Origin of the sequence: Halorhabdus sp. BNX81, assembly GCF_029229925.1 — an archaeon.
Classification (GTDB): domain Archaea; phylum Halobacteriota; class Halobacteria; order Halobacteriales; family Haloarculaceae; genus Halorhabdus.
Map to the genome: position 1 here is coordinate 57,672 of NZ_CP107254.1, position 57,316 is coordinate 114,987.

The 57,316-nt window shown below is 62.7% G+C and carries 52 protein-coding genes and 2 pseudogenes (2 of these 54 only partly in view); 24 read left to right on the forward strand and 30 right to left on the reverse strand.

Translation table 11 applies throughout. The features are described 5' to 3' along the window. From HBNXHr_RS00230 to HBNXHr_RS00240, 3 genes are all read right to left on the reverse strand, one after another. Nucleotides 1-131: the start of an FAD-binding protein gene (locus tag HBNXHr_RS00230; protein WP_275882695.1), read on the reverse strand. Its footprint begins 1,447 nt before the window's first position; the window shows 131 of its 1,578 coding nt (coding positions 1-131); it begins with the start codon at nt 129-131; its stop codon lies beyond the left edge, outside the window. A gap of 3 nt (nt 132-134) precedes the next feature. Next, a complete protein-coding gene (gene nadA, locus HBNXHr_RS00235; protein ID WP_275882696.1) occupies nt 135-1,253 on the reverse strand; it encodes a quinolinate synthase NadA in 1,119 nt (372 codons plus the stop codon). 155 nt (nt 1,254-1,408) lie between these two features. Further along, on the reverse strand, nt 1,409-2,542 hold the full coding sequence (locus HBNXHr_RS00240; RefSeq protein WP_275740967.1) for an inorganic phosphate transporter: 1,134 nt from the start codon (nt 2,540-2,542) through the stop codon (nt 1,409-1,411). Nucleotides 2,543-2,800: 258 nt separating this feature from the next. On the opposite strand from HBNXHr_RS00240, the gene HBNXHr_RS00245 reads away from it, so the two are divergent. Continuing rightward, the gene (locus HBNXHr_RS00245; protein ID WP_275882697.1) at nt 2,801-4,240 is read left to right on the forward strand and encodes an APC family permease; all 1,440 of its coding nucleotides are present in this window, start codon (nt 2,801-2,803) and stop codon (nt 4,238-4,240) included. A gap of 1 nt (nt 4,241) precedes the next feature. Then, a complete protein-coding gene (locus HBNXHr_RS00250) occupies nt 4,242-4,961 on the forward strand; it encodes a universal stress protein (protein ID WP_275882698.1) in 720 nt (239 codons plus the stop codon). A gap of 288 nt (nt 4,962-5,249) precedes the next feature. Here HBNXHr_RS00250 and HBNXHr_RS00255 read toward each other — a convergent pair whose 3' ends face one another. The 8 genes and pseudogenes from HBNXHr_RS00255 to HBNXHr_RS00290 all read right to left on the reverse strand — a co-directional run bounded on the left by HBNXHr_RS00255 (nt 5,250) and on the right by HBNXHr_RS00290 (nt 16,618). Beyond that, nucleotides 5,250-5,513, reverse strand: coding sequence for a hypothetical protein (locus HBNXHr_RS00255; protein WP_275882699.1), 264 nt, complete (start codon nt 5,511-5,513; stop codon nt 5,250-5,252). A gap of 648 nt (nt 5,514-6,161) precedes the next feature. Beyond that, nucleotides 6,162-6,866, reverse strand: a complete 705-nt coding sequence (locus HBNXHr_RS00260) for a TOPRIM nucleotidyl transferase/hydrolase domain-containing protein (RefSeq protein ID WP_345893715.1) — start codon at nt 6,864-6,866, stop codon at nt 6,162-6,164. A gap of 130 nt (nt 6,867-6,996) precedes the next feature. Further along, nucleotides 6,997-9,237: pseudogene (locus HBNXHr_RS00265) on the reverse strand (AAA family ATPase); the annotation flags it as partial. Nucleotides 9,238-9,644: 407 nt separating this feature from the next. After that, entirely contained in the window at nt 9,645-12,269 is a 2,625-nt protein-coding gene (locus tag HBNXHr_RS00270) for a PAS domain S-box protein (protein ID WP_275882702.1), read from the reverse strand. A 142-nt stretch (nt 12,270-12,411) separates the two neighbouring features. Next, the gene (locus HBNXHr_RS00275; RefSeq protein WP_275882703.1) at nt 12,412-13,563 is read right to left on the reverse strand and encodes a GAF domain-containing sensor histidine kinase; all 1,152 of its coding nucleotides are present in this window, start codon (nt 13,561-13,563) and stop codon (nt 12,412-12,414) included. A 95-nt stretch (nt 13,564-13,658) separates the two neighbouring features. Further along, nucleotides 13,659-15,086, reverse strand: a complete 1,428-nt coding sequence (locus HBNXHr_RS00280; protein ID WP_275882704.1) for a glycosyltransferase — start codon at nt 15,084-15,086, stop codon at nt 13,659-13,661. Nucleotide 15,087: 1 nt separating this feature from the next. Next, entirely contained in the window at nt 15,088-16,212 is a 1,125-nt protein-coding gene (locus HBNXHr_RS00285) for a HEAT repeat domain-containing protein (RefSeq protein WP_275882705.1), read from the reverse strand. Nucleotides 16,213-16,243: 31 nt separating this feature from the next. Beyond that, nucleotides 16,244-16,618, reverse strand: a complete 375-nt coding sequence (locus HBNXHr_RS00290; protein WP_275882706.1) for a response regulator transcription factor — start codon at nt 16,616-16,618, stop codon at nt 16,244-16,246. A 100-nt stretch (nt 16,619-16,718) separates the two neighbouring features. On the opposite strand from HBNXHr_RS00290, the gene HBNXHr_RS00295 reads away from it, so the two are divergent. The 3 genes from HBNXHr_RS00295 (at nt 16,719) to HBNXHr_RS00305 (ending at nt 23,755) form a co-directional block, all read left to right on the forward strand. Next, complete coding sequence (locus tag HBNXHr_RS00295) at nt 16,719-18,881, forward strand: hypothetical protein (RefSeq protein ID WP_275882707.1); 2,163 nt, start codon at nt 16,719-16,721, stop codon at nt 18,879-18,881. A 200-nt stretch (nt 18,882-19,081) separates the two neighbouring features. Then, a complete protein-coding gene (locus HBNXHr_RS00300) occupies nt 19,082-21,247 on the forward strand; it encodes a hypothetical protein (RefSeq protein ID WP_275882708.1) in 2,166 nt (721 codons plus the stop codon). A gap of 360 nt (nt 21,248-21,607) precedes the next feature. Then, nucleotides 21,608-23,755, forward strand: a complete 2,148-nt coding sequence (locus HBNXHr_RS00305; protein ID WP_275882709.1) for a hypothetical protein — start codon at nt 21,608-21,610, stop codon at nt 23,753-23,755. A 1-nt stretch (nt 23,756) separates the two neighbouring features. On the opposite strand, the gene HBNXHr_RS00310 is transcribed toward HBNXHr_RS00305, so the two are convergent. After that, complete coding sequence (locus HBNXHr_RS00310) at nt 23,757-24,383, reverse strand: class I SAM-dependent methyltransferase (RefSeq protein WP_275738424.1); 627 nt, start codon at nt 24,381-24,383, stop codon at nt 23,757-23,759. A 120-nt stretch (nt 24,384-24,503) separates the two neighbouring features. Beyond that, entirely contained in the window at nt 24,504-27,056 is a 2,553-nt protein-coding gene (locus HBNXHr_RS00315) for a glycoside hydrolase family 2 protein (RefSeq protein ID WP_275882710.1), read from the reverse strand. Nucleotides 27,057-27,194: 138 nt separating this feature from the next. Between HBNXHr_RS00315 and HBNXHr_RS00320 the strand changes: the two genes are divergently transcribed. Next, nucleotides 27,195-27,404 (forward strand): hypothetical protein, encoded by a 210-nt coding sequence (locus HBNXHr_RS00320; RefSeq protein ID WP_275882711.1) that lies wholly within the window; start codon nt 27,195-27,197, stop codon nt 27,402-27,404. Nucleotides 27,405-27,433: 29 nt separating this feature from the next. Here HBNXHr_RS00320 and HBNXHr_RS00325 read toward each other — a convergent pair whose 3' ends face one another. The 4 genes from HBNXHr_RS00325 to HBNXHr_RS00340 all read right to left on the reverse strand — a co-directional run bounded on the left by HBNXHr_RS00325 (nt 27,434) and on the right by HBNXHr_RS00340 (nt 31,468). After that, nucleotides 27,434-28,498, reverse strand: coding sequence for a hypothetical protein (locus tag HBNXHr_RS00325; RefSeq protein WP_275882712.1), 1,065 nt, complete (start codon nt 28,496-28,498; stop codon nt 27,434-27,436). A 96-nt stretch (nt 28,499-28,594) separates the two neighbouring features. Next, a complete protein-coding gene (locus HBNXHr_RS00330) occupies nt 28,595-29,875 on the reverse strand; it encodes a twin-arginine translocation signal domain-containing protein (protein ID WP_275882713.1) in 1,281 nt (426 codons plus the stop codon). Nucleotides 29,876-29,971: 96 nt separating this feature from the next. Beyond that, nucleotides 29,972-31,045 (reverse strand): hypothetical protein, encoded by a 1,074-nt coding sequence (locus tag HBNXHr_RS00335; protein ID WP_275882714.1) that lies wholly within the window; start codon nt 31,043-31,045, stop codon nt 29,972-29,974. 51 nt (nt 31,046-31,096) lie between these two features. Then, complete coding sequence (locus HBNXHr_RS00340) at nt 31,097-31,468, reverse strand: hypothetical protein (RefSeq protein ID WP_275882715.1); 372 nt, start codon at nt 31,466-31,468, stop codon at nt 31,097-31,099. Nucleotides 31,469-31,873: 405 nt separating this feature from the next. Between HBNXHr_RS00340 and HBNXHr_RS00345 the strand changes: the two genes are divergently transcribed. Continuing rightward, entirely contained in the window at nt 31,874-32,485 is a 612-nt protein-coding gene (locus HBNXHr_RS00345; protein WP_275738437.1) for a YigZ family protein, read from the forward strand. A gap of 161 nt (nt 32,486-32,646) precedes the next feature. Then, nucleotides 32,647-32,877: a hypothetical protein gene (locus HBNXHr_RS00350; RefSeq protein WP_275882716.1), complete on the forward strand. Its 231-nt coding sequence runs from the start codon at nt 32,647-32,649 to the stop codon at nt 32,875-32,877. Nucleotides 32,878-33,003: 126 nt separating this feature from the next. Here HBNXHr_RS00350 and HBNXHr_RS00355 read toward each other — a convergent pair whose 3' ends face one another. Continuing rightward, nucleotides 33,004-33,633 carry a PH domain-containing protein gene (locus HBNXHr_RS00355; RefSeq protein WP_275738441.1) on the reverse strand — a complete coding sequence of 210 codons (630 nt, stop codon included), beginning with the start codon at nt 33,631-33,633 and terminating at the stop codon, nt 33,004-33,006. Nucleotides 33,634-33,822: 189 nt separating this feature from the next. On the opposite strand from HBNXHr_RS00355, the gene HBNXHr_RS00360 reads away from it, so the two are divergent. The 4 genes from HBNXHr_RS00360 (at nt 33,823) to HBNXHr_RS00375 (ending at nt 36,107) form a co-directional block, all read left to right on the forward strand. After that, nucleotides 33,823-34,566, forward strand: a complete 744-nt coding sequence (locus tag HBNXHr_RS00360) for a zinc ribbon domain-containing protein (protein ID WP_275882717.1) — start codon at nt 33,823-33,825, stop codon at nt 34,564-34,566. A gap of 77 nt (nt 34,567-34,643) precedes the next feature. Further along, complete coding sequence (locus HBNXHr_RS00365; RefSeq protein WP_275883730.1) at nt 34,644-35,198, forward strand: YigZ family protein; 555 nt, start codon at nt 34,644-34,646, stop codon at nt 35,196-35,198. A gap of 103 nt (nt 35,199-35,301) precedes the next feature. Beyond that, nucleotides 35,302-35,655 carry a helix-turn-helix domain-containing protein gene (locus HBNXHr_RS00370; RefSeq protein WP_275738445.1) on the forward strand — a complete coding sequence of 118 codons (354 nt, stop codon included), beginning with the start codon at nt 35,302-35,304 and terminating at the stop codon, nt 35,653-35,655. Then, nucleotides 35,652-36,107: a PIN domain-containing protein gene (locus HBNXHr_RS00375; RefSeq protein WP_275738447.1), complete on the forward strand. Its 456-nt coding sequence runs from the start codon at nt 35,652-35,654 to the stop codon at nt 36,105-36,107. The genes HBNXHr_RS00370 and HBNXHr_RS00375 overlap by 4 nt, the downstream gene beginning before the upstream one ends. Nucleotides 36,108-36,235: 128 nt before the next feature. Here HBNXHr_RS00375 and upp read toward each other — a convergent pair whose 3' ends face one another. Continuing rightward, entirely contained in the window at nt 36,236-36,910 is a 675-nt protein-coding gene (gene upp, locus HBNXHr_RS00380) for a uracil phosphoribosyltransferase (protein ID WP_275738449.1), read from the reverse strand. Between the two features lie 175 nt (nt 36,911-37,085). Here upp and HBNXHr_RS00385 point away from each other — a divergent pair, with 175 nt between their 5' ends. Beyond that, the gene (locus tag HBNXHr_RS00385; RefSeq protein ID WP_275738451.1) at nt 37,086-37,775 is read left to right on the forward strand and encodes a DUF5828 family protein; all 690 of its coding nucleotides are present in this window, start codon (nt 37,086-37,088) and stop codon (nt 37,773-37,775) included. A gap of 78 nt (nt 37,776-37,853) precedes the next feature. Further along, nucleotides 37,854-39,038, forward strand: coding sequence for an inorganic phosphate transporter (locus tag HBNXHr_RS00390; protein ID WP_275882718.1), 1,185 nt, complete (start codon nt 37,854-37,856; stop codon nt 39,036-39,038). Nucleotides 39,039-39,058: 20 nt separating this feature from the next. Here the strand turns inward: HBNXHr_RS00390 and HBNXHr_RS00395 are convergent, their stop codons facing one another. Continuing rightward, a complete protein-coding gene (locus tag HBNXHr_RS00395) occupies nt 39,059-40,465 on the reverse strand; it encodes a hemolysin family protein (protein ID WP_275882719.1) in 1,407 nt (468 codons plus the stop codon). 183 nt (nt 40,466-40,648) lie between these two features. Here HBNXHr_RS00395 and HBNXHr_RS00400 point away from each other — a divergent pair, with 183 nt between their 5' ends. Next, nucleotides 40,649-41,245 (forward strand): L-threonylcarbamoyladenylate synthase, encoded by a 597-nt coding sequence (locus HBNXHr_RS00400; protein ID WP_275882720.1) that lies wholly within the window; start codon nt 40,649-40,651, stop codon nt 41,243-41,245. Nucleotides 41,246-41,261: 16 nt separating this feature from the next. On the opposite strand, the gene HBNXHr_RS00405 is transcribed toward HBNXHr_RS00400, so the two are convergent. The 5 genes from HBNXHr_RS00405 to HBNXHr_RS00425 all read right to left on the reverse strand — a co-directional run bounded on the left by HBNXHr_RS00405 (nt 41,262) and on the right by HBNXHr_RS00425 (nt 44,982). Further along, complete coding sequence (locus HBNXHr_RS00405; protein WP_275738459.1) at nt 41,262-41,912, reverse strand: hypothetical protein; 651 nt, start codon at nt 41,910-41,912, stop codon at nt 41,262-41,264. 54 nt (nt 41,913-41,966) lie between these two features. Continuing rightward, entirely contained in the window at nt 41,967-42,569 is a 603-nt protein-coding gene (locus tag HBNXHr_RS00410) for a hypothetical protein (protein ID WP_275882721.1), read from the reverse strand. A 74-nt stretch (nt 42,570-42,643) separates the two neighbouring features. Continuing rightward, nucleotides 42,644-43,483, reverse strand: coding sequence for a ribose-phosphate diphosphokinase (gene prs / locus HBNXHr_RS00415; protein ID WP_275882722.1), 840 nt, complete (start codon nt 43,481-43,483; stop codon nt 42,644-42,646). A 53-nt stretch (nt 43,484-43,536) separates the two neighbouring features. Further along, the gene (locus HBNXHr_RS00420; RefSeq protein ID WP_275882723.1) at nt 43,537-44,349 is read right to left on the reverse strand and encodes a hypothetical protein; all 813 of its coding nucleotides are present in this window, start codon (nt 44,347-44,349) and stop codon (nt 43,537-43,539) included. Between the two features lie 75 nt (nt 44,350-44,424). After that, a complete protein-coding gene (locus tag HBNXHr_RS00425) occupies nt 44,425-44,982 on the reverse strand; it encodes a pyruvate kinase alpha/beta domain-containing protein (RefSeq protein WP_275882724.1) in 558 nt (185 codons plus the stop codon). 745 nt (nt 44,983-45,727) lie between these two features. Between HBNXHr_RS00425 and HBNXHr_RS00430 the strand changes: the two genes are divergently transcribed. Further along, nucleotides 45,728-45,871: a rubrerythrin-like domain-containing protein gene (locus HBNXHr_RS00430; protein WP_275738469.1), complete on the forward strand. Its 144-nt coding sequence runs from the start codon at nt 45,728-45,730 to the stop codon at nt 45,869-45,871. A gap of 492 nt (nt 45,872-46,363) precedes the next feature. Then, nucleotides 46,364-47,032: a TrkA family potassium uptake protein gene (locus tag HBNXHr_RS00435; protein WP_275738471.1), complete on the forward strand. Its 669-nt coding sequence runs from the start codon at nt 46,364-46,366 to the stop codon at nt 47,030-47,032. Nucleotides 47,033-47,228: 196 nt separating this feature from the next. Here the strand turns inward: HBNXHr_RS00435 and lrp are convergent, their stop codons facing one another. After that, nucleotides 47,229-47,687 (reverse strand): HTH-type transcriptional regulator Lrp, encoded by a 459-nt coding sequence (gene lrp / locus HBNXHr_RS00440; RefSeq protein ID WP_275738473.1) that lies wholly within the window; start codon nt 47,685-47,687, stop codon nt 47,229-47,231. Between the two features lie 126 nt (nt 47,688-47,813). Here lrp and glnA point away from each other — a divergent pair, with 126 nt between their 5' ends. Then, on the forward strand, nt 47,814-49,184 hold the full coding sequence (glnA, locus tag HBNXHr_RS00445; RefSeq protein WP_275738475.1) for a type I glutamate--ammonia ligase: 1,371 nt from the start codon (nt 47,814-47,816) through the stop codon (nt 49,182-49,184). A gap of 22 nt (nt 49,185-49,206) precedes the next feature. Here glnA and HBNXHr_RS00450 read toward each other — a convergent pair whose 3' ends face one another. Both HBNXHr_RS00450 and HBNXHr_RS00455 read right to left on the reverse strand, forming a co-directional pair. Continuing rightward, complete coding sequence (locus tag HBNXHr_RS00450) at nt 49,207-50,055, reverse strand: phosphatase PAP2 family protein (protein WP_275882725.1); 849 nt, start codon at nt 50,053-50,055, stop codon at nt 49,207-49,209. 2 nt (nt 50,056-50,057) lie between these two features. After that, a complete protein-coding gene (locus tag HBNXHr_RS00455; RefSeq protein ID WP_275882726.1) occupies nt 50,058-51,395 on the reverse strand; it encodes a YhjD/YihY/BrkB family envelope integrity protein in 1,338 nt (445 codons plus the stop codon). Nucleotides 51,396-51,524: 129 nt separating this feature from the next. Here HBNXHr_RS00455 and HBNXHr_RS00460 point away from each other — a divergent pair, with 129 nt between their 5' ends. From HBNXHr_RS00460 to HBNXHr_RS00480, 5 genes and pseudogenes are all read left to right on the forward strand, one after another. Then, entirely contained in the window at nt 51,525-51,902 is a 378-nt protein-coding gene (locus tag HBNXHr_RS00460) for a hypothetical protein (RefSeq protein ID WP_275738481.1), read from the forward strand. Nucleotides 51,903-52,086: 184 nt separating this feature from the next. Next, nucleotides 52,087-52,512 (forward strand): hypothetical protein, encoded by a 426-nt coding sequence (locus HBNXHr_RS00465; RefSeq protein ID WP_275882727.1) that lies wholly within the window; start codon nt 52,087-52,089, stop codon nt 52,510-52,512. After that, entirely contained in the window at nt 52,505-53,974 is a 1,470-nt protein-coding gene (locus tag HBNXHr_RS00470) for a molybdopterin-dependent oxidoreductase (protein WP_275882728.1), read from the forward strand. The genes HBNXHr_RS00465 and HBNXHr_RS00470 overlap by 8 nt, the downstream gene beginning before the upstream one ends. Before the next feature lie 72 nt (nt 53,975-54,046). Beyond that, nucleotides 54,047-54,319, forward strand: a pseudogene (locus HBNXHr_RS00475) (winged helix-turn-helix domain-containing protein); the annotation flags it as partial. Between the two features lie 74 nt (nt 54,320-54,393). Continuing rightward, a complete protein-coding gene (locus HBNXHr_RS00480) occupies nt 54,394-54,693 on the forward strand; it encodes a hypothetical protein (RefSeq protein WP_275882729.1) in 300 nt (99 codons plus the stop codon). Nucleotides 54,694-54,738: 45 nt separating this feature from the next. Here the strand turns inward: HBNXHr_RS00480 and HBNXHr_RS00485 are convergent, their stop codons facing one another. Beyond that, nucleotides 54,739-55,863, reverse strand: a complete 1,125-nt coding sequence (locus HBNXHr_RS00485) for a tRNA (guanine(26)-N(2))-dimethyltransferase (RefSeq protein WP_275882730.1) — start codon at nt 55,861-55,863, stop codon at nt 54,739-54,741. A 371-nt stretch (nt 55,864-56,234) separates the two neighbouring features. Between HBNXHr_RS00485 and HBNXHr_RS00490 the strand changes: the two genes are divergently transcribed. After that, complete coding sequence (locus HBNXHr_RS00490) at nt 56,235-56,378, forward strand: hypothetical protein (RefSeq protein ID WP_275882731.1); 144 nt, start codon at nt 56,235-56,237, stop codon at nt 56,376-56,378. A gap of 191 nt (nt 56,379-56,569) precedes the next feature. Here the strand turns inward: HBNXHr_RS00490 and HBNXHr_RS00495 are convergent, their stop codons facing one another. After that, nucleotides 56,570-57,316: the 3' portion of a hypothetical protein gene (locus HBNXHr_RS00495; protein ID WP_275882732.1), read on the reverse strand. It continues 1,179 nt past the right edge of the window; the window shows 747 of its 1,926 coding nt (coding positions 1,180-1,926); the start codon falls outside the window, past its right edge; it ends in the stop codon at nt 56,570-56,572.

The following is a 57,316-nucleotide window of genomic DNA, read 5'->3' on the forward strand; positions in this document are numbered from 1 at the left end:
CTCGCGGTTTCACCGCTCGCCCGGTTCGAGCTCTCGCCTTGCTCGACCTCGCGGGCCGCGGCAAGTGCGGCCGCACAGCCGGCAATGCCGCCGCCGACGATCAGCACCTCGGTTGATTCTGCTTCAGTCATAGTTCAGAGTTCGAGCATGCGATCGAGCGCGGTTGCCGCGCGATCCGCCGTCGCCGGGTCGACGTTGATGACGTTCTGCTCGCGACCCTCGACGAGCTCTTCGAGCACCCACAGCAGGTAATTGGGATCGATCTGGCGCATCGCGTTGCAGTCCATACAGGCGTCGCCACACAACGGGACGACCTCGACATCGGGATGCCAGCGATCGAGGTGGTTGGCGAGGTGGATCTCGGTCCCGATTGCCCAGGTCTCGCCGGGATCCGCGTTCTCGACTGCTCGCGTGATGTCCGCCGTCGAGCCGACGCGATCGGCCGCCTCGACGACATCGCGGCGACACTCGGGGTGGACGATCACGTTCGCGTCTGGATAGTCCTCTCGAACCGCCTCGACGTGGTCGGCCCTGAACCGCTCGTGGACCTGGCAGTACCCTTCCCAGAGGATGACGTCGTTCGCCCGGATCGCCTCGGGCTCGGTGTCGTCGGCCCAGGGGTCCCAGACGAGCGTGTCGTCTTCGAGACCGAGGTCGTAGGCGGTGTTGGTTCCGAGGTGTTTGTCGGGCAGGAACAGCACCTTGTCACCGCGCTCGAAGGCCCACTCGAAGGCGTCGGCGGCGTTCGAGGAGGTACAGACCAGCCCGCCGTGTTCGGCACAGAAGGCTTTGAGGTCCGCATACGAGTTCATATAGCAGATCGGGATCACATCGTCGTCGGTCGCCGCCGTGAGCTTTGCCCACGCCGAATCGACCTGGAGCGCCTCCGCCATCCCGGCCATGGGACAGGACGCTTCCATACTCGGGAGGATGACCTGCTGGTCGTCGTCGGTGATGATATCGGCCGATTCGGCCATGAAGGTCACGCCGCCGAAGATGACGTACTCGGCGTCGGAGTTGGCGGCCTCCTTGCTTAGCTGGTAGGAGTCGCCGATGAAGTCGGCGTGTTCGACGATCTCCCGCCGCTGGTAGTTGTGGCCCAGAATGACGACGTCGTCGTCGAGTTCCTCGAGTGCCGTGTCGATCCGGCGCTCACGTTGATCGGCGTCGAGATCCCGGTAGGCCGGGGGCAACTGTGACAGATTGTCGTATTTGAACAGGCTGAGATCCGTGTCCAGATCAGCCGTTTGCATGTCGGGCACAGTGGGTCACCGTGTATTTCGTCCCTTCAGTACCGCATATTGAAAAACATTTGTATTCAAAAGTCGGATAGGATCGAGATATTATGCAGTAATTGCCGGAACAGGGACGAACGATGTATCGGACGGCCCGACGGGCTGTCGCTGGGTCACTCCATGCCAAGCGTTGTCGAGAACACCCAATAGAGGCCGTAGCCGACGCCGACCGAACTCGCGAGCGTGAGCAGCCAGAAGGTCACGGTGACGCCGATCTTCCGTCGGGAGACGCCCGCCGAGCCCGCAGCAAGCCCGCCGCCGATCACCCCGGAGATGACGATATTGTTGAACGAGATGGGGATACCGAGTGCGATCGCCACCTGGGCGATGATGAATCCAGGGACCAGAGCGGCGATCGACCGGCGCGCGCCGAGCTGAGCGTACTCTCTGGAGGTGGCCTGCAGGAGCCGCGGGGCACCCATCCACGCACCGGCCAGGATCCCGACCGCGCCGATTCCCAGCAGAACGAGCGTCGGCAGTTCAAGCCTGGTGACGAACAGCGTCTCCAGCGGACCGGTCGCGAGACCGACCTGGCTGCCGCCGGAGGAAAAGGCGACCACGCTACCGAGCGCCACGAGGAACGTGCGAATCCCTTGCTCGGCCGAGGCCTGTGTCCGCCGTCGGATCGCCAGGAACCCGAGCGCAGCCAAGGCAACGGTGACCGCCGCCCGGACCAGCGGGTCTGGCAAGCCGACGGTCGACGACGCAAACCCGGCCAGCGAGTTCTGGGCGGCCTCGCCCGGGATGATCCCCAACTCGATGTTCGCGATGATGCCGGAGACGACGGCCGCGAGCAGCGGGACACCGACCGTTTCGGGGATGTCGTCCCGCCGGAGGATCGTCGCGGTCCCGTAGGCGAGTCCACCTGAAACGGGGGGCACGAGTACCCAGAACAGCCCGAGTTGCTGGTACTTCGCGATGGCGGGGTCGCCACCTAGCGAGAGCCCCACGCCGACCATCGCCCCGGTGGTGGCGAAGGCAGCCGGGACTGGATATCCGGAGTAGACGCCGAAGGCCATGAACGCCGCCGCGGTGAGGAGCCCCGCCGTCGCCGCCAGCGGCGTGATCTGGGTGTTCAGGATGAGATCTCGGCCGACGGTCTCCGAGATCGAGCCGCCCTGTAAAAGTGCACCGAGGGCTGCGAGGATGCCGACCAGGAAGGCGGCCCGCATCGTCGAGATGGCACCGGCTCCGATGGCCGGCGCAAAGGGCGGCGAGTTCGAGTTGGCCCCCAGCGCCCAGGCCATCACGAGACAGGTTAGCGTCGCCAGGATCGCGAGCAGCCAGAACGTCACCGCCACGGATGGACCACCTCGCGCCCGGGACCTCCCGGTTCACATATTGTTTTCATGTTGACATCGGATATCGAAAGTTCGACACACGAACGGGTAAGCATTGTGCCGCCCACCGGGAACGGCCGGGCTATCAGTGACTCACTGTCCCTTTCACCGGACGGGCCACCCCCGTCCGGTACTGTTTTGACATATGTGGACGAATACCGTGACATGGACGACCGCGAGGTCGACGTCTCGACGGCCGGCGAGAACATCGAGGGCCAGCGGCCCGAACCCGAACCCGAGTCGGTCACCGACGAGACGACGACCCACGAAGAGGGTGTCGAACTCGAGCGGACGATCGGGCTGGTCGGCGGGCTGGCGATCGGTATCGGGACGATGATCGGCGCGGGGATCTTCGTCTTCCCCGGGCTCGCGGCGAAGGAGGCCGGTCCGGCAGCCGCACTCTCCTTTGGGATCGGCGGCGTCATCGCGTTGCTGGTCGCGTTGCCGGCCTCGGAACTCGCGACGGCGATGCCCCGCAGCGGCGGCGGCTACTACTTCATCTCCCGCTCGCTAGGCACGGCCGGCGGGGCGATCGTCGGGCTCGGCCTGTGGCTGGGGCTGGTCTTCGCCGCCGCGTTCTACCTCGTCGGCCTGGGGCACTACGTCGTCGCCGTCCTCGCGGAGGTCGGAATCGTCCTCTCGCTCGGGCCGGCCCCACCACACGTTGTGCTGGGGCTGCTCTTTGGGGCCGCCCTCACCGCCCTTAGCGTCGCCGGGACCGAACGGACGGCGGCCCTCCAGAACATCATCGTCGTCGTGTTGCTGGTCATTCTCACGGGCGTCCTTACCTACGGTGTCCTCGATGCGATGGGTATCTTCGGCCGCCAGTCCGTCCCTGACACGTTCTTCTCGAAGGGGTACTCCCCGGTACTCAGGACCGCTGCGCTGGTCTTTACGTCGTATCTCGGCTTCGCACAAGTGGCGACGGTCGCCGGTGAGATCAAGCGCCCGAGTCGAAACCTGCCCCTGGCGATGGTCGGCTCGGTGATCATTGTCACCGTCTTCTACGCCGTGACGATCTTCGTCGCGACGAGCACGTTCGGCGCGGATCGCCTCGGCACCTTCGGCGAGACGGCGATGGTCAACGTGGGGCGAGATCTGCTGGGACTGCCCGGCGCAGTGTTGATCCTCGTCGCCGGCCTGCTGGCGACCTTCTCCAGCGCCAACGCCTCGATCCTGAGTGCCTCGCGGTCCATCTACGCGCTGAGCCGCGACGCCTTGCTCCCGAAGAAGGCCAGCGAGATCAACCTCAAATACGGCACGCCACACGTCGCCCTGGCGATGGCCGGCGGCCCGATCCTGGTGCTCGTGGCGACCGACAGCGTCGAGATCCTGGCGGAGGTGGCGTCGTTTCTGCACCTGGTGATGTACGCGCTGATCTGCGTCGCGTTGCTCGTGTTACGGCGGCGCGATCCGGACTGGTACGACCCCGATTTCCGAATGCCAGGTTCGCCCGTGTTGCCGGCCATCGGTGCGGTCGCCAGCGTCGCGCTGATCGCGTTCATGAACGGCGCCTCGATCGGCATCGGCGTCGTGATCATGGTACTGTCCTACGGGTGGTACCGCTACTACGCCGACGACCTGGACCTCAAAGGTGACATCTGACATGACCCGACCATCAGTACTCGTCCCGATCCGCGTGCTCGAAGGTGAATCGCTCCCGGAGGGGGTGCCCGACCTCCTCTCGAACGCTCACGTCGTCCTGCTGGGGTATCACGTCATCCCCGGGCAGACGGCCCCCGGCCAGGCTCGCATGCAGTTCGAAGATCGCGCTCTGGACCGTCTCGAAGAGTTCGAGCAGGCACTGTCCGACGCTGGCGCAACCGTCGACCACCGACTGGTGTTTACCCACGACGCCCAGCAGACGATCGACCGCCAGATCGCCGAGAACGACTGTCTGGCCGCGCTCGTGCCCCGCGCCCTTGCGGACCTCGAAGACATCCTCGTGGCCGTCCGGGGCACCGTCGGCATCGACCGACTGGCTCAGGTAGTCGCCGGCCTCTTCGCCGACCGGGACATCGACGTCACGCTCTATCACGTGACGGGCGAGGACGAAACCGACGAAGACGTCGACGTCCTGCTCGACGGACTCACCGACCGCCTGGCCGACGAGGACGTCGATCCCGCCCGGATCAAGACGCGGGTCGACCGGGACGTGAAACCGGTCGATGCCATCGCCGAACTCGCCGAGGACTACGACTGCGTGATCATGGGCGAGTCCGACCCGACGCTGTCGACGTTCGTTTTCGGGATGCCCGCCGACCAGGTCGCCGATCGGTTCCTCGGCCCTGTCCTGGTCGTCCAGCGGGAATCGAGCGAGGCGTAATTGTCGCGCTCTCTTCGGTGTGACTGAATTCGATTCTTCATTTCCGCTGTTTCCAGAACGGGGACTGAAACTGCCTTCTCTTCGAGCTCGTCTTGGACGCCTCATCCGCGTTCGATATATCGATATGCAATTTATCCCGCTCGCCCGGACAGCGTGACCATCAGCGGCCCAACCAGCAGCGTCAGCGGGACGACCATCCCACCTGGCCGGCCAGAACGTTGTACTGGGCGATGGTTTCGCTCGGCGGCGTCCCTTCGAGGAACCCGACGAGAAACTCGAAGCCGACGGTCAGGACAGTCCAGCCCGTGCCGACGGCCAGCAACTCTGCTTGCGTATAGTCGGGGTGGTTCCGAAGTAGGCGGCCGCCACGACGATGATCGCGACCACCAGCATCGCGGTCAAAAGGACGTGGCCGGGGTACTCGCCGACCCGGTCGATGAGGGCCGTCTCGTGGAACACGCCGTTGGCGACGGCGACCGCTGCCATCACGACCCACAGGGCCAGCGGATAGACGAAGAACGAGGCCCGGATCGATTCAGTGCTCAGTGCCATGTCCGCTATTCGGCTGGCGAGACGATAGCCGTTCGCGCGCGACTCTGGAAGCCTTCACGTCTCGCGTATCGTGCTATCGAGGTGGATTCTCGGAGTGACACTGCCCGAGATGACACGCCCACCACACGCGATAAACCAAATAATGCTATACTGAAGTTGGTCCGTGTATTTGCGAATGCCGGGTATTTGCTGAATGGGATTCCACTTTCTGTGTGTCTCAGCTGCCTCACTCAACGATATCGTCGATCAAAATCATTGGAGAACTGCCTGACGCGAATTCAATGAGAAATACCGCAGAAACCAGCGGGCATCTCCACCTGCGTAGCTTGCTATCATGTGAGTCTATTAATCAGTGCATTCGGTGATAGTCCCCATCGGACGCGATCTTCTAGGATTGTAACTAGCTCTTCAGCGTCGTATCCACGGAAGTGGATATGGGCGGAATCTGTTAGCCGACCGTTCAAGCGGTTATCTACGCCTGCGAACCGAAAAATAAATATTAGCCGGGTAAGGATGATCCGTACGATAACAGTGGAACCCTAACTAGCAGACCTTCGGCATTTTCTTGTTGGCATTCTCTCGCCTAATCTACCTATCCACGAATAGATTTGCTGGAACGTGTAAATATCTGAAAGCTTGTTTCTGATTTTAGCTATCGAGATCCATTGCAGAGTCGAGATCAGCGAATACTCGGTTGAAGGACTGTAATTGATCTTCCTCCACGGCACTTCGATTCAGCCTTGAAGCGATTCGCTCTGCAATCTGTCGTTTACGAAGCTCAATCTCTCCACGTGAATTCTCCAAATCCTCGGAGAGGGCTGAACTCTCAAGGTACTCTACTAGAACTTTATCAAGCCGAGTACCGTCATATTCGATTCCACCGACCTCCCATCTGAGTCCGTCGATGCCTTTGACCTGAGCAGGTTCAAAATCGTTGTCAAGCTCGGATGTGAACTCTTTGTATTCAGCATTGAATTCGGAGACATACAGCTCAGGGTCGAACATGTCTTCAGTTACAACCTCTTCGCTATTCGAACTGTTTTGTAGCATAACAACCCGGTCTGAGTCAATATCCGGATTATGTTTCTCAATTCGTTCTAAGGTATCACGGCCCTCCTCATCACTATCCAACATTATCGCAAAATCGATTCCCTCGCTAGCAAGCCAGCTTGCTTGCCCAATGACATTGGGCGCTCCACGAACCGGCATAACGGACAGTTTCTTCCATCCAAACAAATCTCTGTCTAGCTCCTGGCTGAAATAATTGGCAACGGCTGCCACGATATAATACTCTGTAGGCCCCTCTACCAGTAATTGACGACGAGAGATGAACGGCGACGAACCGAGGTCCACCCAATGCGTTCCGCAGTGGTTCGAGTGTATGATTGTCGGACTGAAAGATATCTTCCCGTATTTTTGTACCTCCTCGTGGGGTGTCTTCTACTGCGCGGATGCGTGAAGGATACCGCTTGTCAATCAAGTAAGGTGAATGAGAGGAGAACACCACCTGTTCATCTTTCCCAATATCGTTGACTGATTCCAACCAGTCCCGTTTCCCTTCGGGATGCAGATAGACTGCCGGGTCATCTAAAAGCAGAACCTTGCTCTCAAGGCTCGAACTGTTTGATTCGGCAAGCAAGTTAATGTAGAAAGACAGAAACCATTGGAATCCTGCACTCCGTTGCGAGGGATAGGTTAAGGAGCGTTCATCAGTTGCAGAGTCTGGATTAAGTTGATCTTGAATTAGAAGGTTTATTTTCTCTTCAGAGGAGTCCCAATCTAGTTTAAAATTCAGGCTTTTCTGAGACCACGCTTCATTGATTTGGTCTTCAATTCTGTTTTCTGCCTGCTCGATCGCGTTGTACCGGGTCAAAGACGAATCTTCAAAAGTGTCTATAGAAATCCTACCAAGATCTAATAGGTTATTGAATGTAGGTCGTTCTCCATTTTCGAGTTGTTTGATTGTGGCACTATCGGAAATACGGCTATAACTATCGTAATAAAGTATGTTGGGCGTAGGTAATTCTACTTGGTTTACATTAATATCGGCGTCAATTTCTGCTTCGTAACTATTGTCATAATATTTAGTTCTTGTAATAGTCAGAGGCATTTCTGTGCTTTTTGCCTGGTCTGGATAAAATTCGTCCACTAGAGACTCTTCTAATTCAAAACGGAGAGAGATGATCGGCGTCTTCTCTTCAGTATCCGCTATCGTTACGGCTGTTGATAAATCTCGCTCTATATAGTCATATTCTGTCGAGAAGGAACGAATAGCTTCCAAAGTGGAGGTCTTCCCACTTTCGTTCTTCCCAATTAGAGTAGTAACATTTTCTAACTCAATATAGCCAGTATCCCGGATATTTCTGAAGTTCTGTATTCGGATCTCTGAAATACGAACCGCTGGTCCGCGACTTTTTGACTTCGTATTCTCGTCGTCTAACACTTGATTCTGTTCAGATTTTTTAGAATCTTCGTTTTCGAACGAGTTTGTGTCTGTATCTCCACCTTGTTCTGCGTCTGTATCTCCATTCTGTTGTGAATCAGATTGGCGATTTTCTTTGGATGGTTGGTCATTGGCAACTAGACTCCGAAGTGATTGGAGTTCCTTTGGTTCGGCCTCTATTCGGGTTGAATTACTCCCCCTCCCGATGATATATTCGCCATACCCTGCGGCCTCAACGGTTTTGAGTAGGGTGTTTATTGCCTGTCGAACAGTATCCTTCGCATTTCCAGTAAAGCCAAATGTTGTGCGTAATTCTTTTTCTATCTTTGGAGATTCGAGCGAATCTGAGCCATTCTCTAGATCTTTCAAAGATGCTTGCAGAAGATGTCTATAACTAGGATATTGATTAATAGCTTCCTGAAACCAGTCTTGTCTTTCTACATCGTCGGAACAAAATGATAGTTCATATCCCCTATCAGTCAGCTGGTATCCATCCTCCTCTTCAATAAACCCAAGAGCCACCCCGTACTGCGTTAGTCCCTGAACCTTCCGTTTAGAGAACTCACTTTCTTCAACTAACTCCTCGGTGGTATGGGTACCTCCTGTAGAAAGAATCTCCGCTATGTTGAGAAGATCTTCAGGTGAACCACGGGTTGGAGGGAAATCAATATCGGGCATATCTTCCGGAGAAGAATCGGCGGGTAAGGCTTGTTGAACAGATTCGGAATCATTAGACTCAACCCCTTCCTCCGCCTTTATAGCATCAGATTTTCTGGTATTGATCGAAGAGTCTCTAACTAAACCCTCATCAGAAATCTCTATGAACCCAAAGAATTTGAATATATCAATTGCTGTGCTAATACTCGAAATATTTTCTTTATCAATATCCAGCTGACCTGCAATTTTCTTCGAGAGCTCCTCTTTGGTGAACTCTCCCGACCTCACCAAGAACAATAATTCAGAAAATACGTCGTAGTCAGCCAAGGAGTTCTGTATCTCTTCCTGAGCAGCCGCCTTCGACTCTCCTATCTTCCTAAAAAAGTCAATTACATGGCTAGAGGGTACGTAGACTCCTGCTTTTTCAGCCTCGATTAGTCCAATGTCGCTAAAGAATTTTAAGCAGCTGGAAGTAGTTGCATCACTTTGATTGATTGCTGCTTTTTTATAATGAACGGGTTCTTCTTCCTTCGTATATCTCGTTGCCAAATCTTCTAGTGCAGTGAAATATGCCTCACCACTAAATCTATCCAGGGGTAGCGGGACTTCACTCATGGTACTCATTTGGTAACAACCGGGATACAAAAGTATTGTCAGGGGCCCCCAGGTAGTGTTCAGATAGGGATCTAACCAAAGTGAAACTGCCCTGAAAGCCCTCGCCAGTTTCGGTCCCGCGGCTCGCTGCGCGCTTCGAGCCTTTCAGGCTCTGTAGTGCTTGCTTCGTCGGGGTTCCCGAAACTGGCTTGCCCTTTCATTCCGCCAGGATCCGGCTGGAAAGCCAGCAGAAACAAACTCTTTGCTCAGTGCTTTTCTGAACACCGCTGGGGCCCCATGAGAAAGAACATCATTCATCGCTGGCAGCAGAATTGCACCCTTTGGTTCCTGTAAGTCCGGATTAAACTACAAATGACAATCCAGTTTAGCGATTTTGTCATTCGCAACTATACGGGTCCGGTGGCGGGTACTACACGTCACCGGGACGTATCGAAATCAAATCGTGCACCGCCATCGCTCGACTCACCGACGGAGACGGTCCAGCCGTGTGCCTTCGCGATGTCCTCGACGATCGAGAGGCCAAAGCCCGTTCCGCCCTCGTTGGTAGTCACGCCGTGGTCGAACACTGTCTCTCGATCCTCGGGCGGAATCCCTTCGCCATCGTCCGCGACGTAGAACCCACCGTCCGCTCGCTTGCCGACCGTGATCGTGACGTCCTTGCCGCCGTGTTCGACCGCATTTCGGAAGAGGTTCTCGAACAGTTGACTCAACCGCCCGGCGTCACCGGCGACGACTGGCACGCCCTCGGCGACCTCCATCGTCGCCTCGCTCGTGTCGACGTAGCCCCACGCTTCCCGTGCAACTGCGCCGAGGTCGATCTGTTCTCTGTCCTCGATCGTCGTCTCCCCACGGGCGAGCGTCAGGAGGTCTTCGATGAGACGTTCGATCCGGTCGTGAGCGGTTTCGACCTTCTCGAAGTGGTCCGGGTCGCCCGTCTCGGCAGCCACTTCGAGAAAGCCCATCGCGACGGTGAGCGGGTTCCGCAGGTCGTGGGCCACGACGCTCGCGAACTGATCGAGACGTTCGTTCTGTCGCTTTAGCTCAGCTTCCCGGCTGGCCCGTGCCAGCGCTGCCTCGACAGTCGCGCCGAGGATTCTGAACAGGTCGACGTCCGTCTCGGAGAACTCTCGGGTCGTTGGCGAGCCAGTCGAGATGAGGCCATAGTCGCCCAGCGGCACCTGGATCTCGCTTCTGATCCTCGTGTCCTCGTTATACCGCTCGTCAACCTCTCTGACGTCGTCGAACACCTGGAGTTCGCCGGTGTCGAAGGCCTTCCAGGCGAGACTGTTACCCGGATCGAATCGCGGTGACTCGCCGACGAGCTCGCGCGCCTCGGCTGTCTCAGTGATCGGGATGAGGGCGTGTTCCCGCTCGTCGTACTCCCAGATCCCGGTGATCTCGAACCCGAGGATTTCGACGGCAGCGTCGACGGCGATATTGGCGATCTCTTCGGTGGACTGTGCAGCGCTGAGTTGCTGTGCGGTTCGCTGTAGCGATCGAAGGCGGTTCTCCAGGTGTTTCTGTTCGGTTATGTCTTCGAGGACGGCGAGAATGCTGGTCACCTCGCCGTTCGAGTCCTCGATCGGGGCGACCGACAGCAGGAGATCTAGTCGTCGCCCGTCTTTGGTCTCTCGTTGAATCTCCTTGCCACGGATCGGTTTCCCGTTGAGTGCTGCCCGGCGATGGGCATCGAATTGTGTCTGCTGGTCCTCAGGGATTATCGGGTTAAATTCGCCCAGAACCTCCTCGCGCGACCATCCGAACATCTCCTCTGCACCCTCGTTCCAGCGGATGACCTCACCGTCAGCGTCGATTTCCATGATCGTCAGCGGCGTCGCCTCGATGAGTCCCTCCAGTCGCTGGTTCGCCTGTTCGAGTTTGCGCTCGCGCTGGACTTGTTCGGTGACGTTCCGTGCGATACCGACGATCCGGACGATCTCGTCGTCGACGATGACCGGTGCGAGCGATGTCTCCCAGAAGCGGGCGTCCGGGGCGACCGACAACTCCTCGCGATAGGAGATCGGCTCGCGCTGCTCGACGCACTCGGCGTAGTTCGCCGCAAGCTCTGCACCGCGTTCCTCGCCGAAGACGTCCCGCGGTGTCCTGTCCTTGACTTCGTCCGTCGAAAGCCCAGTCTGGGTCTCGTACCCAGGACTCAGCTGTGCAAACGTGAACTCCGGATCCTGTCCTGACATGTCGACGTCGAGGACGAAGATCGCGTCACCGGACGTATCCAGCAGCGCGTCGTACTCCTCGGCGAGTTCCTGATATTCGCGTTGCTGTTGCTTTCGGTCGGTGATCTCCTGGGAGAAGACGGTCAGGCCGTCCTCGTCCGGAAACACACGAACGTCGACCCAGTACTCGAAGGGCTCGCCGACGTATTGCTCGAAGGAGACCGACTCGCCGGTTTCCATCGCGGTCCGGTAGCGGTCTTCGAGTTCCGTGTCAACGACCGACGGGAACTCCTCCCAGAGCACGTTGCCGACGACCTCCTCCGGGTCCCGGTCGACTCGCTTGCCCATCTTCTCGTTCATGTATTCGATCCGCCAGTCGGTGTCGACGGCGTAGATCGCGTCGGTCGCCCGTTCGAGCGTCCGTCGGAACCGATCAGTCATTCGGTCGGCGGCGGCTCGCTTGCGCGCGGCGTCGACCAGCGTTTCGATCCGCCGGGCCAGCAGCTCGAAGCTCTCCTGGTTCGGTCGGATCGGAATGTAATCGGAGACGTCGGCCCGGGTTGCGCGACTCGCCACTTCTTCGCTCCCGCGACCGGTGAACAGGACGGTCGGGAGGTCGTCGTGTTCCGCCTGGATCTGTTCGAGGAGGTCGACCCCCGTTCCGTCGGGCAGCGCGTAGGAGGTCACCACGCAGTCGAATTCGGTCGTCGCAAGGTTCTCTATCGCCGTCTCCGCAGCAGTCGCCGTCTCTACATCGATCTCGCCACACCGTGACAGCTTCGTCCGGACCAGGTCCGCGAACGAACGGTCGTCGTTCACGTACAGGACCGTTATCGGTCCGGTCTTCCCGTCGTCAAAACGAGTCATCTTGTCTTGATTAGACTGTCTCGACATATGAACTGTCGGGAGCCGTTCTCGATTTTGAAAGATCGCGCCATCGACTCCTGGTGAGACGCCACAGCACAATCGCACTGTCACTCGACATCGGCCTTTCGACCGCCCACCACCGTCACCGAATCGAGACCGATGGTGGTTCGGTGACCATCCCAACGCCAGTGAATTCGAAGCGCGTTCCGCCTTCGCTCGTCTCGACTGTCCCGTCCCAGCCGTGACCGGAGACGACCCGCTCGACGATCAGCAGTCCCAGGCCATGGCGCTGGCTTCCGAAGGTCCCACCGAACAGCGAGTCGGCGATCGCCGGCGGGAGGCCGGGACCGTCGTCGCTGACGGCGAACCCCGTATCGGTCCCCTCGACGGTCACTCGGGTCCCTGGCGGGCAGTGTTCCATCACGTTCCGAAAGAGGTTCTCGAACAACTGCTGGAGTCTGGAGGCGTCGGCACGGATCGTTCGATCGCTCTCGACGGCGAGCACTGCGGTGTCCGGTTGTACGGTGTTCCAGGCCCGCTCAGCGACCGCGGCCAGCGAAACCGGTTCGCGCTCGCCGACATCGGCCCCCTCCCTGGCCAGCGAGAGGGTGTCTGTGATGAGTTGCTCCATGCGGTCTAAGGACTCGAGGACGGTTTGAAGATGGCTCGCCTCGGGTTCGGAGACGGATTCGGAAACGAGTTCTGTATAGCCCCGGGCTCCGGTCAGGGGATTCCGCAGGTCGTGGGCGAGGACGCCCGCGAACTCCGTCAGGCGTTCGTTCTGTGCGTCTAAGGCCCGGTAGTGTTGTTCGCGCTCGATCTCGTAGCTGATCCACTGGGTGAGCAACTGGACGAACCGCTCGTCGTCCTCGGTGAATTCCCGCTCTAGCGGGTCCTCCCCCGAGTAACAGAGCGTGCCATAGACCTCGCCGTCGACGAGGACGGCAGCACCGATATAACACTGTAGTCCGGTCGTCTCACGGGCGAGGTCGTCGCTATAAGGCGAGTTTGCCGCGTCGGCGACGACGAGCATCTCGCGGTCGGACACGACGTGGCGACACCACGTTTCCCCGAGTTCGTGGATCGTCCCCGCCTCGTAGGCCCCGCTTTCGATCGTCGAGTCGACGATCTCGTACTCGCCGGCACCCGTATACGACAGGACGCCGTAGTCGACGCCCAGTCGATCCCGTCCGAGCGTGATTGCTCGCTCGATTTTCTGCTCGAGCGGGGCGGACCGATCAGTACCGACTTCGAACAGATCGCGAAAGTAGTTCCTGGGCTCCGGAGTGTCCATGTTGATTGGTACCGTCGACCGTGGGAAAAGGTTTGCTCGTCTCGACGCGCTCGCGGTGGGGGATCAGTCAGTCGGCCGACCGCTGATAGCTCCGATCACTCCTCCTCACCGGCGAAGCCGCTGCGTTCCATCACGCCCCACGAGTCGACGCCTCGGACGTACTCGATGAGGCCGCGCCAGGCGACGATCGTCTTCCACTGTCTGTACCCGAAGTTCTCCAGAACGCCGTACCACAGCAGGCGCAACACCTGCCAGGGGCTGTCGTAGCGGTTGAAACTCCAGACCTCGCTGAAGACGCCGAACCACGACAGGAAGACGCCGTAGCCGGTCGTCAGGAGGAAGAACATGAGCACGAACGTCACGTCCAGCGCTCCGAAGTACCACGCCACCGGGAGCACGACGTATCCAAGCCCTTCGATGAGCGGGCCGAGTGTTTCCGCCGCGACGAAAAACGGCATCACCAGGGTTCCGACGCGACCATACGCGCGATTGAACAACATTTTGCGGTTGGTCACGACGGTCTCCATCATCCCCCGGTACCAGCGTCTTCGCTGCCGGCTGAGTACCCGGCGGCTGCTCGGAACCTCCGTCCAGGCGACCGGTTCCGGGACGAAATCGACCGTGTACTCCCGGTCCTGCTCGGTCAGGTGTTTGTGGAGGCGCACGACGATGTCGAAGTCCTCCGTGATCGTGTCGTGTCTGTAGCCACCGATCTCGCGGACGGCTTCCGTCTGGAAGAGCCCGAAGGCTCCCGAGATGAGGATGAGTCCGTTGATCCGGTTGAGACCGAGTCGACCCGAGTAGAAGGCACGGAGGTACTCCATCACCTGTAACCCGGGGAAGCCAGTTTTCGGCAGGGAGACGTCAGTGACGATGCCGTCCTCGACTGTACAGTCGTTGGCGACACGGATGACGCCCCCTGATGCGACGGCGGTCGTTGGCTCCTTGAGGAAGGGCGTCACGATCTGGAGGAGCGCATCGCGGTCGATGATCGTATCCGCGTCGACGGCACAGAACAGCGGCATGTCGGTCAGCCAGATCCCCGCATTGAGGGCGTCGCTTTTGCCGCCGTTTTCCTTGTCGACGACGAGCAACTTCTCGTCGGTCGTCGACCGGTAGACGCCGTGGATCTCTTCGGCAGGGATATCGAATGGGATCTCCGCGTCGATGGCTTCGAGATCGAACTGCTCGCGGAGTCGATCTAGCGTCGCGTCGGTCGAGCCGTCGTTGACGACGACGACCTCGGTCTCCGGGTAGTTCAACGAGAGCATCGAGCGGACGCTCTCGACGATGGTGGCCTCCTCGTTGTACGCCGGCACGACGATCCCGATGCCGGGATAGAACGGGGAGCTGAACTTCCGGAACGGCGGGTCCCATCGCGACTCCTTGACGTCTTCGCGGAGTTCGAACAGCGCCAGGACGTGCAAAAACAGGTAGCCGACGCTGATCAATGCGTAATACCCCACGACAAAGACGCCGAACCCGGCCAGCCCCATCAGGACGGCGTGTGTGATCGTGTGCATCTCAACTATACACCCGCTTGGAGCCGTGCCGGGCCATATCGTCGTACTCGGCGTGTTCGACACTCCAGTCCCAGGCCGGGCCCAACACAGCCGGCGTGTCGGGATCGATGCGGTCGCGGCGGTCGACGAGCGCCGCTGTCCCCCGTTCTACGGCTCGCGGATGGGTTTCGCTCACCAGGGCGTACAGGAGGACACTCAGTGCTGGTTGGTCCCCCCACGCGCCGAGCATCTCGTAGACGGCACCCCGAACCCGTGGTGACGGATCGCCGACCGCCCGTTCCAGAAACGCCCGGTCACGGACGGTTTCCCGCCAGCCAAAACTCCCGAGCGCCCGCGCCGCGGCGGCCCGGATCGCTTCGTTCTCGGTCTCCAGGGCCGCGGTCAGCCACGAGAGGTCCTGGTCGCCGACGCTGGTCTCCAGGTTGGCACAGACCGCAAGCACTTGCGCGAACAGGGGTTCGTTCCAGCTTCGATACTCCCTGCGTGCGGCCTCCAACAGCGGTGTCGGGTCCGATCGTGAGATGCGATGCAGTGTGTCCTGGCCGAAGACCGTGAACTGGCCGTCAATGTCGTCGAGCAGTATCGAAACGCCCTGTCGGGCGTCCGCGAGACTGTCGGTCTCGGACAGCAGCGTCACCGTCGCCGCCCGCTCCCGTGGCGTCTCCGGCTCGAACGCAGACTCCAGATACGGGTCGGGATCGCCGAGCAACGTCAGCCAGGTCAGCGCATCGAGGTGCTCGAACTCGCCGCGCCCGTCGAGTTGCTTGCGCGCGCGGTCGGGAATCCCAAGGGCGACGCCGAGCCCCTGCAGCTGTGCCTTGTCCCCGCCATCGAGCTCACGGAGAAACTCGTCGAGCAGCGACTCGGTAACTCGCCGCTCGGTTCCGGAGAGCGTCTCGACCCACTCCTCCCAGCCGGGGTCGTCGGCAAAGAGGCGCTCGAGCAGCGCTTCCCGAAGGTCGTCCCTGACACGATCGCGCCGCTCGTCGACGACCGAGCGGTACACTGACCAGCCGATGGTGATGTAAAACGAGACGGTCAGTAGCAGTCCGATCACGAGCGCGACCACGGCCAGGATCACGATCAGCGGGACTTCGTACCCGAACGCGCCGACGGCCCCCGCCATCACACCCTCACCTCGAAGGGGACGACTCGCGTCATGGGAGGTGTCGCCGGACGCGTGCCAGTAGCTCCGCGCTCCGGAACGGCTTCGAGACGTAGTCGTCGACGCCGGCGTCGAAGCCTTCGAGAACGTGTTCCTCCCGGCCGCGGGAGGTGAGCATCACGACCGGCAGGTCAGTTCGGATCGCCAGCTCCCCGTTTCTGAGCATCCGAACCAGCCGCGTCCCGTTGAGACGGGGCATCATGACGTCGACGACGAGGGCGTCGGGCTCGAACCCCGTCGACAAGAGGTCGGCAGCTTCCTGGCCGTCCTCACAGACACGAACCTCGAACCCGGCCGCTTCGAAGCGGTGGCGAAGCAACTGCCGGATCGTGGTGTCGTCGTCGACGACGAGGATCGATTCCGCCATTTGTCAGATAATGCGGTGGCAGCCACAAATAATCACCTCATGAGGCGAAGCCAATTGACGTCGTCGACAATCTCATGACGTTGTGGTCCCTGACTCATCTGTGAATCGTCGTCGATTCGTCGCTACCGTCGGTGCCGCCGGCCTCGCCGGTCTCTCGGGATGTCAATCGACGGACCGGTCATCGCCACCGGCGTACCGGACCGGCGCTGACGGATTCGAACGCCGATCAGAGGGCACCGTCACGGAATTCACGGTCAGGGGAGTGAACCTCGGGATGGCGAAACCGGGGTACTTCCCGGGCTCGGCCGCCATCGAACGTGCTGAGTACGATCGATGGCTGGAGCATATCGGCGAGATCGCCAACGTCGTCCGGACCTACACGATCCACCCGCCTGCCTTCTATCGCGCCCTCCGGGCGTACAACGACGATGCCGCGGAGCCGCTGTTGTTGCTCCAGGGTACCTGGGTTCCGACTGCCGAGTTGATCGACGCCGGGGACGCCACCGCCCTCTCATCGACGGTCGATCGGGAACTCCGACGGACCGTCGAGGCCGTCCACGGCGACACGACGCTCCCCGAACGCCCCGGATACGCGAGCGGCCCCTTCGACGCCGACGTCAGTGACGTCACGCTGGGGTACCTATTCGGCATCGAGTGGCCGCCGGAGGTAGTCGAGGCGACCAACGAAGCCGATGCTGACGGCGACTTCGAGGGGTCGTTCGTTCGGACGCAAGGCGGCTCCCGGTTCGAACAGTGGCTCGCGGGCCGACTCGACACCCTCGCGACCCACGAGAGCGACCGTTACGACGTCCAGCGGCCGCTGTCGTTCGTCAACTGGGTGACGACCGACCCGCTCGACCATCCATACGAACCGTATCACGACGAGGATCTGGTCAGCGTCGACCCCGATGCCATCGTGGCGACCGAGGACTTCGATGCTGGCACATTCGCGTCCTATCACGCCTACCCGTACTATCCCGATCTGCTGAACGAGACGCCGGAGTACGTCGATTACGTCGATCATCGCGGGGAACCGAACAGCTACGCGGGCTATCTGCACGATCTGGTTGGGGCGACCGACCAGCCGGTGGTGATCGCCGAGTTCGGCGTCCCAAGTTCCCGCGGGATTGCCCACCGCGATGTCCACGGGCGCGACCAGGGTGGCCACACCGAGCGTGAACAGGGCGAGATCGTGGCGGCGATGTATCAGGATATCCTCGCCGCGGATACGGCGGGGGGCATCGCGTTTTCCTGGCAGGACGAGTGGTTCAAACGGACCTGGAACCTCGACGCGCGCTCGGTCCCCGGGCGACGCCCCCACTGGTCGAACATCGAGACGCCGGAACAGCGCTTTGGCCTCCTGGCGTTCCAGTCGCCCGACGCGATCACACTCGATGGGTCGCCCGGGGACTGGGACGACGCGACGGTAGTTCGACCCGCGGAACCAACCGACGCTCCCGACGAACGAACGCTGACTGGGATGCAGATCTCCCACGATCTCGAAGGGCTCGTCGTCCGCCTAGAGTTCGCGTCGCTCCCGAACCCGATGCGATGGGACCGGACCAGGGCGCTCGTGACGGTCGGACTGACGGGTCGTGAGCGGACACTCCCGATCGCTTCCCAGACGGCGACGGCTGATTTCGTCGCCGACCTGGGTGGCCCGGATGACTCCAGACTGCTGGTCGAGTCATCCTACGATGCGTTCGCGCGTGAATTTGGCGAAATTGCCGGACTCGACCTCGACACCTATCGCGATGGACGTGCCGGATTCGTCCCCGTCCGGGAACCGATCAATCTCGGGTACACTGTGCCGCCGACGGGCGAAACGGTCCCCTTCGAGGCGGTCGAGACTGGGCGACTCCGGTACGGGAACGGCAACCCCGAGGCCGAATCTTACGACTCGCTGACTGACGTCCACGTCGACCCCGCAAACGACGTCGTCGAACTCCGCCTCCCGTGGCTCCTGCTGAACGTCGCTGATCCATCCACGAAACAGCGCATCGTGACCGACTGGGACGGTGGTCTCGACGTGACCGATTTCGAGTCGATCCAGGTCGGTGCCGCGACCTACGACCCCAGTGGAGCCGGGACGGCCGATTCAGCTTCGACGGGCTTGATCGACCATGCGGTTCCCGGAACCGCCGCCGGCACACTCGAAACGGCGACGTATACGTGGTCGACGTGGGACCGACCCGCCTACGAGGAGCGGTTGAAGGAGTCCTATCACGTCCTCGACCGGACGAACTGGGATAGGACGGGCTGATACGGCCGCTGTCCGGCCGGCCAGCCACGCTGTACCGGGGCGTCGCCGAGCCAAAGCGGTGTCGGCGTGACTGCTAGGGCGGCCTGCCGGCGGCGGGAAGGGACTCCCTGCGGTAGTACCGGCCACCACACGTCATATTCTCAGCACTGATATTATGTTTCACCAACACATTCATCACTCTTCCCGGACGAGACGTGGCTATGAATCGCCGACGATTCATTGCCAGTGTCGGTGGGGCGGGGATCGCTGGCGTGGCCGGGTGCCAGTCGACCGGCGGGCCGGATCAACCGCTGTATCGGGTTACAGAGGACGGATTCGAACGCCGGGGCGGCCAGGGTGTCGAGGAGATCACGGTCACGGGTGTGAATCTCGGGATGGCGAAGCCGGGGTATTTCCCCGGCTCGGCCGCCATCGAACGCGCCGAATACGACCGGTGGCTGGAGCACATCGGGGCGATCGCCAACGTCGTCCGGACCTACACGATCCACCCGCCCGCATTCTACCGTGCGCTTCGAGACTACAACGACCACGCCACGGAGCCGCTGTTGTTGCTCCAGGGCACGTGGGTCCCGACCGAGGACTTACACGAAGCGGGGGACGCCACCGACGTCACGTCGACGGTCGATCCCGAAATCCGCCACACTGTCGATGTCGTCCACGGGGAGGCGACGCTGTCCGAACAAGATGGGTTCACGGCCGGGACTTTCGACGCTGACGTCAGCGACGTCACGCTGGGGTATCTGTTCGGTATCGAGTGGCCACCGGAAGTCGTCGTCGGGACGAATCAGGTATCGACCGACGGCGAGTTCGAGGGGCCCTATATCCGGACGAGGGGCGGTTCCCGGTTCGAGCAGTGGCTCGCCGGCCGACTCGATACGTTCGCGACCCACGAGACCGAGACCTACGGCGTCCAGCGGCCGCTGTCGTTCATCAACTGGGTGACGACCGATCCGCTCGACCATCCATACGAACCGTATCACGACGAGGATCTGGTCAGCGTCGACCCCGATGCCATCGTGGCGACCGACGATTTCGACGCCGGGACCTTCGCGTCCTATCACGCCTACCCGTACTATCCGGGGATGCTGAACGAGACCCCCTCATACGTCGGTTACACCGACCACCGCGGGGAATCGAACAGCTATGCGGGATACTTGACGCACTTGATCAACTCCACCGACCAGCCGGTGGTGATCGCCGAGTTCGGCGTCCCGAGTTCCCGCGGGGTCACTTATCGGCACGTCCATGGCCGAGATCTGGGTGGCCATACCGAGCGCGAGCAGGGTGAGATGGTGGCGGCGATGTATCAGGACATCCTCGCATCGGGCGCGGTCGGTGGCGTCGCCTTTTCGTGGCAAAACGAGTGGTTCAAACGCGCCTGGAACCTCGACGCGCGCTCGGTCCCCGGGCGACGCCCCCACTGGTCGAACATCGAGACGCCGGAACAGCGCTTTGGCCTTCTGGCGTTCCAATCGCCCGACTCGATCACGCTCGATGGGTCACCCGGGGACTGGGACGACGCGACGGTGGTTCACCCCGACGCACCGACCGACTCACCGGACGCCTGCACCCTTACCGCACTCCGGGTGTCCCACGATCTCGAAGGGCTCGTCGTCCGCCTGGAGTTCGCGTCGCTCCCGAACCCGATGCGATGGGACCGGTTGAACGCGGTCGTGACGGTCGGGTTGACCGGCCGTGAGCGGACGCTTCCGATCGGCTCCGACCTCACGGCGACGGCGGACTTCGTCGCAGATCTGGGTGGTCCCGGCAATTCCAGACTGCTAGTCGAATCGTCCTACGACGCGTTCGCTCGTGAGTACGGCGAGGATGCGGGACTCGATCTCGACGCCTACCGTGACGGGAGTGCCGGGTTCGTACCCGTGCGTGAGCCGGTCAACCTCGGGTATACGGTGCCACTAACCGACGAGGTGGTCCCGTTCGAAGCCGTCGAAACTGGCCGACTCAGGTACGGGAACGGGAATCCCGACGCCGAGAACTACGACTCGCTGACTGACGTCCACGTCGACCCCGCAAACGACGTGATCGAACTTCGCCTCCCGTGGCTCCTGCTGAACGTCGCCGATCCCTCCTCGAAACAGCGGCTCGTGACCGAGTGGGATGGCGGGCTTGCGGCTACCGACTTCGAGTCCGTCCGCGTCGGCGCAGCGACCTACGATCCCGGTGGCGAGGGGACGGACAGTGACGATCCGGCAGGGCTGATCGACCACGCGATTCCCGGAATGACCGGGAGCACTCTCGACACGACGACGTATACATGGTCGACGTGGGACCGACCCGCCTACGAGGAGCGGCTGAAGGAATCCTATCACGTCCTCGAGCGGACCAACTGGGGCGAGAACGGCTGACGTACCATCGACCTGTCGATACATTCGATGCCAACTGTTACCTGCTGTCCGCTCACTTCCGAGTATCAGTATTGTTAATACGCCCTCCCTGAAGCGCCGCCAATTTCGCACTCACGTCGGTGTCGCTGAGAGTGCTTCTGGAGGGTCCTACCGGTCAGCGGCTCAGACAGGTCACCCACGGTATCGGTGCTGAACGTGATTTATTCGGCCGCCTGACCGATCTGGGGCTTCGAGAGGCTCGCTGTCTGGGGCGTCACTCTCGGGGTGGCGCTGCCGGGGTATTTCACCGATCTTGTGCCATCTGTTACTCGCTCTGTGTGTCCCCGAAAACCTCATTATTGATAATGATATAATGCTGGTGTGAACCGCCGCCAATTTGTCACGCACGTCGGTGCCGCTGGGATTGCTGGCGTCGTCGACTATCAGTCGGCGGCCCAGACAGACCAACCGCAGTATCGGGTAGACAGTGACGGGTTCGAGCGGCTGACCGATCAGGGCGCTGAAGCACTCACGGTCAGGGGAGTCAATCTTGGGATGGCAAAGCCGGGATATTTTCCCGGTCATGCTGCTATCGACCGGGCGGAGTACGATCGCTGGCTTTCCGCTATCGGGCAGATTGCCAACGTTGTCCGGACGTTTAGCATTCATCCACCTGAATTCTACCGCGCGCTTCGGGCGTACAACGACGCTGCCGACGAACCGCTGTTGTTGCTCCAGGGCACGTGGGTTCCGACTGCGGACTTACACGAATCGGGGGACGCCACTGCAGTCACGTCGACGGTGGATCCGAAACTCCGCCACACTGTTGACGTTATCCATGGGGACACGACGATCCCTGAACGATCTGGGCTTCCGAGTGGCACCTTCGACGCCGACGTAAGCGACGTCACCCTCGGGTATCTGTTCGGTATCGAGTGGCCGCCGGCGGTCGTTGCCGGAACGAATCAGGCGGCTACTGACGGCGAGTTCAACGGATCGTACGTCCAGACCACGGGTGGATCGCGGTTCGAACAGTGGCTCGCCGGCCGGCTTGACGTGCTCGCTTCCTACGAGGGCGACACCTATGGCGTCCAGCGCCCGTTGTCGTTCGTTAACTGGGTTCTCACCGATTCGCTCGAACACCCATACGGGCCGTATCGGACTGCAGATGCGGATGGTGTCGACCCCGACGCGATCGTTTCGACCGAGGACTTCGATCCGGGAATCTTCGCCTCCTATCACGTCTATCCGTACTATCCGGATCTGTTGAACGAGACGCCGTCGTACCTCAACCACACCGACCACCGGGAAGAGGCAAACAGTTACGCGGGATATCTGGCTGACCTGGTCGCGGAGACCGACCAGCCGGTGGTGATCGGCGAGTTCGGCGTCCCGAGTTCACGCGGGATCGCCCATCGTCACGTCCATGGGCGGGACATGGGTCGCCATACCGAGCGTGAGCAGGGTGAGATCGTCGCCGCGATGTACCAGGACATCCTCGCGTCGGGGGCGGTGGGTGGCGTCGCCTTTTCCTGGCAAGACGAGTGGTTCAAGCACACGTGGAATCTCGACGCACGATCGGTCCCCGGGCGACGCCCTCATTGGTCGAACATCGAAACGCCGGAACAGCGCTTTGGGCTCATGGCATTCGAATCGCCGGAGACGATCACACTCGATGGGTCATCCGAAGACTGGGAGGATGCAACGGTACATCGACCCGACGATCGGACGCTCACTGGGCTCGCCGTCACCCACGATCTCGAAGGACTCGCGGTTCGGCTGGCGTTCGACTCGCTCCCGGACCCGATGCGATGGGACCAGTTGAGCGAGATCGTAACGATCGGGCTCACGGGGCGCGAGCAGCCCCTCCCGATTGGCTCTGGACTCACGTCGACGGCGGATTTCGTCGTCGAACTGGGCGGGCCTGGCGATTCCAGACTACTGGTCGAGTCCTCTTACGACGCCTTCGCTCGTGAGTACGGCGAGGATGCAGGACTCGATCTCGGGGCCTATCGTGACGGCAGTGCCGGGTTCGTTCCCGTCCGCGAACCCATCAACCTCGGGTACTCGGTCCCAGTGACTGACGAGGAAGTCCCGTTCGAGGCTGTCGAAACCGGCCAACTCCGGTACGGGAACGGGAATCCCGACGCTGGGGACTACGACTCCCTGACTGACGTACACGTCGATACCGAACAGGACGTGATCGAACTCCGTCTCCCATGGGTTCTGCTAAACGTTGCTGATCCGTCCTCGAAACAACGAATCGTGACCGAGTGGGATGGGGGTCTCGACACCACCGATTTCGAGGGGATTCACGTCGCCGCAGCGACCTACGACGCCAGCGGTGATGGGTCGACGAACACTGCGAGCGGAGTCGATCCGATCGAACAGGCCATTCCCGGGGTGACCGAGGCCCACCTCGAAACGACGACGTACACCTGGGAGTCATGGTACCGGCCCGATTACGAGGAGCGGCTGAAGGAGTCCTATCACGTCCTCGATCGGACCAACTGGGGCGAGAGTGACTGACTTACTGTCGCTTCCGGAGTCGCCCACGCACGAACGGCCGGACCGGCGTGACGCCGAGTTCGAACCGGTCCATTTCGACGACGTCGAACGCCGACTCGCTCGCGAACCGTGAGGCTGTGCGTCGCGTGAGGTGACACCCGCCCGCGAGTCGTTTCCAGACGGGCGAGACGGCCGTCTGGACCGTCTCGCGCCAGCCGTCGTCGGCGACGTGTTCGAGAAAGCGGAACTCCCCGCCCGGTCGCAGCACCCGGCGAACCTCCGCGATCGACGCCGGAACGTCCTCGACCGTACAGAACACCATCGACGAGACGACCGCGTCGAAGTGATCGTCCGGGAAGGGGAGGTCGGCCGCACCGGCGTCGTGAAGCTCGATCCCAGCAGTGGCGTCTGCGGTCCGATCGCGCGCTCGCCGACGCATGTGCGGATCGGGTTCGATGGCGTGAACCGTCGCGCCCTCGAAGTAGGGGAACATCGCGCCGGTGCCCGCACCGAGATCCAGCACGACGCCGTCGAGGCCGTCGGCGAGGTATTCCCGATGCGGGTCGAGGATCGTCCGCTCGGCGTGGGCCATCGCCGGGTCGTAGATCGCCGCAAACAGCGGGTGGGCGGGGGCGGTGTCCTGGCTCATTGCAGGTGGTTGGATCGCTGGATTCCTGACTCTTGGTTTTCCGGCCGTTCTTGACTCCGCCGGATCCCGGGATGGGGTAACACCGGCGAACTCAGGCCCGGATCCACGACGGTATCAGCCTCAGTACGTCTCCCGCAGGTGACGGACCGAGAGGTCGTTCCGCAACCGGGCTCCGACGAGTCCGTCACGGAGATCGTCGTACGAATCGAAGGTGATCGTCCGGTGTTCGCCGGGTGCGAGGTGGATGTAGTTGTCCGAAAACGACCCACGGAGGTCGCCCACGTCGAGTTCGACGAACAGCGCGGCGCGTTCGCTCGTCAGTGTCACGGCAGTACCGTCGATCTCCCACGTAACGTCCGTCTCGGGCAGGTCCAGTGCCTTGTAGTCCGCGAAAAAGGCCTCGGCGGGGAAGGTGTCGCCTGGAACGTCGTGTTCGGTGGACAACGAGTCACCCGAGCCGTCGAACTCGGCGCGGACCATGATCGCCGACGGATCGACGCCAGCCGGGAGGTCGTCGCGGTCGATAGTCTCTATGGCCGTACTTTCCTGGGACGCAATATCGACGTCGATGGTCCGTTCTTCGATGACGTCGCCGTCGAAGGTGACGACCCTGAGGTCGATCGTTCCCGAAAGCGGGCGGGGCTTGTCGCTGGTGAGCCACAGCGTCTGGGCGGTGATCTCGCCCCACTCCTCCCGGTCGCTGTCGGCCTGTGCGTTGTCGCCGCCGGTGTCGGCATCGAACTCGGGGTGAAAGGAGAGCAACACCGGGGCGTACTGGCGTCGGGCCGCGTACTGCTGGGCCTTCCACTTGCCGTCGTACTCGATCGAGGCCCAGGAGGCCACCGGCCAGAGGTCGTTGAGTTGCCAGTACAGCGTCCCCATCGTCGTGGGTTTGCGCCGCCGCCAGTACTCGATGGCGGTGGTCATGGCCTCGGCCTGGAGGAGTTGGCTGAGATAGACGAAGTCCGCGAAGTCGAAGGGGACCCGGAAGTACGAGGCAAGCCGCGTGAGGATGGTCGCGTTCCCGCCGGGGTTGCGCTGGTGGTGCTCCATCATCGGCGCGGTCGGGTTGAAATCTCCTGGGTCGAGGACCGTCTCCAAGGACTCTATCGAGGGAAACGACTGGTAGCCGAACTCCGAGACGAACCGTGGCTCGGTCGTATAGTAGTTCTCGAAGGGCTGGCCCTCGTGCCAGACCGCCCAGTAGTGGATATCGCCTTTCTCGAAGGTATAGGGGTCTTCGGCGTCGGGGCCGCTTGAGGGCGAGCCCGGCCAGTACGTCCGTGACGGGTCCTCCTCGCGAACAGTCGCGCCGATGGTCTCCGTATAGAGGGCTTCGTAGTCCGTGACGTGTTCGGCGTGGGCGTCGTGATCGGCGAACCAGTTGTGGAGTGCCTCCTCGTTCTCGTTGTTCCCACACCACAGCGCGATCGACGGGTGGGTGGCGAGCCGACGCACCTGATAGCGGACCTCGTCTTCGACGCTTGCCAAGAACGCCTCGGTGGCGGGGTACAGCGAACACGCGAACATGAAGTCCTGCCAGACGAGGATGCCCTGCTCGTCACAGCGGTCGTAGAAGTCCTCACTCTCGTAGTAGCCGCCGCCCCAGACCCGGAGCATGTTCATGTTCGCGTCGGCAGCCGAGCGGAGCAGGTGTTCGTATCGATCGGGGGTTACGTCGCCGTACATCGGCGCGACCGGGATGGTGTTTGCCCCCTTCGCGTAGATCGGCGTGTCGTTGACCTCGAAATAAAACGCGGTACCGTCCTCGTCGGGGTCGACGACGAGATCCAGGTCCCGGAAACCGACGCGATCCGTGACTGTCTGCTCCGTTTCGCCGTCCCTGACCGTTACGGCGAGCTCATACAGCGGCTGGTCGCCGTAGCCGTTGGGCCACCACAACTCGACGTCCTCGACGGAGAGCGTGAGCGGGACTTCCTGCTGGCCGTCCGTCAGGGCGACTGTCTCGGTCACGCTTCCGTCGGCGACTGACGCTGCGAGTTCGTACTCGCCCGCCGCGGGCGCGTCGATTCCGACCCGGACGGTGACATCGATTCCCGAACCCGTGTGATCCTGCGCGGTCTTGGTGTAGGTGAGCCGCGGGCTGGAGTAGGCAATCAGCGAGATGTCACGGTAGATCCCCATGGTCGGCAGGACCGGCCCCCAGTCCCAGCCGTAGTGACACTGGGCCTTCCGCACGAACGGCCGACCGGGTTGCTCGACCGGATAATGGGTGTGTGGGATCTCGTAAGGGTGGGCCGCCATCTGCTCGATGCCGTACTCGACCGGCGAGCGGAACTGGACGGTGATCTCGTTGGTTCCGGGTTCCAGCGCCTCGGCCACGTCGAACTCGTGGCCGACGTGCATGTTGCTCGACTCGCCGACGACCTCGCCGTTGACCAGCACAGTCGCGACTGTATCCAGCCCCTCACACTGCAAGCGCACACGGTCCTCATCGAGGAATTCCGGGTCGACGTCGACCGTGCGGCGGTACTCCCAGTCGGTTTTACCCACCCACTGGACGTCGAGTTCGTTGTCCGCGTAGAACGGATCGTCGATCTCGCCGTTTTCGAGCAGATCCGTGTAGACGCCACCCGGAACCGTCCCGTCGAGCCAGGCGTCATCGTCCTGCGCCCGGAACTGCCAGCGGCCGTTGAGGGGGATTTTTTGCATGTCCTCCCTTGCGCCGGGTGTCCATTAGGCGTTGCCGTCGGCTGGCGGGTGATACAGGACTGTTCCGACAGTCCCAGTCTTCGGTGGGCGGATAGCGTGAACCGGGTGCTTTACCATCTGGGAGATACAGACACGGGTATGAACGGATTCACGGATCGATTCAGCGACCGACTCGAACCCCTTGGCACCGCGACGGGCGTCTTTCTCATCGTGATGAGTCTCGCGACGGTCGTCGGGATGCCCTGGAACACGAACGGGAGCGCACTGGTCTCGATCATGCAACTGCTCGGGATCGTGGGCACGGCTGCCATCGGCGCAGGACTTATCTGGCTCGCCCGGACGGAATAACGGCCCGCTCCCCTCCGGTTTCGCGACGACTAGCCTTTTCTCGGCAGGTACGCCATCCCGAGCAGCATCGCGGCGGCGAGTCCGCTGAAAATCGTCACGCCCCAGAGGCCGTTTTTCCGCTCGGTGAAATACGCCTGGTCGTCGAGTTGCTGTTGATACGTGTCGTAGGCGTCCCCTCGGGGCAGGATCTGGACCTGTGAGGAGCCACTGAAGTGCGTGAAGTAGGGCTGGTCGGCGAGCGTGATGTTCGCCCCTTCGGAGAAGCGAACTGTCTCCGTGCGGACACCGTCCCACGCGAGCGTGACGCCGTCGGCTGTGACGCGTTCGATTGTCGTTTCGTTGCCCGCATAGTGGATCGCTTCTCCCTCTTCAAAGCTCGCGGTGTCGGCCGCGGGCAGGTACGTCTCGAGTGGCGTCGTCGCGTTGTCGGGTCGACTGACCACCGACTCGACATCCTCGACCGTCACGGTCTCGTTGTACACAGTGCTATCGCGGGCAAGTCGCCCCTCGACGTCGAACTGTTGGACGAACGTGACTGCGGAGGGATCCGTGGCGTTCTCGACGGCTACCAGGTACGGCTCAGCCCAGGTGAGTTCGATCCCGTCGGCGTTGATGGCCGTGATCGTCGTCTCGTTGTTCCGGTAGGCGAGCGTGTCGCCGACGGCCACGCTCTCGTTCATCGAGGCGTTCTCGACGTGGGTAAGCGTCGCCGTTGGCGGGTCGGCCGAGGTGTTGACCCCGACTCGGTAGGTCCCGTTCTCGTAGGCGAACGTCGAGCCGTCGGCGAGCGTGCTCGACCATCGTGCCCGCTGGCCATCCCACTGGACTTCCAGCGGCGAGACGGTGGTATCGTTCTCGAAAGTCACAGTGAACGTCGCGGATTCGTTCGTCCAGGAGAGCGCTCCGGAATCGCCGTCAGCGTCGACGTTCTCGACCGTGTAGGTCCGATCGCCGACGTCGAGGTTTGCCCCGGCCGCGTACTCGTCGCCAGCCAGTGACACTGTCGGCTGCTCCGCGATGCCGATGAAAGCGTACGCTGAGACCCCGACGAGAATGAAAAACGCGGCATAGATCGCGCCAGCGCGTCGTTGCATACCTTCTCGGTCGGCGTGTCCGCCCAATAATCGTTTTGGCACCGGCCAATTGGGTCGATTCCTTCGGGCGGACGCTTCCGGGATAGAACGGCTGTCCTACGCAGGCCGGGGCCGAGGAAGCACTCGATGCCGGCGCGGCGGCACCAGGAAGTTCCCGCGATGCGTGGTGAAGATGTACTCCAGGATGCCGTTGTTGACCCGCTGGCGGATCGCCGGCTCGTCGGTCAGGTCGGCCCCGTTCATCGCCTCCCGGACGTCCTCGAAGGCCGTGATCCCACGTTGCAGCGACGGGAAATGAAGTGCGGCGACGTCGCCATCCGTCGACTCGACGTGGCGTCGCAGGAGTCGGACGTTACCGTCCTCGTCGCGGTTCGCCCGGGCGGCCTTCTGGGCGTGGCCGACTCGCCCGTGTTCGCGTGCGTGTTCGCGGACGTTCTCGATCATCCTCGGTGTGAGCCCGCTCGAACTGCCCAGGTTCTCGCCGACGCCCTCGACGAGTCCGTCTTCGGCGTGGACGGGGCTGAACAGTTCCGCGACGCGCTGCTCGAAATTCTGTTCGCCGTACCAGTCTTCGAGGCGCTGGCGGAGCCGCGAGACGTGTTTGGTCGTCCCGCCGGCGAAGGGCCCCGACTCGATCGTGACGTGGTCCTCCGTGGCCTGATTGCCACGGAACCCGGCCTCGAAACCCATGAACAGCGGCGACGCCTCCGGGACGGGCTTCGAATCCGGAATCCCCGCGACGTCCTGGCGGTCGGCCGGTAGCCCGGGCCCGACGAATCCCGACCGGCGGTCGGCGACGGTCATGGCGTCCGTGATCGGGGCGTCGACGGTGACGCCGTTGACTTCGTCGCGCTCGCCCGTCAACGCCGCTTCGGCTTCGAGAATCACGTCCGCACGGTCGCTGGCGAGGTGAAGTAGGGCGTCCTGGGTGTCGAATTCGGGCTCCTCGAACGGCGAGAGGCGTCGCGGCGACGGTAGGTCGATGCCGTCGGGAAGCGACGCGTCGAAGCGCTCGAAGTACGCCGGCGAGTACGCGATCGAGTAGATCAGCCCGTCGTTCGAGCGTTCGTAGGCTCGATCGAGCGTCCGAAGGGCGTCCCGAACCACCGTGCGGTCGGTGTCGGTCGGCGGTTCGTCCCCGTCGAGATTCACATACAGCAGCGACTGGTGGCGCGGAAGCGCCACGTTGCCGTGGTCGTCGGTTCGAACGCGGTCGTTCCAGGCGTGCTGGCGCTCGGGCAGCGTCGCGGGATCGTCGACGCCCGTCGGCACGGGCTCGTCAGTGATGTCGAGACACGCACTCAGTGCGGCCACGCCCCCGGTGGCGACGGCAGCCTTCAGGAACTGACGCCGGTCGAAATCCGATCGCGCTTCCATCGAGGTCCCTTGACGGCCCGGGGGCAAAACCGCGTCGGCCGCGGCGAGCGCTGCGGTGGCCGCGGCCCACCGCCAGCGGTGCAGTCCTGGCTCACTTCACAGCGATAGCGTCACCGTCGGGACGTCGAAAAATGCCGTCTCGTAGCCCTCGTGTCGGGCGACCTGTGGCGGTGTCTCGACCGAGATCGACACCTCGCCGCCGTCGTGGCTCGTGGTTTCCCGCTGGTTGCCCTCGCGTGGCAGCGTCGTCCCGTAGTGATATCCCAGGTCGGGGTCGATCGTCCGGGTCAACTCCGCTTTAGCTCCCTTTTGCCCGTCGCGTTCCGGGGCCACGGCCAGTCCCATCCGCGAGAGTGCATAGCCGTTGTATCGCGTCCGGGGTGAGACCGCGAGGTACGCCCCCTCGCCGTCGACGCCCGCGGGCGGCTCGACGATCGTCGCCACGTAGCGCACGTCCGCAGCCATAGCTGTCACCGTCTCTCCCGGCAACTCCTCAGCAGTGGGGGCAATGCCGGTCGGGACGCGTTCCATCGCCATCGGATCGAGCGCGTCGCGCTCCCCGCCCCGATCGAGTCGGTCGAAGCGAATTTCCCGCATGGCACTCTCCTCGAACGTGAACTCGAACGTCGCCGTCGCTGGCTCGTCGAACCGTCCCGCGAACGCGCCCGTCGGGCGACTCGCCGTCGCGCCGACGCGGACTGCCACTTCGTAGTTCTCCCCGTCCTCGAGCCCCGCGAAGTTCGCGCCGTGGTGGACTCCCATCGGTTGGGAGAGCATCGCATAGACCGTCTCCTCGGAGACGAGCGAGCCATCCCGGGTGATTTCGACGGCGACGCCGACGTCCGGGAGGACCATCCCCGTCTCGGGATCCCAGACGGTCGCCATCAGGTGGACCGAGTCCGTCTCGTCGATCGACGTGCGCTCGGCGTCGGTGCCGGTGATCGTCCAGAACCGGTGTGGGTAGCTATACGAGAGCGCCACGGCGTAGTCGCCGCTCGTCTGTATGCCGACCACGTCCATCCCTTCGACGTGGCCCGGCACGTAGATCGCCTCGGGGCGGTCGTCGAGGACCGACGGGACCTCGATGGCCCGTGACTCCAGGGAGCCACACCCGGCGAGGGCGGTGGCGCCGACCGCCGATCCAGTCGCGAGAAACTCCCGTCTGAACACGGTTGTAGTATAGCGCTCGGTCGCCAAAACGGGTTGGGTTCCCGGCGGTCGCTACCGCGAGGCGGGCGAGCCGGCTGCCCCGAGTTCGCGCCGCCGCGTCCGGGCGACGTACAGTGTCGCGACCGTCAGCCCGATCATCGCGGCGTCGAGGGCGTGTTCGAGTCCGTGGAACGGACCGGTCTGGAGGCCGGCGACCGCCAGCCCGATCCGACCGGCCATCGTCAGGAGCACCGCTCCGAGAAACAGCCGGATCCAGTCCTGTTTGGGACGCCGGGCGACCGCCACCCGGGCGAGCGCCAGGCCCGCGAGCGCACCGCCGACGACGACAGCGACGGCGAGCACGCTGTCGATTGTCCCGGCCGCACGGGCGTGGAGGTACCAGGACGTGACCAGCAACATACTGGCTCCGACGTCGGCCGCCATACAAACAATTTCGGTTTGCTTGGATTCGTGATAGGTATCCTACCGTTTCGGCGTGGGGGGCTGTCAGTCCGATCGGTCGGGTCGAACGACGTCTCGGCAGTCCGGGCAGGTCGCGTACATCGCCTCGCCGCCGGCGCGTTCATACCGGATGAGGACGCGACCGGGTGTGATTGCTCCTCCACACTGGGGGCATATACCGACTGGACGGGTGTCTGCGTGCATTGTACTGAAAGGGGAAGGTTGGAGCGTGTGCGGCGTGTGACCGGCGGCGCTCCACTCTCACCTGGTTCCCGAGAGGGTAAATATGCGATCCCCCCGGAGTGAAAGTGAAACTGCTGGACTGTGACCGTCTGCGTCGAGAAACGTCGCGAAACTGGTTTTACCCTCGCCGGCGAAACGCCGACAGTGACTGACGAACGCTACCGGACGGTCGCCGGCCCCGGCGAGGCGCGGTTTACGATCTCAGGTTCGGAGTTCATCGGCCACGCCCGACCGGCCGAGACTGTCGACGCCGCCGAGACGTTCGTCGATTCGATCCGGACGGAATACGACGATGCAACCCACAATGTCCCGGCTTACCGGGTGCGGGCTGACCCCCTTCGGGAGTGGGCCAGCGACGACGGCGAGCCCTCGGGGTCGGCGGGCAAACCAGCCCTGAACGTCCTCAACGGCCAGGAGCTACAGAACGTGGTCGTCGTCGTGACGCGGTACTTCGGTGGGACGGAACTGGGTGTCGGCGGCCTGGTGAGCGCCTACTCGCGGGCAGTGAAGGAGGCGATCGAGGACGCCGGCGTCCGGGAAGAGCGGCCACACGAACGCTTCGCGATCGAGGTCGCATACGACGATTCCGGGACGGTGCGATCGATTCTGGAGAGCGAAGGGGCCGACTTCGAGGCCAGTTACGAGGAGCGTGTCCGGTTCGTCGTGCGGGTGCCGACCGCCGACTCGGCGGCGCTCCGGGATCGGATCGCGAGTGCGACGAGTGGCCGGGCGACGGTCGAAACAGCTGAGGAATGAACGCAACCCAGCGGCAAGGCACGTCGTCGATGGTCGTTGGGCACACAGGTTCGGACCCTTTATCGATGAACATTACGATATTTGATGTAATATGGAGTCAAATAAATATATAGAAATACGAGACGGAAGTTACATTTAACTGGCGCCCAGTTACCCACCCGATGGGTATCGTCCAACTTATCATCGACTTCGTGCTTGGTCCCATTACTCTCTTTGACGTACTGATGAACTTGGGTTACCTCGGTCAGGAACTCGAGTACACCGTCGAATTGGTCTTGCACGGCCAACTCGTCCCCGTGCTTGAGGCGTTTGCGCTGGGTAATATGCTGTTAAGTAAAGCCGTTGCCGGCTTTTTCGGGACGCTGATGTGGCTCGGCATCCTTAGCTCGTGAGGGTACCGTCGCTGCCGTCTTGGAGGGCAGTTCAATCAATCCCGGAGACGGGGACAGGACCGTACGGCCGGGTTGGTCGCTTCTGTGTCGGTGGCGTTGCAGTTCACTGACGAGCCAGTGGCCTGTTTAGTCGTCCCGAACGGACTTCAGTGCCGACTGGCGTTTTCGGATGACGTTGGCGACGCGAACCGGGTTGCTGATTCCTGCGAAGGTCAGCCCGCGGCCGGTATTGAAGATCGGCAGCGCCGAGAGAAACGGTAGCGCGCCCAACGCATTCAGCGAATTTCGAGTGAGTGTCGAGTCTGAGAGGATGATCGTCCCGTGGCCCAGCAGGCGTTCGAAAAACGTCGACCCGGTCTGCATCGAACGGGCGTCTCTGAGCCATATCTCGGTCGTCTTTTTCGAGGAGATGCCGGTGACGATCATCGCCCGCCGGTCGGTGATGACGTAGCGAATCCGTTTTCGCCGGTACCAGATCCAGCCGAAAATAAACAGCGAGAGCAGGATCGGAATCACGACTACCACACCACTTCCTGCCTGCCCGCCGACGAGAAGTCCGGCCAACAGAATCAGTACAGCACCGACGAGCTGGCCGAACCAGACTGTCCACGACGGCCGCGTCTCGACGATGATCGTTTCATCGTCCAGTACGTGTGGCCGCTCAGTCCCGCCGCCTTGTTGGTCATTGCGCTTTTGCTGTCCCCCTCGCTGCCCGCGTCCTTGCTGTGGTTGTGATTGCTGTGGCGAATCGGACATACGACAGATTATTTATATAGAAGATCCCATGTAAAAGATTTGTATTCACAGATAACATATTATACAAAATGATTGTAAATACTGTGGAACCAGCGGAAAAAGACGACGAAACAAAAATCTAAATATGTTAAAGTATAACTAAAATATACTGACAGAATTATTTAATAACTGCTATTTCGATTACGGAACATGGCGGTCTGTTCGAACTGTGGCGCAGAACTTCAGGACGGCGTCAATTACTGCAGCGGCTGTGGTGAACCAGTGGCCGACCGGGGCGTACCGGGGGAGCGCTCCCGATCCAGCGGGCAACAGCGACCGAGTTGGGACGGGAACGATCCGCCCGCTGAAGGGCAATCTCAGCAGGCACACGCTGGGTCCGGGCAAGACCGCCGGGCCGCAGGTCAGCCACGACAGGGGGAATCGGATGGCTATGGGGATCGACGCCAGCCAGGCAACCGCCAGCCGACGGCGACGGGGGCCGGACACGCATCACCGGGGGCCGGCCAGGGGTACCGGGACGCCAGAATCGGGAGGGCACCGACGGGGATCAGGGTGCTCTGTGCAGTGTTCGGTCTCCTCGGTGTGTTCTCGCTGTTCACCGGGGCTATTGCGGGGGACGCGAGCCAGGCCGCGACGGCCCTCGGCGCGAGGGGGACTGGATCGACACTCGGCGGACTGGGAGTTCTCCTCGTGTTGATTGGTATCGGTGACTTCGCGGCCGTCTACGGGCTGTGGAACCTGGACTGGTGGGGCTGGCTGCTTGCGGTTGCACTCGTCGCTTTCAGTCTGCTCGTGAACGTCGCCCAACTCGCTGGTACAGGTGGGGGCATCGTTCTCATCAGTATCGTGGTGCATCTCGCTATCGCGGGGTACCTCTACAGGGAGCGTGCTCTCTTCGACGTCGAAGCGTTTCTGCCGGTAGCGATGCAGTGAGCGATCTCCCCGAGGGTTTCCGTCGCTCAAGCCGTTCGGAACACACGAGTGCCGGCGTCGCTGAGGGGCGGTTCACCATCTCGGGTTCGGAGTTCATCGGCCACGCGCGCCCGGCCGGGACCGTTGACGCGGCCGAGGCGTTCGTCGGTTCGATCCGTGCGGAGTACGACGATGCGACCCACAACGTCCCGGCCTACCGGGTGCGTGCCGATCCGCTCCGGGCGTGGGCGAGTGACGATGACGAACCATCGGGATCGGCAGGCAAACCCGCGTTGAACGTCCTCGACGGCCAGGAAATTGAGAATGTCGCGGTCGTCGTAACGCGGTACTTCGGCGGGACGGAGCTGGGCGTCGGCGGGCTGGTGAGTGCCTACTCTCGGGCTGTCAAGGAAGCGGTCGACGACGCCGACGTTCGTGAGGTGCGCCCACACGAACGCGTTGCGATCGAGGTCGAGTACGACGATTCCGGGACGGTCAGATCGATTTTAGAGAGCGAAGGCGTGGAGTTCGAGGCCAGTTACGAGGAGCGCGTTGCGTTCGTCGTGCGGGTCCCGACCGCCGAGTTGGCGGCGCTCCGGGATCGGGTCGGGAGCGCGACAAGTGGGCGGGCGACGGTCGAGACATCCGAGTGATCCGGGACTGCGGCAACAATGCCATGCACTATATCGTGTTCATCCCCCACAACCGGCACATCTATTAGTGTTCAGAAATGACACCCCGTAATAGAGAACAGCCATGTCCGGAAATACGGACCGCGATGATCGCGGGCAATTCGAGACCGATTTCGACGACCGGGACATCATCCGGTACTTCGCTGTGGGACGGCCGTTCCACACTGCTGGGGAGGTCGCCGATCGCTTCGACATCGACCGATCGACCGCTTACCGGCGGCTCCGTACGTTGGCGGAGGCGGGTCGACTGGAGAAGGTCTCGCTCGGCAGTCGAACCGTCGTATGGTGGTACACGGACGACAGCGAGGACACCGAGGGCAACGCCGATCCCCTGTTCGACGCGCCGGCGTTTTCCGTCGACGATCCGGTCGCTGACGACGAGATCGACGATGTCCTTTACGGGTCAGTCGAGCGATGAGCGGGGCCGGCGCGACGCCGCTGTTCATCGATACGGGCGCGTTTTTCGCGTCCTTCGTTTCGAACGCGCCACGTCACGATCAGGCACGAGCAGTCATGGATGCGATCGGGGACGATAGACTGCACTTTCGACCGCTGTACACGACGAATTACGCCCTGAGCGAACTGGCGACACTGATGTTGCGAAAGGCGGGCCACGAGCGGGCGAGTGCGACGCTATCGTGGATCCGGGACTCGGACGCGGTGACGATCCTGCATCCGGACGCGACGACGTTCGGTGCTATCTGTGCGGAGTTCGACCGGTACGACGACCAGCAGATCTCCTTTGTCGATCACGCGACGGCGACGCTCGCACGCGAGCATGATGTCGAACACGTCTTCGCGTTCGATGACGATTTCCGGACGCTGGGGCTGTCACTCGTTCCTGCCGACATCGATATGCCGGACGTGTAGTCCCATTCACACTCTTCACACCACGGGCGGGAAAACAGCCGGCAAGCGCGAGGAAAACGTGTCGCTTCGGAGCCGTTCGATCGAAATGGCGAACGACCGAACAACGGAATTCCGTCGATAAACAACGCTCACGTCGTCCGGAACGCCCGGTCGCCGGCATCGCCCAATCCGGGGACGATGTAGCCGTCGTCGTCGAGATGATCGTCGACAGCTACCGTCAGCAGTTCGACGTCGGGGAACTCCGCCCGGAGCCGATCCAAGCCTTCGGGGGCGCTGACCGCTGAGAGGACGATCACGCGTTCGGGGTCCGCGCCGTCGAGCACTTCCTCGATGACGGCACACATCGTCGAGCCGGTCGCCAGCATCGGGTCGGCAAGGATGAGGGTGTCCTCGTCGTGGATCTCCGGCATTTTGACGTACTCGATGGAAATGTCGAAGCGCCCCTCGGTGTCCATGCCGCCTTCTTCGTCTCGGCCGGCGGAGATGACTCCTTGCTTTGCCCGGGGAAATGCCTTGAGCAGCCCCTCGACGAACGGTGTCGCCGCCCGGAGGACGTTGACGATCACGACGTCGTCCATTTCCCCGACACGTTCGCCCTCGGTCGTCGTGAGGGGTGTCTCGACGGTGACAGTCTCGCTTTCCAGCAGGCCATCGACGATCTCGTAGCCACAGATCCGGCCGAGTTTCACGAGCCCCTTCCGGAAGGCGACCTGCTCGGTCTCGACGTCACGGAGTCGTGTGAGCGTGTCCCTGGCCAATGCGTGAGAGACGACCTTCGCGCGTTCGTGGTCTTCAATAGTCATCGTTGATACTGTCGCCAGCCCGCCTCAAAGGCGTTGATATTTGCCGGCGGGATGACCGCTGTGCGCCGGCATTTGGCAGGGGAGAGACTCACACGCTCCGATAAGGCTTATACACATTGCCCCCCACGGATGTTATCACTGGGAGCGACGTCTCATCTCTCGCTCCCGAGATATCATGGACGAAAGCGTCTCCGGATTCAAAGTTCACGGCGGTTGGGTCGACGTGGTCGAGCACGGTGAGCGTATCACGCGCGCCCTTCGGGAACTCGCCGACGAATACGACATTGATGCGGACGCACTCGAAGAGTTCGACGAGTGGCGGCCCAAAAGTCACGAGCGCCTCGACGAGGATGTGAACGAAAAGACCGCCCAGCAGGCACGTCTCAACGAGGGCGCGGGCGAGAAAAAAGGCAAGGGCCCCGACGAGGACCTCCGGACGGCCGGCGAGAAACTCGCCGACTCCTACGAGAACTTAGACGAACCCGACGAGGCCGTCGATTCGTGGGGTGAGTCGATCGATTATGTCGCCCGCGCCGCGGACTCGGCCGGCCGGAAGGCCATCCGTACCGTCGAGGACAAGGTCTATCGGAACGTCATGACACGGGTCGCCCCGTATTACTTCGACAACGACCTGGTCAGTGCGAATCTCCGGCGGATCGACGGCGAGGACCCCGAATACGTCTTCGAGGTCAACGTCAACGACGACGACCTCAAGATCCGCGTCTCGAACAAACTCGCCGATCTCGACCAGGAGGTCGATCGCTGGCACATCGACGCGCCGAAGGAGACCGACGCGACCGCGGCCGCCGAGGGCGTTGAGGTCCCGGACGAGGACCGCGACTGGACCGACTCGACGACGACGTGACGCCCCCGTCCGGACTGACTCACTGAGTGACGGCGTGGTTCCATAGATTATTACCTCGCCGAGACTGAACGCTCTCCAATGGGAGTACTCGTGACGGTCGCCACGCTTGTCGTCGCCGCGCTGGCGAGTCTGTTCATGGCGTGGGCGATCGGTGCGGGATCGTCAGGTTCGACCCCCTTTGCGCCCGCCGTCGGAGCTAACGCCATCTCGGTGATGCGGGCGGCGTTCGTGGTCGGGTTGCTCGGCCTGGCAGGGGCCGTCCTCCAGGGCGCGAACGTCTCCGAAACGGTCGGGTCCGGGCTCGTTCTGTTTCCCGACGGCGGCGGGTTGACTCCAGCCGCGTCGATCCTCCTCCTTCTCATCGCGGGGGGGCTGGTCGCCGTCGGCGTCTTCACGGGGTACCCGATCGCGACGGCCTTTACCGTGACCGGCGCGGTCGTCGGCGTGGGGCTGGCGCTTGGCGGCCAGCCGGCTTGGGCTACCTACCAGGAGATCGTCGCGCTGTGGGTCGCGACGCCGTTTCTGGGCGGCGGGATCGCCTACGGGACTGCCCGGTGGCTCCAGAGCGGGATCGGCGGCGAGGATCGGATCGTCGCCGCCCTCGCTGCATTGATCGGCGTCATCCTCGCGAACGTCGAGTTCAGCGTCCTCGGCGGGGCCGGCGAGGGGGCCTCGATCGCGGTCGCGGTCTCGCGTGCGCTCGGTGAGCCCCCGTTTGGCCCCGTGCTGGTGACGGTGGCCCTGGCTGTGCTTTCCGCCGGGACACTCTATCGGTTTCTCCGGATCGACCGGGCGGCCGCCCAGCGGCAGTTCCTGCTCGTGCTCGGCGGGCTTGTGGCCTTTTCGGCGGGCGGGAGTCAGGTCGGCCTCGCCGTGGGCCCGGTGTTGCCGGTCGTCGACCCCTACGACATCCCGCTGCTCGCGGTGCTGTTCGGCGGTGGCGTCGGTCTCCTGGTGGGCTCTTGGACCGGTGCGCCCCGGATGATCAAGGCGCTGAGCCAGGACTACTCTTCGCTGTCCCCGCGACGGTCGATCGCGGCGCTGATTCCCGCGTTCGCGATCGCCCAGACGGCTGTCTTCTTCGGGATTCCGGTCTCGTTCAACGAGATCATGGTGAGTGCCATCGTCGGCAGTGGCTTTGCCGCCGGTGAGGCCGGTATCAGTCGAGCCAAAATGGGCTACACCGTCCTGGCGTGGATCGGCTCGCTCGCGCTCGCGCTGGCTGCCGGCTACGTGGGCTATACCCTGCTGGCGATGGTGTGAACGATTTCCTAGCGGCCGACTCAGTCTTCGCCCTCGTCGTCGGTCGGTTCGGTATCGTCCTCGCCGTCTGTCCCTTCCAGCGGGTTCGCCTCTTCCGGGCGCGTGATGCGGGCCCTCATGATCCGGGTGTTCTCGACTTGCTCGACACGGATCTGAACCCCCTCGTACTCGATGGATTCGCCTTCCTCGACGAGCCGACCCGCTCGGTTGAAGATGAACCCGGCGATGGTCTCGAACTCCTCGCCCTCCGGGAGGTCGATCGACAGCGCTTCGTTGACTTCCTCGATGTTGACTTCCCCTTTGACCGTCACGGTGTCGTCGTTGACGAATTCGATCGGGTGTTCCTCTTCGCCTTCGAGGATCTCGCCGACGATCTCCTCGGTGAGGTCCTCCATGGTGACGAGTCCCTCTGTGGTGCCGAACTCGTCGATGACGATCACCATGTGGAGGCGTTCGCTTCGCATTTCCGTCAGGAGATCGTCGACGTTCTTGCTTTCGGGGACGTGCAGCGTCGGCTCGATGAGGTCTTGCAGCTCGACATCGTCTTTCCCGCCGTACTGGGCGTCACGGACGAGATCACGGATGTTGACGACCCCGATGACGTTGTCGAGACCGCCCTCGTAGACCGGCAGCCGGGTGTGGCCGCTGTGGACACACTCCGCGATCGCCTCTTCGACCGACGAGTCGGCCGAGATGGCGTCCATGTCCAGGCGCGGCGTCATGACCTCCTTGGCGATCGTCCGGTTGAACCGGAGGGTCCGATGGAGCATCTCGCGTTCCTCCTCGTCTAAGACCCCCTCGCGTTCGCCGGTCTGGATCATCTCCCGGATCTCCGAGCGGGACAGATACGACGACTCGATGGCGGGGCCGCCACCGGTGAGCTGATTGACGAACTGGGTCACGTAGTGGAACAGGGTGATCAGCGGCCACAGCAACTTCCCGACGATCTGTAGCAGCGGCGCGACGCGGCGAGCGTGCAATTCGGTGTTCTCGACGGCGTAGGATTTGGGTGCGGTCTCGCCGAATATCAGCACTAGCGACGTGATCCCGAACGACGAGACCAGCACTGCCGTCCCCGGATCGAAGTAGAACCCCACGAGCGTCGTCGAGATCGAGGACATCGTGATGTTGACCATGTTGTTCCCGACGAGGATCGTCACGAGCAACCGGTGGGGGTCGTCTTTGAGAGACTTGATCGCCTTCGCCCCACGGAGCCCCTTCTCGACCATCGGGTCGATCCGGTGGGCCGGCAGCGAGAACATCGCGATCTCGGAGGACGAAAAGAACCCCGACCCCATGATCAAAAAGAGAATCATGAGGACGCCAATTGCCGTGACACCGGTCTTGGACAGTTCAATGCCAACGATCGGCACGGTGTACAGTTGTATACCGGCCTCTGCCACTGCTGTAAGCACAGATATCCCCATCACTCCACCTTGGTGTCTGCCGGGAAATTAACTCTTTGGTGGCGCTCCACAATGGCGTGGATCCCCGGCCGCTCCCGACAGACTTAGTCGGATCCGCTCCCAACGACGGGTCATGTCGCCCATCGATCACTCGAGGACACGTTCTCCCGGGCGCGCTCGGAAACCCGATCAGGTCGGACCGCCATGACGCCGGACGTGAATCTTACCGCGGCGGCCGAGGTCGTCGAGTCCGGCGGGCTGGTCGTCTATCCGACCGAAACGGTCTACGGGCTCGGCGCGGACGCGCTCGACCCGGCTGCGATCGAATCCGTCTTCGCAGCCAAGCGTCGGGATCGCGACAACCCGCTTTCGCTGGGCGTCGCGTCCGTCGAGGCCGCTCTCGACTACGTCAGCCCGTCGCCGACCGAGCAGCGGTTCATGGAGAACTTCCTGCCCGGCCCGGTGACGGTCGTCGTCGAGGGGCGCGACCCCGTCCCGGACGCACTCACCGGCGGCCGCGAGCGGGTCGGCGTTCGCATTCCGGACCACGACCTCGCACGCGAACTCCTCGAACGCACCGGCCCACTGACGGCGACCAGTGCGAACGTCAGTGGTCGGCCGAGCGTCACCGATCCCGCTGATCTGGATGCCGAGATCCGGACCGCTGCCGGCGCGATCCTCGACGGCGGGGAGACGCCCGGGATGGCGAGCACCGTCGTCGATGTCGGTCGCGGGGTCGTTCATCGTCGCGGTGCGAACGCCGACGCGGTCGAGGACTGGCTCGAAAATCGTTCGGCGTGACTGGCTTGCGACCCATTCACAGGAGCGACCGCAGCGACCGCGTCTTGACACCACACTCGTCGCGATACTCGCAGGGTTCGCACTTGCTGGGATTGGCCGTTCGCGGAGGTGGCCCGTCGAGGGTTTCGACGGTCCGGAGCGTCGAGCGATAGGTCGCCCGGCGGTGGGCCGATAACGGGACGCGTCGCACGATTCCATGGGCGGGATACTCGGCGAAGGCGACGGGTACTTGCTGTTGTCGCTCGTAGGCCAGCGCGAGCGCGGCGGCGACCAGTCGCACGGATTGGGGCTCCCAGACGCCGTTTTCGGGTGGCGCGCCGGTGAACACCAGCGACGGGGCCACCGGCTCGGCCAGGATTTTGTGGGCGATCCCACGGCAGTCTCGCCCCTCCAGGAACGCGTTCCGGTCGGCCGGCTCGACCAGGCTGTCCCAGGCGTCGAGGCCGGCTTTCACCCGACCCAACCGTGAGCGGAACTGTGTCGGCGTGACGGCGATGGGTTCTTCGGTGAGGTCGGCTTCCAGGAGTCGGGGATACGCGAACGCAAGCTCCCGCCTGGCCTCGACTGCCGACGGAACCTCGAACTCGCCCGCATCCCGCCGCCGGTAATAACACTTGCGCGGGCAGTACGCCGCAGTCGACAGTTCGCGGAAGGTGGGCACGCCCACCGCTGGCTGCGGATTCCTATATAAACGCGCGCCGAGGGTGTCCACCGCGTGTTCTCAAAAGGAAACGTCCGTCTCGATGTCCGCGGCGGCCTCGTCGAGACCGTCTTCGGTGACGTCGTCGAGCAGCGGTTCGGCCAGGTCGGCGTCGGGGATCGCATCCCGGTAGGCGCTCCGGAAGCGATGGCTTACGTTTCTGGCCTCGTCCCGGGCATCGGCGACTGCCCGATACCGGTCGACAGCTTCGGGGTCGAGATCGAGCGTCGCCGCGACTTCCTCGTCGTCCTCACTCTCCCGCAGGTAGCGACGACATTCGTCCCACGGGATGGGCGTGTCGGTGTCGGACTCCCGAAAGAGATGCAGTTCCAGTCTCGCGACGATGACTGTCTCCGTGTCGACATCGAGGGCAGCGGCGAGGTCGTCGTCGCTTTCCCCGCGATAGAATCCGCGGATCAGCCTCACGCGCGCATCGTCGGCGAGGGTCGTCTCGAAGGGAAAGGCCCCGCGTAGCTGTTCGACGATCTCCCGGAGCCGCCGATCGACGCGCTCCTCGTCGATCTCCGAAAGCGTGCCCCGCCCGTCCTCCTGGCTTTCCGTGACGGTGTCCGTCCCGGCCACCTCCTCGAAGAGTTCGCGGAGTTCGTCGGTCTTCTCGTCCATTCGCGAGCGATTTGAACGTCACAACCAATGTAGGTGTCGATCAGCCCACCGCCTTCGCTGGGGGTCGGCCCCACTCACAGCGCGTCGGCGATCGCCGGCGCGACGCTCACGTCGCTGATGACGCGTTCGAGCGTGTCGGTGCCGTAAATCAATTCGGCACCGACCCGGGCGATCTTGCTCAAGGCACCGGTCGCAAACACCGGATGGACACAGGTAGCGAAGATCCGATCGGCCTCGGCGTCCGCGACCACGGCGACCGACCCTGACATCGTCGAGCCGGTGCCGACGATATCGTCGACGACGACGACGTCACGTCCCGCGAGTGACTCCTCCGTGGGTGCCGGCCGTTCGCCGTCCGTCGCGTCGATCAGGTGGTCACAATCCCCGGCCCCGTAGGCGTCCCGGACGCTTTCGGCGAGCGGGGCGGCTGCGGCGTCGGTCGAGAGAAAGAGTGGATCGGTGAGAGCAGCGGGCAGCGGGTCGGCCAGTCGGGGCGCGCCGTCGATGACCGTCGTCGGCACGTCGAAAAACGACGCGACGTTCTTCTCGTGGGGCGTGACCGTCAGGACCCGATCGGTACCGGTCGAGATCGCACGGGCAGCGGCGCGCGTCGAGATGATCTCGCCGGGCTCGAACGTCTGGTCCTGGCGGGCATACCCCATGTACGGCAGGACCGTGACGACCTCGTCGGCCCCCGCCTGGCGGGCGGCGTCCTGGAGCTGGAGGAGTTCGATGTGGGCGTCACTCGAAACTGTCGAGGCGACGATAATCGCCCGCTCGTCGATGGGTTCGGTGACGGTGACGTGTAACTCGTCGTCGGGAAACCGCTTGGTCGTGGTCGCGCCGAGTGATTCGTCGAGTTCGTCCGCGAGTCTCGCAGCGAGGGTCTGTGAGGCCGACCCGCTGAGGATCATATCTATCCCCAGGCGACGGGTCCTAAACCCGTTTTCGATCTTTCCGGGCCCCCTCACTCATCGGCCACGGCGAGTCCCGAGACGTCTTCGAGCCCAAGCGATCGGCTGCGCCACCCTTCCGCGCCGTCTTTCGATGCCGCCGGATCGACCAGGATGGTCCCGGCGTCGGTGACCGCGACGATCCCGCCCGCGTAGCCCACGTCGACGATGGGTTCGTCAATCGGCGACTCGCGACGGCCCCAGGTGCCGTCGTACTCGTAGAGTCCGTCCGGTCCGACGGCGTGGGCACGCTCGCCGTCGCTTGCGACCGCGTGGACATCCACGGGTCGCTCGCAGGCCCACTCGCCGTCTGCGTACCGGTGGATCCCGTCGGCGTTTGCGGCCAGGACTGTCCCGCCCGCCGCGACGTCACGGGCCGTCTGGAGTCCGGCGTGCTCGAGACGACTGTCCCCGATTCGGTGGACGCCGTCGTTGGCAGCCAGCCAGCCGCGGTCGATGGCGCGTGCATCGTCGACGCTCCCGAAGTGGCTCCATTCGTCCGCAGCGACGGAAAATCGGGCAACCGAACCGTCCGGATCGGCGGCGATCGGGTCCCCGTCGAAACCCACTGCGACAGCCGGCCCGAACCCGGTTGCGTCAAAGGATTCACCGCCGTCCGTGCTTCGATAGACGTCCTCGTCGGTCGCGATCAGGACGACGCCGTCGCCGGTCGCGACGTCCCGAATCGCCCCGCGCCGGAGGAGCCTGAACCGGCCGACGCGGTCGTCGGAGACGGCCACGAGCGTCAGCCCCAGCGGCGAGCCCACGTAGACGTCGGTCTTCTCCCGGCGGTCGGCGTAGATTCGGTCCTCTGCCATCTCGCCCATACCAGGGGGACCGACCGGCGGCGTCAAACGTGTGTCGACTCGACGGTGGCGCGCCTAGCAATGCTGTCTGGGCCCCTACCAGTAGATGAGGTTCTCGGCGTCAGCCGGCTTGGCGACCACGTCGAGGACGCGTGCGTCGAAGAGATCCCTCGTGTTGGCCGCCTCGACCAACAAGGCGGTGTCGGCACCGCTGCCGGTCCCGCCGATCGAGAGGACGCGTGAGCCACTGTCGACCAGCCCCGCATCGCACGCCATCAACGGACACTCCACGGCGACTTTCGTCCCCTGGCCGAACAGCCGGAGCACGTCGGCGATCACCTCGTGGGTCGCGTAGCCGTCGCGTTCGGCGATTGCCGAGCCGACGTTACTGAACGCCATCGGCCCCACGAAGACATCGCCGCCGGCCGCCTCGATCGCCTCTACGTGGTCGGCGTCGAGTTCCTGTTCGTTTGTCTCGTCGAACCCGTAGGAGTGGCCGACGACGACGAGCTCGTCGCCGAAGTACTCGACGGCTGCCGCCCCCGTTTCGCCGGACGTCGAAGCGACACAGACGGCGTCAACGTCGTGATCGTCGGCGTAGGCTGCCGCTCGGTCGAGTAGCGCTCCCGTGTCCATGTCGTCCGTACGGATCATGGTCTACCCGTCTCGCGCCTCCACGGAGTGCGTTTCGGCTTGCCCTAGCGGATCCGATGGTCCGCTTCGAGTGGATCCACTGGAACAGCCACTTCGAGTGCACCCGCGCTGGACGGGCGCGCCTGATTCAGCCGGCGGATTCCCGGAAGCGCGTCGGTACTGGGCGTGTCTGTCCCTGCCGACAACGGTGACGTTAGTATGTGACACGATATCTATAGCCGTTCGACTCGAAGCCGGGGGGTTCCGACCGATCGCGTCGCTGACGGGTGTCAGACGCGTGGCTGACGAGTGCGCACGGCTACGGGCCTCTCGGAGTCGAACGGTTGAGACACATAGTGGCCGATGGTCGGTTCACAATGGGGCGTGGTGATCAACTCCGTCGAGCGAGCCGGGCGTTTCCTGCGGGACTTGCCCGGCTAGGGCTGGTCGAGCGTCGGCAGGCAACGGGCACCCTGGACGGGCCGCACCAATCGTATTTATGGGATCCTGCCATAGCAGTTCCCATGAGCACTGCAACGAAGATCGTTCTCGGCACGGTCGCCCTGTCCGCCCTGGCCGCACTCACCCTCGTCGTGAACACCGCGCTGGCGGGCTAGGGTGTCGACCGACTCCCGGGCCGGTGTCCAACGTGCGTGCAGTTTTCGCTGTAGAAACTGGGTTTGTGTGGGTAAACCGCTGAGTTCGTATATATTATTGAATACATATTAGGGGTACGCTTAGGGAGGTGAACACCTGGCTTTGGGGCATGGTCCGTTCAGATCCGTACACGCCATCGACGTATCGGCTCGAATGTCGGTCGTGTCTTACCGTCCTGAGTGCTGAAGACCGTCTCAGTCGGTGTCCAGACTGCGGCGGGCGACTCCGAAACCTGGCAATCCCGCGCGAGTGACTACCGATTCGATCCCCCAAAACGGTCGAATCATCCACTCTTCCCCGCAAATACACAATAAATAGCTGGTAAATGGACATAAATAACAGCACACGTGCTGTTATGTCCCGTCGAATTTCGCACCAGCGGAAAGATTTATATTGTGCCGGGTGTGAACGGTTAACACACAGAGGTGAGCCACCTACACACGATCCATCCCACGCCATTGGATAGTGCAGGAAACTTCTGCGCTCACTCCAGTTCCCGAGCCTCCTGTGCCCGTGCCCGCTCGCCAATCACCAACAATACTGCCACCTGAACACGAACATCCGAGACCTGTCCCGGTACGCTGGAGCGGGCTGGCGCCGGCCTCGAGTCGGTGTCCCCTATCTCCGGCGTCTTCATCTTTGACCGTCCGTTGAAACACGTCCGACAGCCATCCACTCGTGATAGCGATGTGTGTGGCTTGCAGCGAGGGGAGCGTTTTTAGGTGTGGTGGCACATCACACAGTTATGGACTTCGTCATCGTGGGGTTCGGTCGCGTGGGAATGCGGACAGCCCACGTGTTGATAGAGGAGGGCCATGACGTGACGATCGTCGAGATCGACTCCCAGAAGGCCGAACGAGCGCGCGAGGAAGGCTTCGAGACTGTACTGGGCGATTGCAACGACGAGGACGTCCTGGCGGCGGCCGGGATCGCCACTGCCGACGCCATCGCGGGGTTGACCGGCGATCTCAACGCCAACTTCTCGGCGTGTATGATCGGCAAGCACCACGGCGCGCGGACGGTGTTGCGCATCGACGAGGACTACCGCCAGGAACTCTACGAAAAGTACGCAAGCGACGTCGACGAGGTGATCTACCCCGAACGGCTGGGTGCGGCCGGCGCAAAGACGGCGATGCTCGGCGGGGACTTCAACGTTCTCGCCGATCTGACCGAACACCTCACGGTCGCGTCGATCCGTATTCCCGAGGAATCGCCCGTGATCGGGACGCGCGTGGTCAGGCTTGATCTGCCCGGCGACGCACAGGTGTACGCCCATGGTCGCGACGACGAACCGATGTCGATCCCGCTGCCACGGACGACGATTCAGGCCGGCGACCGGATCGCGATCACGTCCCCGCCCGAGGCCATCGACGATGTCCGTGCCAGCCTTGATGCCGAACAGTCGGCCGCGTGACGATTCACTCGTCGGGTTCGTTCACCGTCCGTCGAAAGATGGGTGCCCGGGCGCGCTGTGGGAGGATGGGAAAGACCAACGTGGCCGTCGATGCGCGCCCAGATAGCCGATTATCGTCTCCGAACTTAAAACCGCGTCAGACGAATGCACGACGGCACGGCTGTTGGAGGGCGAAATCGCTCGTCCCCGCTCGGCGTCACTCCTCGACGTCGAGTCCGAACTGTTCGTGTTCGACAGCGGCGTTGAGCACGACGCTGGTGTTTGATTCGAGGATCTCCGGGTCGGTGAGCAGGCTCTTGATCTGGGCGTTCATGTCGTCGGTGTCGGCGAACTTCCCGACGGCGATGATGTCGTAATCGCCGGTCACTTCGTAGACACTCACCATCTGTTCGTGTTCCTCGAGACTGTCGGTGACCTCCGGCAGCGCACTCCCCTCGACTTTGAGCTGGAGGATCGCCGTGACGTCGTAGCCGATCTTGTCGTAGTCGACTTTGGGCGTATAGCCCTCGATGATCCCCTCCTCTTCGAGCGTCGAGAGGTGATTCGAGACTGTCGTCACCGAGACGTCGAGGTCGTCGGCGAGACTTCGGAGACTTGCACGGCCGTCGTCGAGGAGTTCGTTGATGAGCTTGCGGTCGAGATTTTCGTACGTCATTGGACTGAATCATGTGTCCCACCCATTAGAATTTTACGAACATCCAATTCCTGACCGGGAGCGGAAGATTTGCGCAGATCGGTAGGGCTTTTATACCGGGCGCGTTCCTCCTATGTGACGAGAAAGATGACAAACGAACAGGTCACCGACGGCGGGCTCTCCGCCGAGGCACAGGCGGTACTCGAGGAGATCGACGAACAGAACGTTGACTTCCTGCGGTTGCAGTTTACGGACATTCTCGGGACGGTCAAGAACGTCTCGATCACGGCCGATCAGGCCGAGAAGGCATTCACCGAGGGTATCTATTTCGACGGCTCTTCGATCGACGGGTTCGTCCGGATCCAGGAGTCGGACATGCGTCTCGACCCCGACCCCTCGACGTTCTCGCTGCTCCCATGGCGAACCAGCGAGGACAGTGCTGCGGCGCGGCTCATCTGTGACGTTATCAACACTTCGACCGGCGAACCGTTCGAGGGCGATCCGCGTGGCATTTTGAAGAACGCCATCGATCGCGCCAACGAGATGGGCTACGAGGTCAACATGGCCCCCGAGCCCGAGTTCTTCCTGTTCGAGGAGGACGAGGACGGCTACGCCACCACGAAGACCGGCGACCACGGTGGCTACTTCGACCTCGCGCCGAAGGACCTCGCCAGCGACGTTCGTCGAGACATCATCTTCGGCCTGGAGGACATGGGCTTCGAGATCGAGGCCTCCCACCACGAGGTTGCCCGCGGGCAACACGAGATCAACTTCACCTACGACGACGCCCTGTCGACGGCGGACAACGTCGCCACCTTCCGGTCGGTCGTCCGCGCGATCGCGGCCGAACACGACCTGCACGCCACCTTCATGCCCAAGCCGATCCCGAAGATCAACGGCTCGGGCATGCACACCCACATGTCGCTGTTCACCGAGGACGGCGAGAACGCCTTCCACGACGGCGACGACGAGTTCAACCTCAGCGAGACGGCAAAGCAGTATCTCGCGGGCATCCTGGAGCACGCCCCCGCGATCACCGCCGTCACCAACCCGACCGTCAACAGCTACAAACGGCTGGTGCCCGGCTACGAGGCACCGGTCTACGTCGCCTGGTCGGATCGCAACCGCTCGGCGCTGATCCGCAAGCCCGCGGCCCGCGTGCCCGCCGCCAGCCGGATCGAAGCCCGGTTCCCCGATCCGTCGTGTAACCCGTATCTCGGCTTCGCGGCGCTCATCCACGCCGGGTTGGACGGCATCGAGAAGGGACTCGACTGCCCCGATCCCGTCCGGGAGAACATCTACGAGTTCGACGAGGCAAAACGCGAGGAGTACGGCATCGACACGCTGCCGGAGAACCTCGGCGAGGCGGTCGACGCCCTCGAAGACGACGAGGTCATTCTTGACGCGCTTGGCCCCCACACGGGCGAGAAATTCATCCAGGCGAAACAGCAGGAACACATGGAGTACCTCGTCGACGTCTCGGAGTGGGAACTCGATCGCTACCTCGAAACGTTCTGAAGCCACGCGGACCCGATCGCTTTCACTCGTTTTTGCTCCTTCGAATCACACGCTGGCCAGCCACGATTGTCGCCCCGCCACCGACGCCAGCGAGTGCCAGCCCCGTCTCGTACGCGCCCGAGCGGACGAACGTGACTCCAGCTACCAACACCACCCCGAGTAGCGTCGTCAGGAACGGGACGGCCATCGTCATCCGATCCCCCTGGGCCCACTCCCGGCCGATTACCGTCCCGAGTGCGACGCCGGCGATCAGCAGGCTGTCCCCGGTCAACCCGACGACGACGGGACCGGCTACGCCGATCATACCGGCGAGCGCGAACGCGCGCCGGGGTCGTCCGAGTACGTCGAACGTGCTGGCCAGGAGGACAACCCCGACACCGATTCCGGCGAGCACTTCGTGCGGTCGGTGGACGCCCAACGCGACGCGCGAGGCTGCGATCGCGGCGACCAGGCCGCCGGCGAGGACGAGCGCCCGGGTGCGATGCTTCCCCCGATACGCCCACGCCACTCCGAGCCAGCCGACCGTCGCCGCGGTGGCGTGACCGCTCGGGAAGGCGTGGCCGCCCGGGCCGACGATCCAGGTGTAGATCGGGACGACGACGTCGGGTATGCCGGCGACGCCGGGCAGGTCGGCCGCACCCGGCGGGCGCTCCATAGCGAATCCCGTCTTGAGTGCGGACGAGAGTGCGAGGCCGCCGACGATCGCCGTGAACAGCAGCGCTCGACGCTCCGGATCGAGACGGTCGCCGATCCCCGGTGGCCAACCGCTGAACCAGTAGAGTGTGACGCCCAGCCCGGTGATCACCAGCGGGTCACCGAGGAACGTCACCAGCGAGACGCCGAACCAGACCGCCCCGTCGGGTGTTGGCACAGTCAGGAGCGCCAGTCACGGACACGGTCGATCAGCCGGCCCGGTGCGCCCACGATCTTGAATGTCACGCCGACTAGTAGCATTAGCGCGTACAGTCCGAGCGTCGACAGCCAGATCACGAGCATGGCAAGGATGGCCCAGCCACCGCCGAGGAAGTGAAACGCCCCCAGCGTCATCACTGTGCCATAGAGCAATACCAGATAGGGCCCCCAGCCGCGAGCGTGTCCGCGACGGACGCGACGGCGGACGTATCGCCGGAGATCACTTTCGACGTGATCGCGGTGAACTGTCCGGTCGTCGATCTCGTCTTCCAGCCGGTCGATCTCTTCACGGAGTTCCTCGATTTCTGCCGCCGTCTCGGCGGTCCGGGCGCTGCCATGCTGGTGGCCCGTTACACCGTCCACGTCAGTCTTTCGGCCGTCCGAGCCCGTCGTGGCGTCCGGGGCGTCCGGTCGTTCGGTGTCGTCTCCGTCGTCCGGCCCGTTCCCGGCCGTGCCGTCCGTCCCGGTCATTGTCAGTGGTTGACTTTCCCTGGGATCCCCCTCAAGTTGTAGTTGCCGGTCTCGACTCCCCCCGAGGACCGCGTTGACGACCGCCCCGAGCAGGAGGATCTGTGCGCCGAAGTACAGCCAGGTTACAAATAGCAGGGCGCCCGCGACGACGCCGTAGACTGAGACGGCGGCGTGGGCGGCATAGAGTCCGAACAGCACACTTAGTGCCGTCCATCCGACTGCAGCGGTGAACGCTCCAGGGAGGGCTGTTCGAACAGCAACAGGCGTGTCGGGGAAGACGGCGTACAGCGGCAACAGCGACAGGGTGAGCGCGATGACGAGGACGAGCGTGTCGGGGACGCCCGCAAGCGGGAGTCCGATCCGCGCGAGCAGGACGTGGCTGGCGACGACGGCGAGGACGCCCACCCCGAGCGCGACGAGCGCGACCACCGCATCTCGGAGTTGTCCCGGCAGTCCGTGGTCCTCGACGGTGTCATAGACCGTCGCGAAGGCCTGATCCAGCCCGCGGAAGACCCGAAGCCCACTCCAGAGGAGTCCAATCGTCCCGATCGTGGTCGCTTCGCCACGGCTGCCGGCGCCGGTAATCGCCGCTTCGAGCAGTGCCTGGCCGCTCGGCGAGAGCACGCCGCTGACACTGGCGACAACCTGATCGGCGAGCGCCTCGCCCCCGGCGAGCGAGCCGATGGCCACGACGAGCAACGTGAGCGGAAAGATCGAGACGAACGCATAGTAGGCCGTGCTTGCCGCGACGAAGGACAGTCGCGTCTCCCGGGCCACGCTGACGATGGCGCGTCCCGTCCCGACAGCAGTCCGGTCTGCGGTTGTCATATCCGTCTCTGGGAGTGGCACGGACAAAACCGCTCCCCCGTCAGCGTGGCTGTCGTCGTCAGTGGCCCCTGTCGTGTCGAAGCGTCCGGAACGGAAACTGTTACTTGCGGGCCCCCCGTCGCCCTGGATATGAACCAGCGACTGGCCCGACGCGTCCGACAACTTACCGGTGTGGCCTTTCTCGCCGGCGTCCTGTTGATCGGGCTCGGAGTCGCGGGGCAGTCGGGTTCGATGGCGGTCGGTTTCGGACTCCTGGCGGTCGGCGCGCTCGCGCTGTCCTTTCACCATCACTTTACCGGGCTGTTTGCTCACCCCGCCGCAGATGCGTATCTCGCGTCGGTACCCGCCGCACCCGTCGTCGCGGGCGCGGTCGTCCTCTGGTTTGCGGGCGCGTCGCCGGGTGAACTCCAGACGCTCGGCGGCCTGCTCGGCCTCCTCTCGCTCGTGAATCACCTCCTCCGGCCGGTGTACGGCCTCGGGTATCGACTAATCGCGCGCGTGGTCTGATTTCTCGTTGTCGCTTACGCAGACGTGGGAGTCATCAACGCGTATCTTCCCACCCTCAACCAGCTCAGGGCGTACCCAGCACGGAAATTTGCATAGAGTTTGCACAGTCCTTGCGGAGATGTGAACGAAATTCGTATCAATTTTGAAAAATGTATTTTCCGTTCCCTTGCCTGCGACGGTATGTATGCTCGAAACCGACACGACGCGACGACGATTCGTGGGTGCCATCGGCGGCACGATAGCCATCTCCCTTGCTGGTTGCTCGACAGATTCAGATGCAACGGATGACGAAGGGGGCGACGACTCGACGGATGAAGAAACAACATCCGACGAGACGATGGATGACGGGTCGATGGAGAACGAGACGATGGACGATGGGTCGATGGGGAATGAAACGATGGATGACGGGTCGATGGGGAATGAAACGATGGATGACGGGTCGATGGGGAATGAAACGATGGATGACGGGTCGATGGGGAATGAAACGATGGATGACGGGTCGATGGGGAACGAGACGATGGATGATGGGTCGATGGGGAACGAGACGATGAATGACGGGACGATGGGGAATGAAACGATGACGAACGAAACCATGGCGGACGATGGATAAACGCGTTCAGGTTTTCGCGCTCGCCGGTATCAGTGGCGTCGCTGGCTCGTACGCACTCGCGGGATACACACGGCAGTTCATCGTCGCGCCGATCGACGCCGTCGTCGTCCGATCGACACCGGGGCCGATCGTGGCCTGGATGATAACGAACGTCGGCGACGCAGGCCATCTGCTCCATATCGCGCTCTCGATGGGCATCGCTGGCGTGTTGCTCGGGACGACCGCCGTTTTGGGGCAGTTCGTCGGCGCGAAACTGGATCGGTGGTTCCTCGCTCCGGGAGTGGCCGGCGTCCTCGCGTGGGCGCTCACGGTTGCGATCACGACCGAACCAGTGCTTAGCCTCGGTGCCGCGCTGCCGGTGGCCCTGTTTACCGTTATCGGGGCCGGGTCGCTGTCTACGGCTGACCACGACCCATCTCGGCGGCGCGCGCTCGGTTCGATCCAGAGTGCGATCGGCTTTGTCGTCGTCGCTGGCGGCGCTGGCTGGGTCAAAACCAACAGCGATACCGAGACCGCCGACGAGGAGCCAGCCAGTGACCCACCGTCGCCGGTCACTCGCCGGCTCGAACAAGCAGATACGCAGTCTCTGGATCTGGCAGCCGACAACGTTCCGGGACTCGTCAGCTCAATCGGGGAGTTTTACAACGTCGACATCGCGGAATTCGATCCCGAAATCGCCGATGACGACTGGTCGATGGGACTCACTGGCGAGGTCGAAACCGAGTTCTCGGTCACGTTCGAGGAACTGACCGACAGGCCGACCGAACACCGGTACGTTACCCTCCGCTGTGTCGGTGAGAATCTCAACGGTCGGAAGCTCGATACTGCCGTCTGGACGGGCACCCCGATCAAGCCCCTGCTTGAGGAAGCCGATCCCGAAGGCGACTGTGACTGTGCGATGCTCCGGGCGGAAGACGGCTATTTCGTGCAGTTCCCGGTCGAAGCCCTCGAGGACGCGTTTCTGGCCTGGGAGATGAACGGCCGGCCGCTCCCGAAGTCCCACGGCCATCCGGTGCGCGTGCTCGTGCCGGGCCACTGGGGAGAGACCAACGTCAAGTGGCTCACCGAGATCGAACTCCTCGACGAAGCGATGGACGGCTACTGGGAGCAGCGCGGCTGGCACGGTACTGGCCCCGTCAATACCGTCGCAAAGCTCTGGGACGACACCCGACTGGACGACGGCCGCATCGAGGTGGCCGGGCACGCATACGCAGGAACGCGCGGGATCGAGCGCGTCGAAGTCTCGACCGACGGTGGCGCCTCTTGGACCGATGCCACCCTCTCTGCGCCGCTCCCCGGCGAGGATGTCTGGCGGCAGTGGCGTCACGTGTATGAGCCGACGGGCGACCACGAGGTGGTCGTCAGAGCGATCGACGGCGGGGGAGATCGACAGCCCCGTGATCAGTCCGATTCGTTCCCCAGCGGAGCGACCGGCTGGGTGTCGAAAGAGATCAGCGCATGAGACCCTGTCTCACTATTGCTACCGCCATCGGGAATACTATATCCGATCCACTAAACGCATACACACGTCGCGATGGAAAAGGCACTGTGGTACCTCCTGTCGGGAACGCGTGGCGGCGCCAACCGGGCCCGCATCATCAGCCTGCTCGACGAGCGACCACGGAACGCCAATCAACTCGCGGAGGCACTCGACGTCGACTACAACACCGTCCGCCACCACCTCGATATGCTGGTTGATCACGATGTCGTCGAGGCCGGTGGGGAGGATTACGGCGAACTGTACTTCCTCTCCGACCGGTTCGAAGCCAACCGTGACGCCTTCGAACGCATCATCAACCAGGCCGACCTCGCGGTGGCCGGCGCGAAGTCAAGCCGAGACGAGGACCCGACGGACACCGAAACGGAGACACCAAACTAACGATGGCTAGCATGAACACACTGCTGACCGCGGCGAGCGTTCTCTCGGGGCTGAACATCCTGTTGCTGCTGGTCCTGGGGGGCATCTGGGCACAGAACTACCGGGAATTTCGGACGCCGCTCACGCTCGGATTGCTCGGGTTCGCGGCGGTGCTCATCATCGAGAACCTGGTGGCGCTGTCGTTTTTCTTCAGCATGGGCATGCTCTACGCCGGCTCGGAATCGGCCCAGCTGGCCGTTCTCGCGATGCGGGGACTGCAGTTCCTCGCCGTGTCATTCCTGACGGTCATCTCTCTCCGGTGACTCGTCGGTCTCGGTTTCGGCAATCGCCATCTTGCCCGGCGTCCGCTACTCGTCCCCGGCGGTCGCCGCCCGGATCTCGCTCACGTCGGCGGTCGTCTTGAACGTCGTCCCGCCGTAGTGGGTCCGGGACGCCTCGTGACCTGCCTCCCGGAGCGTTTCGAGGAACGCGTCCATCGCCACGGCACTTTCACCCCACCGCTTCGTGAGTCGATGTTGGTCGTAGTGGGTGGCCACGTCGAGTTCGTCGGCGAGCGTCTCCAGCAACTCCCGACCTTCCTCGGCGGTTCCCATCTCGTCGTCGATCTGTCCACTGACGCGCTCGAGGAAGTCTGTTTCGTGAGTCGCGCCGAGCCACAGCGGGCCGGCGGTCTGGAGGTGCTGGCCACATTTCGGACACGCTTCGGGGGGATGGGCGATCAGGCCCTGCTCGCTCTCGCGATACAGACACTGCTGGCAGTGATGGACGTACCCGAGCTCCCCGATGGCGTCGTCGGCCGCGCGCGCGCCGCGCTCGAGATCGAGGTACGTCCGGACGTAGTGGTCGGTGGCGTGGGTGAGCGCGGGGCGGGCGGCGATATCGTAGCGGGCGGCGGTCCGAACGAGGGACCCCAACAGGATACGGGCACCCATCTCCGAGTGGTACTCGGTGTTTCGCGGGACGGCGCTGTAGGAGCGGACGCCGCTCTCGAAGTGGGCACCACACAGCGGCGCGAGGTCGGTCGCCGTTACCGCGAGCATCCGCCCGGCGCTCTGGAGAGCCGCGTCGACGAACGGGATTGGCGTGCCGAAGGGGTCCAGATCCACGATGTCGAATCCCCGTTCGTGCATGACGGCGTTGGCGTCCCGGTGGAGCACTTCGCCGTCGAGGCCGTTTCCCGCGAGGTTCTCACGGCAGCGTTCGACCGCAGCCTCATCGACGTCACACAGCGTCGCGTCGAAGCCGTTTGCCGCCGCTCGGACGCCGCGGATTCCAGTCGCCGCGGTCGCGTCGAGGTACGTCTCGACCGGGTGGCCGTCTCGCTCGGCCACGCGCTCGCGGACGGCCCGGATCGCCGCCACCGTCAGATCGCGGTTGAGTTCCTGGACGGGGTTGAAAAACACTGACTCGCCGACCCCCTCCTCTGCCTGCTCGGGGACCGTGACGGTGACCCGTCCTTCGCGTTCGCGCATACCGTCGCTGGGCCGGCCGTGAGGAAAAGCGCCTCGTTCTCAGCCAGAACGCGTCGGCCACGGCCGAGCCAGTCCATCGACGTGGCGCGACCTGACGTATCGCCAGTCGGGAAAATACGGCCTTGTTGATACCCTTAATTGATGATGGGTTCCAGCAGTCGTGCTGAATAAAGGGCGCGTATTCATCAAGGAATGTCTCAGGAGATCCTCGGCCCTGGTGAATGACCCAGACGAAGACATATACGTCATGGTGCAGTTGATTGTCGATGATGAGTACAGACCCATCGACCTTTGCGAAGGACGGATTCGGAGTCTCTGTTGGTCTCGTTGTGATGGTGTGGGCTTTCGAGTCGTTTCACTGGCATGGTTACATGCAAGCAAATCCGCGGGTAGGAGCCATTTCTGGGGGTGAAATGTGGGTCTACTATCTGTTGTTCATGCTCGGTGCTGTGATCGCGTTCACCGCATTTCTGCGTGGCCTCCAGCGGGCGGTACAGGGCGAAGCCGACGGATAAAACTTCCAACTGTCTGAGTGCCAATTCTCCGGGAAATACCAGTTTCAGAGGGCTGATCCTCTTATCAAATATCCGCCGCTGGTTGCATGAAACGAACCCGTACCGTTTGCTGATTCTATCCTCTATATTCAGCACGGTGCTTGTATCAGATGTTGAGGGTTTCAACAGAGCCGAAAATACACAACGGCCGATCAGTACCGGAGATAATCCAGCAGGTACAGCGCCTGCATTCTCGGCCGCGGGTGCCCGAGCGGTCCCGGAACGCCGGCCGGTCGATCGACAGTGGCCGTTTCATAGTCGGTATAGGTATTGCTTTCTCGAAGGTGTGTCCGGGTGACGATGACGTTGGTTTGGGTACCCTCTGGGGATCCCGAATCGAGGGACCGATCGTGTGTCCGAGTGGCTCTGGTGCTGTTGCCACTGTAGACGATTTCTTCAAGGCGACCAGTTGCCGTATCGAAGACGACGCGGACGCTCGCATCGTGAACGACGACACTCTCGTGGAGTGATCCGTTCGATCGCAATGCCTCGACCGCTCGCATGCCATCCTGGCCCACGAACCCACGGTCGGCATTCTGAAACGGACCGTCTTCGCCCAGATAATAATCCCGGGCCAGTCTCGGATCCTCGATACCGAGGACGAGAGAACTCTCGTTACGAGAAAGAACGGACAGGTTCTGGCGTTCCTCGACCGGTTGCTCCAAGACGAGCGGGAGTTCCGTTCCGTTGTATGGATTCGGCTTCCAGGTGTCGTCGATGCTTCCATTCCAACTCTCGGCTTGCCCCCAGAGCTCCCCGAAATGCTCACGGCTGGGCGGTGGTGACGGCTCGTAAATTGGGCCCGAGGATCGGTCCGGATGCTTGGATGTGTACCTCCCAACGTCTGTCCAGTACCATCCTCTGGCCCTGTATCTATCCGGCCAGTTGCTCTCTGTATA

Excerpts from the sequence above, each read along its gene's own strand:
- HBNXHr_RS00490 (WP_275882731.1), top strand. The coding sequence starts at position 56,235 with ATGCAAGCAAATCCGCGGGTAGGAGCCATTTCTGGGGGTGAAATGTGG.
- HBNXHr_RS00340 (WP_275882715.1), bottom strand. The coding sequence starts at position 31,468 with ATGGCGGCCGACGTCGGAGCCAGTATGTTGCTGGTCACGTCCTGGTAC.
- HBNXHr_RS00480 (WP_275882729.1), top strand. The coding sequence starts at position 54,394 with ATGGCTAGCATGAACACACTGCTGACCGCGGCGAGCGTTCTCTCGGGG.
- HBNXHr_RS00275 (WP_275882703.1), bottom strand. The coding sequence starts at position 13,563 with ATGGACACTCCGGAGCCCAGGAACTACTTTCGCGATCTGTTCGAAGTC.
- HBNXHr_RS00330 (WP_275882713.1), bottom strand. The coding sequence starts at position 29,875 with ATGGAAGCGCGATCGGATTTCGACCGGCGTCAGTTCCTGAAGGCTGCC.
- HBNXHr_RS00385 (WP_275738451.1), top strand. The coding sequence starts at position 37,086 with ATGGACGAAAGCGTCTCCGGATTCAAAGTTCACGGCGGTTGGGTCGAC.
- upp (WP_275738449.1), bottom strand. The coding sequence starts at position 36,910 with ATGACTATTGAAGACCACGAACGCGCGAAGGTCGTCTCTCACGCATTG.
- HBNXHr_RS00320 (WP_275882711.1), top strand. The coding sequence starts at position 27,195 with ATGAACGGATTCACGGATCGATTCAGCGACCGACTCGAACCCCTTGGC.
- HBNXHr_RS00375 (WP_275738447.1), top strand. The coding sequence starts at position 35,652 with ATGAGCGGGGCCGGCGCGACGCCGCTGTTCATCGATACGGGCGCGTTT.
- prs (WP_275882722.1), bottom strand. The coding sequence starts at position 43,483 with ATGATCCTCAGCGGGTCGGCCTCACAGACCCTCGCTGCGAGACTCGCG.
- HBNXHr_RS00255 (WP_275882699.1), bottom strand. The coding sequence starts at position 5,513 with ATGGCACTGAGCACTGAATCGATCCGGGCCTCGTTCTTCGTCTATCCG.
- HBNXHr_RS00390 (WP_275882718.1), top strand. The coding sequence starts at position 37,854 with ATGGGAGTACTCGTGACGGTCGCCACGCTTGTCGTCGCCGCGCTGGCG.
- HBNXHr_RS00280 (WP_275882704.1), bottom strand. The coding sequence starts at position 15,086 with ATGCACACGATCACACACGCCGTCCTGATGGGGCTGGCCGGGTTCGGC.
- HBNXHr_RS00285 (WP_275882705.1), bottom strand. The coding sequence starts at position 16,212 with ATGGCGGGGGCCGTCGGCGCGTTCGGGTACGAAGTCCCGCTGATCGTG.
- HBNXHr_RS00270 (WP_275882702.1), bottom strand. The coding sequence starts at position 12,269 with ATGACTCGTTTTGACGACGGGAAGACCGGACCGATAACGGTCCTGTAC.
- HBNXHr_RS00465 (WP_275882727.1), top strand. The coding sequence starts at position 52,087 with ATGCTCGAAACCGACACGACGCGACGACGATTCGTGGGTGCCATCGGC.
- HBNXHr_RS00325 (WP_275882712.1), bottom strand. The coding sequence starts at position 28,498 with ATGCAACGACGCGCTGGCGCGATCTATGCCGCGTTTTTCATTCTCGTC.
- HBNXHr_RS00485 (WP_275882730.1), bottom strand. The coding sequence starts at position 55,863 with ATGCGCGAACGCGAAGGACGGGTCACCGTCACGGTCCCCGAGCAGGCA.
- HBNXHr_RS00350 (WP_275882716.1), top strand. The coding sequence starts at position 32,647 with ATGGGTATCGTCCAACTTATCATCGACTTCGTGCTTGGTCCCATTACT.
- HBNXHr_RS00420 (WP_275882723.1), bottom strand. The coding sequence starts at position 44,349 with ATGGGCGAGATGGCAGAGGACCGAATCTACGCCGACCGCCGGGAGAAG.
- HBNXHr_RS00370 (WP_275738445.1), top strand. The coding sequence starts at position 35,302 with ATGTCCGGAAATACGGACCGCGATGATCGCGGGCAATTCGAGACCGAT.
- HBNXHr_RS00410 (WP_275882721.1), bottom strand. The coding sequence starts at position 42,569 with ATGGACGAGAAGACCGACGAACTCCGCGAACTCTTCGAGGAGGTGGCC.
- HBNXHr_RS00250 (WP_275882698.1), top strand. The coding sequence starts at position 4,242 with ATGACCCGACCATCAGTACTCGTCCCGATCCGCGTGCTCGAAGGTGAA.
- HBNXHr_RS00430 (WP_275738469.1), top strand. The coding sequence starts at position 45,728 with ATGGTCCGTTCAGATCCGTACACGCCATCGACGTATCGGCTCGAATGT.
- nadA (WP_275882696.1), bottom strand. The coding sequence starts at position 1,253 with ATGCAAACGGCTGATCTGGACACGGATCTCAGCCTGTTCAAATACGAC.
- HBNXHr_RS00290 (WP_275882706.1), bottom strand. The coding sequence starts at position 16,618 with ATGGCGGAATCGATCCTCGTCGTCGACGACGACACCACGATCCGGCAG.
- HBNXHr_RS00395 (WP_275882719.1), bottom strand. The coding sequence starts at position 40,465 with ATGGGGATATCTGTGCTTACAGCAGTGGCAGAGGCCGGTATACAACTG.
- HBNXHr_RS00455 (WP_275882726.1), bottom strand. The coding sequence starts at position 51,395 with ATGACAACCGCAGACCGGACTGCTGTCGGGACGGGACGCGCCATCGTC.
- HBNXHr_RS00245 (WP_275882697.1), top strand. The coding sequence starts at position 2,801 with ATGGACGACCGCGAGGTCGACGTCTCGACGGCCGGCGAGAACATCGAG.
- lrp (WP_275738473.1), bottom strand. The coding sequence starts at position 47,687 with ATGACGTACGAAAATCTCGACCGCAAGCTCATCAACGAACTCCTCGAC.
- HBNXHr_RS00300 (WP_275882708.1), top strand. The coding sequence starts at position 19,082 with ATGAATCGCCGACGATTCATTGCCAGTGTCGGTGGGGCGGGGATCGCT.
- HBNXHr_RS00355 (WP_275738441.1), bottom strand. The coding sequence starts at position 33,633 with ATGTCCGATTCGCCACAGCAATCACAACCACAGCAAGGACGCGGGCAG.
- HBNXHr_RS00425 (WP_275882724.1), bottom strand. The coding sequence starts at position 44,982 with ATGATCCGTACGGACGACATGGACACGGGAGCGCTACTCGACCGAGCG.
- HBNXHr_RS00240 (WP_275740967.1), bottom strand. The coding sequence starts at position 2,542 with ATGGCCTGGGCGCTGGGGGCCAACTCGAACTCGCCGCCCTTTGCGCCG.
- HBNXHr_RS00360 (WP_275882717.1), top strand. The coding sequence starts at position 33,823 with ATGGCGGTCTGTTCGAACTGTGGCGCAGAACTTCAGGACGGCGTCAAT.
- HBNXHr_RS00470 (WP_275882728.1), top strand. The coding sequence starts at position 52,505 with ATGGATAAACGCGTTCAGGTTTTCGCGCTCGCCGGTATCAGTGGCGTC.
- HBNXHr_RS00310 (WP_275738424.1), bottom strand. The coding sequence starts at position 24,383 with ATGAGCCAGGACACCGCCCCCGCCCACCCGCTGTTTGCGGCGATCTAC.
- HBNXHr_RS00460 (WP_275738481.1), top strand. The coding sequence starts at position 51,525 with ATGAACCAGCGACTGGCCCGACGCGTCCGACAACTTACCGGTGTGGCC.
- HBNXHr_RS00315 (WP_275882710.1), bottom strand. The coding sequence starts at position 27,056 with ATGCAAAAAATCCCCCTCAACGGCCGCTGGCAGTTCCGGGCGCAGGAC.
- HBNXHr_RS00400 (WP_275882720.1), top strand. The coding sequence starts at position 40,649 with ATGACGCCGGACGTGAATCTTACCGCGGCGGCCGAGGTCGTCGAGTCC.
- HBNXHr_RS00435 (WP_275738471.1), top strand. The coding sequence starts at position 46,364 with ATGGACTTCGTCATCGTGGGGTTCGGTCGCGTGGGAATGCGGACAGCC.
- glnA (WP_275738475.1), top strand. The coding sequence starts at position 47,814 with ATGACAAACGAACAGGTCACCGACGGCGGGCTCTCCGCCGAGGCACAG.